We start from the raw sequence: 57,671 nt of genomic DNA, 5'->3' as shown, positions 1-57,671 counted from the left end.
TGCTTGACATTGACGACGACGATGAAGAAATCACTTTAGGTTTGGTTCGTCTGGCAAAGGAAATTCCGGAGCATGAACTTTTTTTTCACCTCAACAACCTCAACTCTTTTACTTTTTCGCGAATTTCGGATCTTATTTATAACGGAACGTACAATGATTATTATTTTCCGCGCTTTCAAGGCTTTCAGCGGGATTCAAAAGCCTGCATTCAGTTTATTGCAAACAAATCGGTTCAAACAGTTCAGAAGAAAGTTTCTACCGAGTTATTTTCCGGCGAACAGGAACACCGGTTTTTGCTCGATCATTTTCAGGATGTTGATTATCTCCTGAAAACATCCGAACCATCTGACGATTTTTCCCTAATTTTGCTCCCGGAAAATCTTATGTTTCCAATACAGAGTTTTCCCTTAAGCCCTATCGAAGAGCTTTACCAAATAATTCAATATTATGAATAAGTATTTAAAAAAGACAAAAATCATCGCTACGCTCGGCCCAGCCTCATCTGACAAGGAAGTCATTTTACAGCTGATCCAGGCGGGAGTCGATGTTTTCAGAATAAATTTTTCGCACGCAGATTACGATTTAGTTAAAAGAAATGTGGCCTCTATTCGGGAATTAAACCAGGAATATGGTTTCTCGGTAGGAATTTTGGGAGATTTACAAGGTCCGAAACTTCGCGTCGGTGTTGTAAAGGAAGGTTCTTATCTGAATCCCGGAGACATCTTAACCTTCACGAACGAAAAAATTGAAGGCGACTCCAAACGTGTTTACATGACCTATCAACAGTTTCCGCAGGACGTAAAAGCGGGAGAACGCATTTTGATCGATGATGGTAAACTTGTTCTTGAAGTTATCGAGACCAATGAAATTGACACGGTACGTGCAAAAACCATTCAGGGTGGACCGTTGAGCTCCAAAAAAGGGGTGAACTTACCGAACACAAATGTGTCGCTGCCGGCTTTAACGGAAAAGGATGTGGAAGATGCAAACTTTATGCTCGACCTGGAGCTGGATTGGATTGCTTTATCATTCGTCCGTCATGCACAGGATATCAGGGATTTAAAGGAAATCATTAAAAATCACCCGACAAATAAGCAGAAAACGCCAATCATCGCGAAAATCGAAAAACCTGAAGGCGTAAAAAATATCGAGCAGATTCTTTTGGAATGTGACGGACTGATGGTGGCACGTGGAGATTTGGGTGTGGAAGTTCCCATGGAAGAAGTTCCGGCCATCCAGAAAAATCTGGTGGAAATCGCGCGAAAATATTCAAAACCGGTTATTATTGCTACGCAGATGATGGAAACGATGATCACGAGCCTAACGCCAACAAGAGCCGAGGTAAACGACGTTGCGAACTCCGTTCTGGACGGCGCCGACGCTGTGATGCTTTCCGGCGAAACTTCGGTAGGAAGATATCCCGTGGATGTGGTGAAAAACATGTCGAAGATTGTAAAAAATATTGAACAAACTCATTTTTATCAGACGAAAAACTCTCCTATCGAGCACGAATTTAACTGTATCGACGAACGCTTTATTACGAACAGAGTTTGTTTGGCAGCCGTAAGAATTGCAAAAACGACTAATGTTGAAGCGATTGTTACGTTAACCTATTCGGGTTACACGGCGTTCCAGATCTCGGCGCACCGGCCGAATTCGAACATCATTGTTTTCAGTTCAAACAAACGGGTTTTAACAATGTTGAATTTATTGTGGGGCGTGCGTGCCTTTCATTACGACATGGAAAAATCGACGGACGAAACCATTATTCAGGTAAATATGTTAACGCACACGCACGGCTTTGTAGAAAAAGGCGATTTTGTGATCAACTTAAATGCAACGCCGGCTTATGAAGGCGGAAAGACAAATACTTTGAGATTAACGACGATCTAAAAGTTTCGAAATAATCAAAAAAGCCGTTTCATAAATCGATGAAGTGGCTTTTTTTATAGTTTTTTCGCGGACTTCTATCCCAGCATCGACTTCAAACAGCAAAATCTCCGAGGGTTAATAACAGTATTAAAACGCTTTCTTTTTTATGATGGAGTCATTTAAAAGAAGGGCTCAACATCAAAAATATTTAAGTATAAAAAAGATCATCAGACCTTCCGGATTTACGCATGGCAGGAAAGCAGCGAGACAGCTTATTTTACAATAATAATCTGGCTGGGTCTTTTCTGGCTTTTATAATAGGAGACTGCAACATCTTTAATTGCACTGATACGCTGTTTTTCTAATGAAACTGCATCATTATAAATTTTTACCTGAAGATCCCACTGCTTTTTTTCTTCGGCAGTTATTTTGGCATCAATTGTTTTTATTAAACTGCTGCTTTGTGCAGCACAAGGTGACTCCGTGTCTATTTCAGCTAAGGTCTGGAAGGCAGAAGAATAATCTTTTGACGCGATCTGCATTTGGGCCTGTTTAATATTTTCGGCACAAATCTTTTTCTGATAATTTTTATAAACCTCTAAGGATTTGCTCTGAGCGGTATTATAACACGAAGCTGTTTCCGGCACCGACATGATTAATGCCAAAGATTCCTCATACCTCCCGGATCTGCTTAGATTATTCGCTTCATTCAAAATTTTGCTACAGTTTGCCTCGTAATATGCCTGCAGTTTTTCTTTGCCTTTTTCCAAAAAATTAATCAGTAAGGGATCATTTGCCGACAGAGAATTTACCGCATTATTAATCGCCAACTGCTGCGTTCTCCCTGTTCCTTTAAGTTCTTTTGAAAAAGAGGAAAAAACAACATTGGTCTGATCCTGTTTTATTAAAAGCTGCAGGGTAATTCCTGTAACATTTATATTTTGCATTCCGCCTTCTACCAACTCATTGCCATTAATTATAAAACTGGGCTGCAAAAGCAGACCATTATTATACCCGGTAGAAACAATTCCATTATTGGCTAAAAGCTGAGTGAGTTTGCCATCTATTTTTTCCAGCACAGCATGGTCGATGGAACTTTGCTGGTTTTCTGTAAAAGCGATCGCCAATTGTATTTTCCCTAAATCTGATGGATTCTGCGAGAAACCAAAAAACCAAAGATTTATAAAAAAGGAAACTAATATTTTTTTCATTGCTTTTATTTTATCGTGATATAGATGGTATTTCCTTTAATATCTTTGTCTACCTGAAGATTTAAAGCGCGAAAGAATTTAAATATTTCCAACGCAAATTTATTTGTATTGTAGTTTTTCCCGTTTTGATCTTTTAATGGAATTCGAACATCATCGAAAATCATTCTTAAATCCGTGGTACCTTGAATATGATAATTATTTTTATAGGCATTATTCTCCATCCACATTTCTATTTGGTCAGATAGCGGGAGGTTTTCCGGAGCAATTTCTGAAGACATTTTTTGTGATGAACCCTGTGCAAAACTAATATCCATATTGATGGATTTTCCGTTATTTACAATATCTGTAAATTTGGTCTGCATTACATTTAGAAAATCTTCAGAAACACTTTCTACCGCTTTGGAAGTTAATTTTCCAAAGTCGTCGGTATAAAACTTACCACTTTGTCCTACTTTATTGGAGAGTGAATTCCCAGTAGAAACTTCGAATGCTGTTAAAAGTAAATCTACAGAATTTCCGGAACCGGTTTTATTGATATCAACTTCTGCCTGCACATAAATATCTGCACCAGACATTTGTACGATTTGATCCTTGATATCTGTTTGGTTATCGGAAGTAAAAATATTATTGTCCTTCGCAGATTTAAGCCTGGCAACAAAATCGACTGTCGTAAAACCGCGTGTGTCAAAAGATTCTTTAATTTTTGTGAGCGCAATTCTTTTATTAATATCACTTTCCAAAATTGTTCGCAGATCTTCTCCTCCTTTCACATAAGGAATAACCATGATTTTTGGTTGAACGGTCTGTATCTGTGATGACGTATTTACTTGCGAAGAAAGTTTTGGTGCAGATAAAACAAGCAGTAGAAAGGCTACTATTTTTAGTTGATAATTTTTCATATTAATAACCAAATTTTCTAATGATTGCACTGTACTCTAAATCTAATTTCAGCGCACTTAAATTAATCACGATTCTTCGGGAGGAATCCCTATTTTTAGTAGAAGAGGTGATGAATGTTTTAAACCTTTCTTTTTTAAAAAAGTTTTCAAAATATGCGGGATTACTGTTTCTCGCAGCTGATTCACTTACTTTAATTAAAGGTGTTTTTTGGCTGCTGTCTGCAATTCCGCGAAAAAGCAGCTGGTACATTGCGGCATACTCTGGGTTTGCTGAATTTACATCTATGGTGATATAATTTTCATTAGATTCTATTACGCCAATATCAGGAATAATGCTTCTGCTGGTACAGCTGAACACCATCAACAGCAATCCGAATACATATAAAATTCTTAATTTATTTTTCATTAATTCTTCAATATTAAAGTACATTCTACTAATTTTTTAGCTTCAAAATCTGCAGTAATCTGCGCAATAGATTTTTTATCAGAAATTAAAGCTTCGCTCAGGTTTTCGCCGGCAAGATTTACAATTTCCAAAACGCCGATTTTCTGCGGGTATTTTTGATTTTCAATCATTTCTACAGATTCCACCGTGAATTTATCTCCTACTTTAATCCCCGAATTCTTGCCCACATTAAGCAATACTTTCAGTTTATTCTTATCATCTATAGGAAGAATTTTTACAATTTTACCAACCAATGCAAAATTGATTTTAAAATACTGATGAATTTCATTCTGCACCGATCTCATCGCCTGTTGTACCGCACTTTCGGGCGAAAGCATTAAGTCACTTGCTTTACCTTCAAAACTTGTGGCATCTGTACTTAACCCTGAAGATACATCTACAACTTTCATCTGAAAAGCTACACTCGCTTTATACCCATTAATAGTTCCGACAGAATTTTTCATGGCATAAACCGGTATTTTTGTGATATGTCCGGTTATTAATTTTTCAGCCGCAAGATTCGCACCCTGTTCGACTAAATTTTTACTGTCTATAAATGCTTCAGATTTCTGCAGTTCAAGCTCTTCATTTACTTTTTCCATACTGGTTCTGTCGACAACGCGGAACCGTTTCGTGTTGGTAAGCATTTCTACCACTTTCTCAGTAACCAAACCAACAAATCTGTTATTTTCGTCGCATGTAAATGCACTTACGCCAACTACCATTCGGTCGTCGTTATGCTGTGCATTTATTTTTAAAATGAGAAAAAATACCGTCAGTAAAAAAAAACGAAGCCGCATTATAAATTACCTGCTGAGGTTAGTGTTTGTATGATACTTTTTATGGCTTTAGATTGAAACAAAGTTTCTTCTCCTAAAAGTGATACCGCTGTTTTTACGTATCCTAGTGACGACGCAACTTTAGCTAATTTTAAAGGATTTTTTATGGTTTTTGCTTCTTCTGTTACCGACGGAAGTGATGAGGTAATGGTTTGTACCGTTTTCACCTGAGTTAAAATTCTAGAAGCTAATTCCTGGCATTCCGCCAAACTTGGTTTCTTTATAGTAACATCTGCAACACCATCTGTACTTTCTCCAACGGATCTGTAATAAAGACCCTTAAGAAGTGGAGTAATTGAAGCGGACTCAATCGCTGAAGCTCCAATTGTTACATTCAAATCATCAAGCGTTGCAATACTTGTAGATTTTGGAGTTTCCAGTTTTTGAATTTTTTCCATTCTCGCGTCCGAAGATTGGATTTCTTCTTTGGTTTGCGCAAATGTGAAGGTAAAGGATAGAAGAATGGTGGCAGTAATTAATGATTTTTTCATATTTAAATTTTTAAGTTTTCTTTAATGGATTTGAATTTCGAAAGATAATACTGCGGCTTTTTACCTGATCTTTTTAGCGTAATTGGGTAAGAACCTATTTAAAATAATTTGAAGATAATAACTTCAAAATTTAATTTCAATTGATCTCATGTCTTTAATTATTCCGCAGAGACTCTAAGAATTTTTTTATATTATGAAGTTTAAATGCCTGGAAATACAAATGAAACCGTTCAAAATAATATTGTTCAATTGATTTCCACAAAACTAATTTTTAATAAAGAAACAGCATTATGGAAAACCGTAATGTCAATTAAAAAGAATTACTAAAGAAAAAGTAAGCGCAATGATTATGGGAAAAAAAATCCGCTCAGAAAATTCTGAACGGATTAATTATAATATGGAGTGGATGCGAATTACATCATTCCCGGCATACCGCCGCCCATTGGCATGGCTGGTTCGTCTTTTTTCACTTCTGTGATTACACATTCGGTGGTTAAAAGCATTCCGGCAACAGATGCTGCATTTTCCAAAGCTACACGCACTACTTTTGTAGGGTCGATGATTCCGGCTTCGTACATGTTAACGTACTCGTCATTTTTCGCATTGAAACCGTAATCTCCGCTTCCTTCCGCCACTTTTGCAACGATAACGGAACCTTCGCCACCTGCATTGGCAACAATTTGTCGCAATGGCTCTTCAATAGCTCGTTTTACAATCTTGATTCCCGTATCCTGATCCTGATTGTCGCCTTGTAAGGTATTTAAAACCGGGATGCTTCTTACCAAAGCAACACCACCTCCGGGAACAATTCCTTCTTCCACGGCTGCTCTGGTTGCATGAAGCGCATCGTCCACACGGTCTTTTTTCTCTTTCATTTCTACTTCGGAAGCTGCGCCGACGTAAAGAACGGCAACTCCACCGGCTAATTTTGCCAGTCTTTCCTGTAGTTTTTCTTTGTCGTAATCGGAAGTTGTAGTTTCCATTTGTGCTTTGATCTGGCTAACTCTGCCTTTGATTTGAGCTTCGTCTCCGCCACCGTTTACCAAAGTAGTGTTGTCTTTGTCGATTACTACTTTTTCCGCAGTTCCCAACATTTCCAAAGTTGCGTTTTCCATGGTGAAACCTCTTTCCTCAGAAATTACGGTTCCGCCTGTCAGGATCGCGATATCTTCCAACATTGCTTTTCTTCTGTCTCCGAATCCCGGTGCTTTTACAGCAGCAATTTTCAAAGAACCTCTTAATTTATTGACCACTAAAGTTGCCAAAGCTTCACCTTCAACTTCTTCACAGATAATCAGCAAAGATTTTCCAGCCTGAGCAACCGGCTCCAAAACCGGTAGTAAATCCTTCATTGAAGATATTTTTTTCTCCACCAAAAGGATATAAGGATTCTCTAATTCCGCCACCATCTTTTCCGGATTGGTAACGAAGTACGGAGACTGATACCCTCTGTCGAACTGCATTCCTTCAACAACATCAACAGTCGTATCGGTTCCTTTTGCTTCTTCAACGGTAATTACGCCTTCTTTTCCGACTTTCCCGAACGCTTCAGCGATCAAAGTTCCGATGGTATCATCGTTGTTGGCAGAGATAGAAGCTACCTGCTTGATTTTTTCGGAAGAATCTCCCACTTTCTGAGACTGGGACTGAAGGTTTTTTACGACTTCGGAAACCGCTTTGTCGATTCCTCTTTTCAAATCCATTGGATTTGCTCCAGCCGCAACGTTTTTCAAACCTTCGCGAACGATGGCCTGCGCCAAAACAGTAGCGGTTGTCGTCCCGTCTCCCGCGATGTCGCTGGTTCTGGAGGCAACTTCTTTTACCATTTGAGCACCCATATTTTCAACTCTGTCTTCGAGTTCAATTTCTTTCGCTACAGAAACACCATCTTTGGTAACGTGTGGTGCACCGAAGGATTTTTCTATCACTACATTTCTTCCTTTTGGTCCTAATGTTACTTTAACTGCATTTGCTAAAGCATCGACGCCTCTTTTCAAAGCATCTCTGGATTCGATATCGAATTTTATTTCTTTTGCCATTTTTTTATTGTCTTAATGTTTGTACAATGATTTTTAAATAGTTCTGCGCAGAAAAACACCTCGTAATTGAGTTGCAATTTCTACCATTTTTTTATCCCAAAATTCCCAAGAGGTCAGATTCTTTTACGATCAAATAATCTTTACCATCCAACTTTAATTCGGAACCGGCGTATTTTCCGTAAAGAACTTTATCACCTTCTTTCACAGTGGTTGGCTCATCTACTTTTCCCGGTCCTACTGCGATTACAGTACCTTCCTGAGGTTTTTCCTTTGCAGTATCGGGAATAATAATTCCGGAAGCGGTTGTCGTTTCTGCAGCATTTGGTTCAATTAGAACGCGGTCTGCTAATGGTCTAAATTTTACTGACATATTATTTTGATTTAAATGTTAATGTTATGTTCTCAGTTTTACTAAAACAATGCCATCAAAGTTTATCTGAAAATCTGTCACCGCTTGAGAAAGTAACGGGAAATTTTGGCAGAAAAAAAAATTAGAATTGGTTTTGAATTTTAGCTTTCGATAAATCTGCTTTAGATATTTAATTTATTTTGCCTAGTTTTGCAAAAAATTTGGGCAAATATTGCTTTAAATTTTGATTAAACACTCTCACACACACAAATGAGTAAAAATTTATTTCTAGTTCTGGCAATTTTTTGCCAAGCGCTTTTCTGCGCAAAAAACAAGGCAGCATCCTCTGTTTTTGTCGATCCTTCGGTTCCAAAACTGACCCTAGATTCATCGAACCCAAATCCAGAAACTTATCATTTATTCAGCCACGGACGACCTGGCGAATTGTTGGTAGAGCATGAATGGTTGAATGCCGCCCAAATTGCGAAACGATTTAAAAATGAACTCCGGGGCAAATCGGAACTGTACGTTTATGGGTGCAATTTCGCTCAGGGAGAAAAAGGTCTGGCTGCGGTAGCGTATCTGGAAAATGCCTTAAATATTTCCGTTTCTGCATCGACCAACATTACGGGGATTGATGGAGACTGGATCTTAGAAGCAGGTCGCGGGAAACGTTCATTGTCAGTAAAAAATTTCAAAAATAATTTACAGTTAGATACTACTCATTATTTAAATCCAATTGTTGCCGGAGCTTACACTACTTCAACAATATCAGAAGAATATATTTATTTATCTACTCCCTCTGCTGCAAATATTACGGTTCAAATGAGCTACGCGGCGGCAACTACTGCCCCGCGGGTTTCTGTTACCAATATTACGACAGGTGTCGTTACTTACGTTGCCGATGGAAAACTCATTTTTAATAACGGCAATCCAATTCGGCTACAATTTGTAAATCCAAACAATTCGATTATTGCTCCCGGCACAACTCCGATCACAGTGCCTTTAAATACCTCCGGCACAGTTATCCCGGGTACTGCGCAAGGTTTGATATTTAAAGCAAACACGGCCGCTGATAAATTTTATGTGAATTACAGAGCAAGATCAACTCCGCAAGCGGGATCTGTGTTGACGAAAGGCACGGTGGCTTTGGGGAAAGAATTTCGTTGGGGCGGATCACCGGTTGAATTTCCTACAACGATTACAGAAACGGGAAACATGTTGTCGATCCTGGCTACCGAGGACGATACCAAAATCATTATCTCCAACATCAAAACGGGAACTAAATTTGTAAATGGCACGGCAGGCACAACTTTAGTGGGTCCAAATATCACCCGAACGCTAAAAAAAGGAGAATCATTTATTTTATATGCGCCTGTTCAGAACAATGTTTTAAGCATTCAAGACACCGGATGGCTGGGCGCAAAAGTGCTATCTGATAAAAACATCAGCGTTGTAGTAGGCGGTCTAATGCAGCAGGGAAACTCCGCAGACAACAGAGATATTGGTCTAGACCAGTTGGTGCCGAAAGAAAGACTGGGACTGGAACATGTTATCATGCAGGGCAATGGCGGAAGTGCCGAGAAAGTTATTGTAGTAGCTACTGAAGATAACACCGCTGTTTTTGTGAACGGAAACGCAAACCGCGTCGCTACCCTTTTGAAGGCAGGAGATTATTTTTTAATCCCAAGTACTTACTTCATCAATAAAAATATGTTCGTGCGCGTGTCGCAGCCTTCCTATATTTTCCATAAAATCTTCGGAAGCGACAGGATTAATACGAACAGTTTAATGTTCATCCCACCCCTCTCCTGTTTTGGGCAGAAGCAGGTAGATTTGGTCCCCGATGCAAATAAAATTGGCACCACCGCCTACACCGGAACCGAGCTGGTTGTGTTGGCAGCCGCGGGGGTTTCTAACAAACCGGTGGCGACCTTGAACGGAATAGCATTAGCAACAAGCTCACCCAACACAGGAGGAGTTGTTACGGGAAATGCGAACTGGGTTACCTACCGATATCCGATTGCATCTAATGGAAACGTGAAAGTGACCTCCGCCGGAACGATTCAGGCGGAAATTATCGGAGCCAACGGAGACGCCGGATTTGGAGGATATTACTCCGGATTTGGGGAAACGCCTATTTATACGATCACGCTGGACACTACTTATCTATATCCTTGCGTGGGCAAAAGCAGATTGTCTGTACCCGCGGGCTTAGGCACCTATCAATGGTACAGAAATGATGAATCAATCAGTGGCGCTACAATGAATTCGTACACGCTAAATCCTATCAACGATGGTGTAAGTGCAGATTATTATGTGATTATTACATTTTCGGGAGGCTGTACGGTAAGGTCAAACGAACTTTCAAGCGACATTTGCCCCTGCACAAAACCTGGCGCAACCGGAACTCCCGCTTCGTATACCGATTTTGGAATAAGCATCCGCGATAAAAGATCTACCGCCAATTGGCCCAAAGATGTTCCTAATGGATTTATTACAATGGAAGCCAATAACAAAGGTTTCGTGATCACCCGAATTGAAACTCCAGAAACTTCGATCCTCAACCCCGTGCTGGGCATGTTGGTTTATGACACCACCGTTGACTGTCTGAAACTATATAATGGAACTTCGTGGAGCTGCATTAAACAAACCTGTAACGATTAAATGATGAAAAATATAATAATTGCCCTTTGCATTTCGAATCTTGCAGCAGCACAAATAGCCCTTGGCGGCAAAACAACCGTTGATGGCAGCGGAATCCTGGATTTCCCCGCGGGAACTACCAAAGGAATTATTTTACCTTACGTCACCAATAGTAACGCAATGACAAATGTTACGCCCGGAACTTTGGTATTTGATCTTACCTCCTCGAAAGTGAAATATAACGATGGATTCTGGAAAGACCTCACCGATAAACAGGGAAGTTCTCCTATGCTGGAGGCCGGTACAGATCAGCCGAACGCAAAGGTGATATTTGGCAGCCAAACCTCAGCGGCAGACGGAGTTTTAATTTTAGAAGCTGCGGATAAAGCCCTCATTTTACCGCAAATCATTAACCCCGCCAAAAATGTAAAATCACCGGCAGCAGGAATGATGGCCTATGACCCCGATAAAAAAATGATGTGTATTTACAATGGCAAAGAATGGTTTTTTTGGAAGTAAAGCATTAAAGTTTTAAATAAAAGAGCTGTTCCATCCGGTGAAACAGCTCTTTTATTTTGAATTGGTCAGTACTTTTAGTTCTTTTTGCCGGCGGCCTGCATAGGATTTATTTTACCCTGCGCGGCGCCTCGTGCAGCATCCTGATTTTTCATTTTGAATACTTCGAATTTCGAAGTTGGCGCAGGCACATCACCCCAGTAATTGTTGGAAGTATCGATGTCCGCCGTTTCGCGCATAGGATCGAGTTGAACAGATTTCAGTTTTTTTGAAAAATAGTAAGTTTTAGAAACTTTTTTCTCATTTTTTCTCCAGATTTGCGCGGATGATTTGTCGGTCAGTTTGCTGCCGTCTTCAAACGTAAACTCAAGAATAATGGGCATCACCAAACCGCCTTTGTTACTGAAATCGATATGGTAGGCATTGATATTTTTTAAACTGGCTTTTTCGGTGGCAGGAACTTTTTCCAAATTATCATTTTTCAATGTATAATTTTTCGTCTGATCCACTTTTTCCATTCCGCGATCATATCGCCAGTAGAAGTCCTGTGCATCCTTATCAGTATCGACATAAAAAGAGATGTTTTTATCGGCTTTATTTCTGACCTTGGAAATATCCTCGAACTCACTGAGTAATGGCTTGTCAACCGTATAAGTTTGTTCTTTTTCTTTTGGAACAGCGTCCAAATCCGGCGAAGCTACTGTTACTTTATCGATGGAAATATCCACGGCATCAATTCCATAAAACCAACCGCGCCAAAACCAATCGAGGTTTTCGGCACTTGCATCGTTCATCGTGCGGAAAAAATCTGCGGGTTCCGGATGTTTAAAAGCCCATCTTTTCGCGTAGGTTTTAAAGGCTTTGTCGAAAAGTTCTCTGCCCATAATGGTTTCGCGAAGGATGTTCAAGCCCGTGGCAGGCTTAGAGTAAGCATTTGGCCCGAACTGATTGATGTTTTCGGAATTCGTCATGATTGGTTCCAGTTGGTCTTTTGGCAGCTTCATGTAATCCACGATTTCGTACGCAGGACCACGACGGGACGGAAAATTACTGTCCCATTTTTGTTCCGTCAAATATTCAACAAAAGTATTTAAACCTTCGTCCATCCAGGACCATTGTCTTTCATCGGAGTTCACAATCATCGGAAAAAAGTTATGCCCCACCTCGTGAATAATGACGCCGAGCATGCCGTTTTTAATTCCTTCGGAATAGGTGCCGTCTTTTTCGGTCCGCCCATAATTAAAGCAAATCATAGGATATTCCATGCCATTGGCCGCCTCGATTGACTGCGCAACAGGATAAGGATACGGAATGGTAAATTCAGAATACGTTTTGATGGTATGCGCGACGGCTTTCGTCGAAAATTTACGGTATAAATTATAAGCTTCTTTTGGGTAGAGACTCATCGCCATTACCTCATTCTTATTTTCCGGAATGGTGACTTTCATGCCGTCCCAAATAAATTTCCGCGAGGATGTCCAGGCGAAATCTCTGACGTCGTTGGCCTCGAACTTCCAGATTTTTCTTTCTTTTGAATGTGTTTTCTCCGCTTTTTTTGCTTCTTCTAACGTAACAATTTCTATAGGCTCGCTGGAGTTTTGAGCCTGTTTCCAACGTGTGAGTTGTGCTTTGGATAACACCTGATCGTAATTTTTAGCGACTCCCGTTCCGGCGACAATATGGTCTGCGGGAACATTCATTGATACTTTATAGTTGCCGAAAACCAGGGCGAATTCGCCTCTTCCCGTAAACTGGTTATTTTGCCAGCCTTTAAAATCACTGTACACGCACATTCTGGGAAACCACTGCGTAATGGTGTAAAGATCGTTGCCATCTTCCGGAAAATTCTCATAGCCGCCTCTTCCGCCCATGGCGATGCGGTTCGGAATATTGTAGTTCCAGTCGATTTTGAAGGTGATTTTCTCGCCTTTCTTCAACAATTTTGGAAGATCGATGCGCATCATTGTTTTATTGACCACATATTTTAACGGCGTTCCCGACGCATCTGTTACTTTTTCTAAATTAACGCCGTAGCCGTTATCTTTTTGAGGAAGATCACTCGATTTCAAACGGTCGGAACTGACCATTTTCGGCAAGGATGAACTTTCGTCGTAGCCGGCGTTTTTTACGGTAGACTGTTCGTTTTCATCGAGCTGCAGCCATAAATAATCTAAATCGTCGGGCGAATTGTTGTAATACGTAACCGTTTCGGATGCACGAAGATTTCTTTTATCTTCATCCAGATAAGCGGTAATATCGTAATCTGCACGGTTTTGCCAATATCCCTGGCCTGGCGCGCCGGAGGCGGTTCTGTAATAATTTGGCGTGGGCAAAATTGTTCCAAGTTGCTCAAACTTATTCCCATGATTGCTCGCGGGATTATTTTGAATATTTTGTGCTGCAAATCCCAAAGGAAGAGCAAGCAGGAAGACCAAACTTTTGAATTTCATATTCAAAGATTTTGTATATTAAAAATTTAAGTAAAAATAGAGTTTATTTTAGAGAAAAAGACTTTTGTCTCTCGGTTTTTTAGAAAAAAGGCAACCGTTCGAGGCAAAGTTTAAGAGAAATTAGTAAGGTAACAGAAGAAGCAATAACCATCCAGTGCAGCTTTTTTAAACGGAAAAATTTAATAAGCAAAAACTCGATCAGCAAAATAAGTAAGACCACCGCAACCTGCCCGATCTCTAATCCCACGTTAAAACCCAGGAGCGGAAAAAAAATATTCTCTTCGGTCGCGATCGTCAGCCGCGCTGTATTTGCAAAACCCATCCCGTGAATAAGACCGAAAAGCAGCGCGAGATAATAGTTCAATTGCATTAGATTTTGGGGTTTGTTGCGCATGAGAATATTATCTGCAGCCGTAATCAAAATAGTTAAAGGAATTAAAAATTCTACCCAGTCGCCGGAGATTCGGAAAACATCTAAAACGCTCAACGCCAATGTAATTGAATGCCCAATGGTAAAGGCGGTAACCAAGACCAAAATCTTTCGCCAGTCGTAATACGTATATGCCGCTACCAGGACGAGGACGAAAAGTTGGTGATCCAACGCGTCTAGAGATATAATATGTTCCCACCCAAGTTTCAAATAAAAAATAAAATCCTGCATTGTTCCTTAAAATTTTTCAAGCACGATAATACAAATTTTATTTTTAATTTTGACGCATGCAAAAACTTCTGCTCGCTTTTACTCTTTTTCTTTTCAGCCTGTCGCCAGCAAAAAATCTACATCCCTATCATGTTGGTTCTGTTGAATTTAACTACAATGTAAAATCGAAGACCTTTCAGATTACAGGAAAGTTCTTTTTGGATGATTTGGAAAATGCTTTAAAAGAAAAATACGGGAAAGCCGTTCATTTCAACGACATTAGGTACAAGCAGCAAATCAACGATTATTTAAAGAAATATTGCGGAGAATATTTGAAACTGAAAGCGGACAACCAGCAGCTTAAAATCAACTACCTCGGTTTCGAAGAAGACAGCGAATCCGTAAATATCTTTTTGGAATCGGACCCTTCAAATACGCCAAAAAAAGTAGAAACTGCTGTGAGTTTTCTCTACAATTATTTCGATGATCAAATGAATATTATCCACATCATCGTCGATGGGAAGAGGCAGAGCGACAGACTCAATTATCCAAACCGGTACCTGTTTAAAATGTTTTAAAACTGGAATTCACGATTTTGGCATGCGCTAAAAGTTCCGGGAAAAACACGTCGAAATGCTGCTGAAGTTGCGCTTTGTTGTTGAGAAAAACTTCAAAGACCGCTAAGTTTTTATCCAGATATTTTGCTTTGTTCAGGACATTCTGCATGGAATATTTAATGCCCCAATCTTCTTTATAATTGTACAGCCAGTTGTCTTTTTCCATGCCGTTCACCATTCTGATCAGGCGCTCCGGCAGCAGTTGCTCGTGTTTCCGTAAAACCTGATAAACCCTTTCTGCATGTGTTTTTAAATCTCTCTCAGCTAAAGAATTCGCCAAAAAATAATCCATCGAAACGTCTACAAACGCACCGGAATACAATCTTACAAGCGGACTGAAGATCTTTTTAGCTTCGCGCAAAGCCGGATGAGCATCGGTAAATGTATCAATCTCGCGGTGTAAGGTAATGCCTTCCTGGATTTTTGTCGAAAAAGAAAACCGGTCGCGGTTCGGAATAACATCTTCCAAAAACTGACCGACGATCTGCTCGTCGGTAAAAGTGAGGAAGGAATGGGCGAGGTAATTCATTTATTATATTTGGACAGCGCTGTTAGAGCTTTAAGCTCTAACAGCGCTTATCGTTTTAGACTTGATAATTTATCAAAGCATCTTTAAAATTTTCTTTATCATTAAAAAGTGAAATAACCTCTCCACTTTCAACAAAAATGTTTGTTCCTTCTCTTATATCATTCACAGACGAGTATGGATAGCTTAAAAAATCAACTGTTATTTTATGCTTCGCAGGATTGCTGTTAATATACAAAATGGTATTTATAAGGCGTTGTTCAGAAGCAATTTCTTTTCTGCGAAAAGGCAGTTCAAAAAGTTTTCCCGTTCTCGCAAAATGTTTATTAATGGCTTGAGAATAACTGTTAAAAGTATTTGAAAATTGCTGACTGATAATTGCTTCAATTATCAAATCTTTTTTCTCCGGAAAGTTTTCTCTAACTACAGACTCGCTTCTTATTCTAACCAAAATATGAAAATGGTTCGGCAATAAACAATAGCTATAAATTTGCGCAATAGGCTGTACTTTTTCCGAAATAAGTTTTAAAAAATAAAGGTAGTTCTGATGATTGAAAAATAGTTTCCCGCCATTTATCCCTCTGTTATAAATGTGATAGAAATGGTCTGGTTCTAAGGGAAAAATATCTTTTTTCATTACTTAGGATAAGCGCTGTTAGAGCTTGAAGCTCTAACAGCGCTCTTTCGTATTCAAATTTCAAAACAGCCGTTCGTGAAAATCCTCAATTTTGCTCACTTCCTCCACAATAATTCCAAATTTCTTTTTGGAAATCTTATTAAGGTTAGATACAAAAATCTTCTCATAACCCAACTTTTCCGCTTCGGAAATTCGTTGTTCGATTTGTGGAATAGGACGGATTTCGCCGCTCAAACCAATTTCGCCGGCGAAACAAAAATGTTCGGAGATGGCAATATCTTCGTTGGAAGAAAGGATCGACGCGACAACAGCCAGATCCAAAGCCGGATCCCCGGTTTTTATTCCGCCGGTGATATTCAGAAAAACATCCTTTGCACCCAATTGAAAGCCGGCTCTCTTTTCTAAAACCGCCAAAAGCATATTGAGTCTTTTGGAATCGAAACCTGTGCAGCTTCTTTGCGGCGTTCCGTAGACCGCAGAACTTACAAGTGCCTGAATTTCGATGAGCATGGGTCGGTTTCCTTCTAACGTTACGGCCACGGAATTCCCGGAAAGTTCCTCAAATTTTTTCGTAATCAAAATTTCCGATGGATTTTTGATCTCTTTCAAGCCCTGCGAAACCATCTCGTAAATGCCGATTTCCGCTGTGGAACCGAAGCGGTTCTTGCTCGCTCGCAACAGGCGGAACAAATGATTCCGGTCGCCATCAAAATTCAAAACGACATCTACCATATGTTCCAAAACCTTTGGACCGGCGATTTGGCCGTCTTTTGTAATGTGTCCAACTAAAAAAGTCGGTGTATTGGTTTCCTTGGAAAATTTTATGATCTCATTGGACGTTTCGCGGATTTGGGAAACGGTTCCGGGCGAACTTTCGATGAGCTGACTCTGCAACGTTTGAATGGAGTCGATGATCATGAAATCCGGCTTCAATTTCTTCGCTTCGTGCAGAATTTTTTCTACCGAAGTTTCCGTAAACAAAAAGCAGTTCGGATTTTGAACCTCGGTCAGCCGGTCTGCACGCATCTTAATTTGAGACGCGCTTTCCTCGCCCGAAACATAGAGAATGGTTTTCTTCATTTTCAAGGCGAGCTGCAGCAATAACGTGGATTTTCCTATGCCGGGTTCGCCACCGATAAGCGTGACGGAGCCTAAAACAATTCCGCCGCCAAGCACACGGTTCAACTCCTCGGATGGCGTGGTAATGCGCTGCTCTTCATTGGTTTCAACTTCTATAATGTTGATAATGTGCTGCTTCGATTTATCGATATAACTTTTCGCGGGCGATTTCTCTACAATTTCTTCCACCAAAGTATTCCATTCCCCACAATTTTTGCACTGCCCAAGCCACTGTGGATACTGCGATCCGCAATTCTGACAGAAATATGCCGTTTTCACTTTTGCCATGACGCGAATTTCTGAATTTTTTTTCGATAATCGGTCATTTAGGAAAGAAGGCGAACACGAGCAAAATTACGAAGATTGAGGAGCAGATAAATTTTCGTTTTTCCAAAGGTGGGTCGCGCTGTCCGTTTTATCTTTTTCTTTTTTGCAAAAGAAAAAGGATGCCACTCCCATCGCGGCTAGAATAAAAACAGTTTTTTGTTCGAAAAGATGACCACTTTTAAAATCAGGTCTTTCGTAAAATGTTATCCGGGTTTTGAAGGCTGACAAATTTAATTCTGCCAACTTTACAATATACTTTTCGACAGATTCATCGTCACCATTTTTATTATTACCAAACTTTGATTTTTTTAAAAGAAGCCCGGCAAAAATTGCTGAGATGAACATTTTTTTCTGCCATAATTTTTACACGAAAATTCCAGCCCTGATTGCAGCGGCATCCTTTTGCAGAACGCAGTGGCGCAAAAGATATAGCGGAAAGCAGGTTCCCGGCTCCTAATAAATTTTACTCCGCCTTTATTTGCCCTGTCTTTTTAATTCACCTAACTTTGCGCAAACCTAAACTAATGAGTAAAAAGAACACGAAATTCATCTTCGTCACCGGCGGTGTAACTTCCTCTTTAGGCAAAGGAATTGTCTCGGCTTCACTTGGCTTACTGCTAAAATCGAGAGGTTTCAATGTCACCATCCAAAAACTTGATCCGTACATCAATATCGACCCGGGAACGCTAAATCCCTATGAACACGGCGAATGTTACGTAACGGAAGACGGTGCAGAAACCGATTTGGACCTGGGACATTACGAAAGATTTCTGGACTCGAAAACCTCCCAAAATAACAATGTAACGACGGGTAAAATTTACCAGACCGTTATCGAAAAAGAAAGAAAAGGCGAATTTCTCGGAAAAACCGTGCAGGTGATTCCACATATCACCAACGAAATCAAACGCCGCATTAAGATATTGGCAAAACAGAATTACGACATCATCATCACCGAAATCGGCGGAACCGTGGGCGATATCGAATCGCTTCCTTATATAGAAAGTGTGCGACAATTGAAATGGGAATTGGGCGAACATAATTCCACGGTAATTCACCTTACTTTATTGCCATATCTGGCGTCCAGCGGTGAATTAAAAACAAAACCTTCGCAACATTCCGTGCGCCAGTTGATGGAGTCCGGAATTCAGGCGGATGTCCTCGTCTGCAGAACCGAACACAATATTCCGAAAGAACAACGCAACAAATTAGCGCAGTTTTGTAACGTCGCACTCGAAAATGTGATTGAATGTAAAGATCTGGAAACCATTTACGAAGTTCCGCTTTACCTTCAAAAACAGGATTTTGATGATGTGGTTTTAAAGGAACTCAATCTGAAATCCGACAAACAGGCGGATTTAAAAGACTGGAAAACCTTTCTCAAAAAATATAAAAATCCGAAACGAAAAGTTGAAATCGCGCTGGTTGGTAAATATGTCTCCCTGCAGGATTCCTACAAATCGATCGCCGAAGCATTTATCCACGCCGGAGCAGATTTAGAAACAGAAGTGAAAGTCCGGTGGGTTTACAGTGGCGATTTGGAGGAAAGAAATATTGAAGAAACTTTTGCCGGCATCGACGGAATGCTCATCGCACCGGGGTTTGGCGATCGCGGAATTGAAGGCAAAATTGCAGCTGCAAAATATGCGCGCGAAAACAATATTCCACTCCTCGGAATTTGTCTGGGAATGCAGATTATGACGATTGAATTCGCAAGAAATGTTTTGGGTTATAAAAAAGCCAATTCCATGGAATTCGATACATCGACGCCGGAACCGGTGATCTCATTAATGGAAGATCAGAAAAATGTCGTCGATAAGGGTGGCACAATGCGTTTGGGTGCGTGGAAATGTTCGTTGAAGACCGGCTCGGCATTAAACGAAATCTACGGAACAAAAAATATTTCGGAGAGACACCGCCATCGGTATGAATTCAATTCGGAATTCAGAGAAGATTTTGAAAAAAACGGCCTTGTTCCAACCGGTTTCAATCCCGAAACCGATCTTGTAGAAACACTCGAACTAAAAGACCACCCTTTCTATATTGGAGTTCAGTATCATCCGGAATACAAAAGCACGGTGGCCTCCCCGCATCCTTTGTTTAAAGCTTTAATTAAAGCTTCGACGAAAAAATAAAGAGAGGGAGATAAAAGACAAAATGTTTTTTATCTCCTTTGTTTTTAAATGAACTTCCAAAAAATTCTTCATTGCCAAAAATTTCAGTATTTTTGCCACCTAAAATTACGAGGTAATAAATTAGCTTTTCGGACCTTACATTTCAAATAAAAAAAGATGCAGCAAAATAACGGTTTAGATAAAAACCAACTTATAAGTTTCGCCCTGTTTTCAATGATTCTTATCGGAGCCATGTTTTACTTTCAGAACAAGCAGGCCAAGGATCAGCAACTGAAAGACGCTGAAAATAACGGCAAAATTACCCAGACTGCGCCCGCACCCACCACTAAACCTGCTATTGCGACAAATTTGAACGACAGCGTGAAGACCGCTTCCATTCAACAGGTGGAGTTGAAAAACAAAGAACTTACAATAGGAATTTCTACTTTAGGAGGCCAAATTTCGACGGTGCAACTGAATGAATATAAAGCTTATAACAAAAGCAACGATGTAAACGATAAAAAGCTTTTAATTTTCGATAAGAACAATTCGACTTACGGATTTCAGTTTAAAGATAAAACAGGTAAAACTTTTAACACGAAAGATTTGGTTTTCAGCCCTACGCAAGCTGGCAACTCCATCACCATGCAGGCTTCCGTAAACGGTGCTGTTATTCAGTTTATTTATACTTTACTTAACAAATATACTGTTGATTTTAACGTAAAAACACAAGAATTAGGTCAGTTGGTTTCCGATCAGAAAGCCGATTTTATTTGGGATTACAACGTTCGCGGCATGGAAAAAGGACGTTCGCAGGAACAAACCCACACCGAATTTAATTATGCTTTCGAAAATTACAAAAGCTTTGACTACGATGGCAGAACAAGCATGGATGAGCCGGAGGAAACGTTGAACTGGCTGGCCGTAAAACAGCAGTTTTTCTCTGCCGTTATCGAGCCGCAAAGAGGATTTAAAAACTCGCACGGCTCTCAGGATACGGTAGAAGAAGGCGAATTTTTGAAAAAATTCAATTTCAATGGACAAATCGACCTGGTTAATAATGAATTAAACGAAGACTTTAAATGGTATTTCATGCCATTGGATCTGCCATTATTAAAATCTTACGATAAAAACTTCGATGAATTGCTTCCTTTAGGATGGTCGTTCATTGGAACTTTGAACCGTTGGTTTTTCATCCCCATGTATAATTTGATCTCCAGCTGGGGACTGGCTGCAGGATGGGTAATCTTTTTGATGACGATTATCGTGAAAATTATTTTATCGCCGGTAATGTTCAAGCAGCATAAATTGAGTGCGATGATGAAGGTAATTCGCCCGGAAATTGATGCCGTAAACGAAAAATACAAAGGCGCAGATGCCATGAAAAAACAGCAGGAAACCATGGCTGTTTACCGGAAAGCCGGTGTTAACCAGATGGCGGGTTGTTTGCCCGGACTCATTCAGGTGCCGATTTTCTATGCATTATTCCGCTTCTTCCCGAATATGATTGATCTTCGCGGCAAGAGTTTTTGGTTTGCAAAAGATTTAACGGCTTATGATGATGTGATAAAATTACCCTTCCACATTCCGTTTTTACAGGATCACTTAAGTATTTTTGCGATCGCCTGTACAGTTGTGATTTTAATTTATACGATCATGACCGCTGGAAATATGCAGCAACCAACGCAGGAAGGAATGCCGAACATGAAAGTGTTGATGTACATCTTTCCGATTACGTTCTTATTCTTTTTGAACACGTCAGCGTCCGGACTTTCCTGGTACTATTTTGTGTCGAATGCCATTAACATCCTAATAATCCTCGTTATTAAATACTGGATTCTGGATGAGAAAAAAATTCACGCACAAATTCAGGTAAACAAAGAGAAGGGTCCAAAACCCGAAGGAAAATTCCAGAAAAGAATGCGCGAGATGATGGAAAAAGCCCAGGAACAACAAAAAGTTCAGCAAAACCAGCCGCCAAAGAAAAAATAACATCTTATAATAAGGATTAAAAAAAAACGGAAGATAACCTCTTCCGTTTTTTTCTTGAATAAAGATACTCTAAAGGTCGGATAATCCAACTTCCTCCTCAAAACAGGAATAGTCCAGCCGAAAGGATTGCCTGTGGTGAACCGTGGGTCCGTAGGCATTTAAGGCGTCGCGATGATGTTTTGTAGCGTATCCCATATTGGTGTTCCAACCATATTCAGGGAACTCTTCATGAAGTTTAATCATTAACTGATCTCTATAATTTTTCGCGAGAATTGATGCACAGGCGATTGAAAGAATCTTCGTGTCACCTTTTACAATACACTGATGCGGAATAAACTGATACGGGTGAAATCTATTTCCGTCGATTAAAAGCAGTTCTGGTCTTACTTTCAGTTGGTCGAGCGCCAAATGCATGGCGTGGATGCTGGCATTTAAAATATTATGCTCATCGATATGCACGGGCGGGATTTCGGCGATTGCAAATTCAATTACATTATCTTTAATATAATCATCAAGGTAAAGTCTTGTTTTAAATGTTAATTTCTTGGAGTCGTTAACCAAATTTTGGTTAAAATTTTCATCGAGAATTACGGCCGCGGCTACCACGGGCCCGCATAAACAGCCTCGTCCCACTTCGTCACATCCGGCCTCAACGTATTGGCTTGAAACCTTCTTAAGTAAATCCATTTCTCAAAAATATTTTGGCAAGTGATTTTGCGATTAATTTAACACTACAAATTTATTAAGAATTATTTAACAAAATATTTGGTCATATTAAGAAAGTTTTGCACTTTTGTGACAATGAAAAATTTAATTTGATATGAAGAAACTAACAACAAGCGTTTTAGCAGTAGTTTTAACTTCGTCATTTGCTTTGGTAAATGCACAGGTAGACACCGCGAGAACGCAGAATATTGAAGGCGTTGTAGTAACTGCCTTGGGTATTAAAAGAGAGAAAAAATCTCTAACGTATTCTACACAGCAGGTCAGTGCAGAAGATCTAAACAAAGGCACCACCAATACTGGGAACATCGCTTCTCAGTTATCTGGTAAGGTAGCTGGATTGCAGGTGAATACTAATAATAACTTTGGTGGATCTTCCAACTTGGTGATTAGAGGTTACAAATCACTTAAAGGTGGGGGTCCACTAATTGTTATTGATGGTTCGCCTGTGAGTAACAGTTCGCTTTCCGGGTTCTTGGATTATGGAAACTTTCTGTCAGATATCAATCAGCAAGATATCGAGTCTATCAACGTACTGAAGGGTGCTGCTGCCTCTGCACTCTACGGTGAAAGAGGTCTGAACGGTGTTATTGTTATTACAACTAAAACTGGAAAAGGGAGAAATGAAAAGGAATGGGGAGTAACATTATCAACTAGCGCTAACTTTGGCGTTATTGATAAATCCACGTTCCCAACTTATCAGTCATCTTACGGTGGTGGTTATGCACCAGAATTCACATTTGGTGACGAGTACACTAACTATAATGATGATGCATCACTGGGTCCAAAATATGATGGACATCCTATTTTCTTTTGGGATTCCTTTGATCCGAATTCTGTAAATTATGGCAAGAAGAGACCTTATCAGGCTGCTAGCAGCACGCCCGTGGACTTCTTCGAAACTGCATCAAATTACACGAATTCCATATCGATGCAAAAGGCGGGTGATAAGTCCAACTTTTTGTTAAATTATACGAACCAATTGCAAGGTGGAATTCTACCTAATTCCGATTTGAGAAAAAATACTCTCTCTACAAAATTCAATTTTGACTTTACGGATAAATTATCTGCGGACATTTATTCTTCCTTAACATTACAGGATACAAAAGGAAGAAACGAAACTGGATATTCAGATAACATCATGTCCAATTTTAGACAATGGTGGAATGTTGACAGTGACATAAATGCCCTGCGGAGCGCTTATATGAAATCTGGTCAAAATATTAGTTGGAATAGAAACAGTCCGGATGATGCGTCCCCAGCTTACTGGAATAACCCTTATTACCAACGTTATGAGAGTTATAATTCTGATAAGAGAACAAGAACGTTCAGTACTGCAGGTTTAAACTATAAATTCAACAAAAACATTACTGCTGGTGCTAAATTGTCTTATGATGCAATTAATTTGCTTTTAGAGCAAAGAGTTGCTGAGGGAAGTGTTCCACAAAATTTTGGTGCATCTAACCAAGCGGTTACCTCTGGATACTCGAAGCAAAACATCAAAAACAACGAAATAAATTTTGATGTAACAGCTACGTATAACTATGATCTTACCGATAATCTAGAACTATCCGGTTTGGTAGGAGCTAATACTAGACGAAATAGAAACGAAAGTGATTATGTTTCTACTGAGGGTGGGTTAACAGTCCCAGGATTATTCGCAATTGGAAATTCTGCAGCACCTATTTTAGCAGTTGATGAAAATCTTTCTACAATTTCAACCTCTGGTGTTTACGGTACGGCAACTTTAGGATTTATGGATACTTATTTCATTGATGGATCTTATAGAGTTGACAAATCTTCTACCCTTCCAAAAGAAACCAACTCTTACGACTATGGTTCTATCGCAGGATCTGTTGTTCTATCTTCTTTAATTAAGCAAGATTGGTTAAGTTTTTGGAAAATTAGAGGAAATTACGCAGTTGTAGGTGGATCAGCTGGTGCTTATCAACTAAAAAACACGTACTCCAATTTAGGAGGTTATAACGGAACGGTCCTATTTGACACCGCTAATACAAGAGCAAATGCTGAATTAAAACCTGAAAGATCAAAAGAGGTAGAATTAGGTATGGAGATGCAGTTCTTTAAAAGAAGACTTGGATTCGATGTAACTGTATACCAGTCTAAAACAACTAACCAAATTATTAACCTTCCTGTTTCAGTGGCAACTGGGTTTTCAGCGACTGTCTTTAATGCTGGTAGAATTGATAATAAAGGTATTGAGGTGTCATTAAACGCGACTCCTTTTAAATCACAGAATTTTTCTTGGGACATTTCTGCCAATTGGGCTAAAAATGAAAATACTGTGGTTGAGTTAGAAAATGGTGTCGATAATTACCTCCTTGGAAGTTATCAAGGTGGTGTGCAATTAGTTGCGGCTGTTGGCGAAGCTTTTGGAGCATTGTACGGTACTGATTACGTGTACGTTGATGGCCAAAGAGTTGTTACCGCACCTAACGCTGCCGGTCTTGGAGGTGGACTTTGGGCTAAATCCGATAAAAAAGTCATTGGAAATGTTACACCAGACTGGACGGGAGGTGTTAGAAATACTTTTTCTTATAAAGGCATCAGTATGAGTTTCTTAATTGACGTACAGAAAGGTGGTGACACATTCTCGACCGATTTATTATATGGTCAGTCAGGTGGTCTATATGCAAATACTGCAGATATACAATATCGTGATCCATTGAACGTTATATTACCTGGAGTGTATGCAGATGGAAACCCAAATGTAACTCCTTTAGGTGGCATCAGAGCTAACGGCACAAGAGTTAGAACGGCAGGAAATTATTATTCTTATCAGCCAAATGGATATAACAATGCCCCTAATAGCGAATTTGTTTATGATGCAGGTTACGTTAAATTGAGAGAGGCTAGCATATCCTATACATTACCTAAGAGCATTATGACTGGCTCAACGATAAAAGATGTTACCGTATCATTAGTTGGAAGAAACTTATGGATTATTGATAAAAATACGCCATATGTTGACCCTGAAGCTGGTGTCGGTGGCGGACTTAGATCCAGAGGAAACTCAATAGGTATTTTGCCAACTACACGAGATTTTGGATTTAATGTAACAGTAAAATTCTAACATTATAAAATTATAAAATGAAAAAATTATTATATATAGCTGGTTCGATATTTCTTACAGCCAGTGTATTAACCTCATGTGAGAGAGATATCTCGCAACTCAATGTTGACCCCAAACATCCGGAGGTCGTTCCATCAAAAAATTTGGTGGTTACTTCTGAAAGATATTTGGCTGATTATTGGGTCACTCCGAGTGTAAATTTAAATATCTCTAGATTTTTTACACAACAGTGGACTGAAACGCAGTATATCGATGAAACGAATTATAACTTCATCACTAGAAATCAGCCTCAGAATCACTTTAACACTATGTACAGAGATGTACTGGGTCCGTTAAAAACGGCAAGCCAGTTTTTAAGTAGTGAAGCCGAAAGTGCCACCCTTTCTACGGGAGATCAGGCAAAAACAAAAGCTAATAAACAAGCTATAATCGAAATTCTGTCCATCTACGCGTGGGTAAATTTGGTTGATAGTTTTGGTAATGTTCCCTATTCAGAAGCATTACAGAATGAAGCAGGCTCTACCGTTTTGCAGCCAAAATATGATGATGCAGCCACAATCTACAATGATCTCACAGCTAGACTTAACGCAGTTTTACTCACTATTGATCCAACTGTTGATGGTTATGATAACGATGCGTTTTACAACGGCAACATGTCCAACTGGATTAAGGTTGTCAATTCTTTGAAATTACGAATGGGACTTAATCTCAGTGATGTAGATCCTGCTAAAGCTAAAACATTAGTAGAAAGCGCAGTAGCCGCCGGAGTCATTACTGATCCTGCCGACGATTTCGCATTCCCTTATGTTGATGGACTGGTTTCTAACCCTATTTTCCAAAATCTAGTACAAAGTGGAAGAAATGATTTTATTCCATCTGATGTTTATCTTAACGCGATGAAAGCAAAGTCCGACCCGCGGATTCCCAAATATTTCACTCCTCTAGCAGATGGTACATTTGTAGGAGGACCTTATGGAAACTTGGCGTCTTATGCCAACTTTTCACATGTCACTGATACCATTAAAGAACCTGATTATCCTGGATACCTATTGGAATCAGTTGAAGTTAAATTCATGTTAGCGGAAGCTGCTGCAAAAGGATTTACGGTTGGTGATAGTGCTGAAAATTTGTATAACGAAGCAGTTAATGCTTCAATGAATCAGTGGGGTGTAGATCCAGCTGATGCTGCAGTTTACTTAGCCGCAAATCCTTACAACGCAGCAAACTGGAAACAGTCGATTGGAAATCAAGCTTGGTTTGCAATGAATAACAAAGGTTTGCAAGCATGGTATTTCTTTAGAAGATTAGACTATCCACAGTTAACAGCTCCTGCAGGTGCAACTGGATTAGTTTATAGAATCACATATTCTAATAATGAGTACAGTACAAATGGTACTAACGTTACTGCTGCCGCCACTGCAATAGGAGGCGACAAATACACAACGAAAGTATTCTGGGATAAATTCTAAAAACAGAATGAATCAATATTGACCACTCTTCGGAGTGGTTTTTTTAACTATAACATCTCAATAAAATTCTTGCTATGAAAAATCAATTAAAATTACTCAGCGTTATTGTTGTTGCTATCTTGATGACGTCTTGCGTGTCTTCTAAACTTTCTCCAGACGAAGTGAAAGCAAAAGTCTATAGTAATAATTTTTCATTTGTTGCTAAGGAGTACGATAATAACACCAGCTATTCTGCTCCACTCGGAACAGGTAGAATAGCTTCAACTAACATTCCGCAAGTGCCAGATGAGGCGATAGGTATTCAGGTTACTCATGATAAATTAGTAATTAATCTTCCTTCCAATGATAATGAAACCAAAACAAACAACTATTCTTTAAACAAAGTTTCTGAAGATTTTACTGTGGCACGAAAAGAATTGAGCAATGGTAACATCTTAGTTAATTTTTTCCTAAACGATCACAAAGACATTAAAGTGGTCAAGATGGAAATTGGTAAGGATGGTAAAATTGACTGTTCGGTAGAGGGATCAAATTTACAACCTCTTTATTATGTTGGATATTTGCAACGTTAATCAAAAGATTCATTCATATTCTACAACCACTCTCCGGAGTGGTTTTTTTATTTCCGTATATTTGTAACTCAAATTTAAACCATGAATATTAAAAATATAATTGAAAATAAAGTAGCGGAAATTATTCGGAGCCTCTACCAGGTCGAGCCTGTGAAAATGGACGTTCAGCAAAATAAAACGGAATTCGAAGGCGACTTTACAATCGTTACTTTTCCCTTGGTCAAGATCCTCAAAAAAAGTCCGGACTTAATTGCCGTGGAACTGGGCGACGCCCTGATCACACAGGCAGATTTTGTGGAAAAATATAAAGTCGTAAAAGGATTTCTTAATTTAACCATTAGCAATAATTTCTTTTTGGATAATTTGAACGCTGTTAAAGAAAATTTCGACGTCAAAGAAGACAGAAACAAAACCGTTATGGTGGAGTATTCCTCTCCTAACACGAACAAACCCTTGCATTTGGGTCATATCAGAAACAACCTTTTAGGATATTCCGTAGCCGAAATACTAAAAGAAGATGGTTACAAAGTCATCAAAACCCAGATCATCAACGACCGTGGAATCCACATTTGCAAATCCATGCTCGCCTGGAAAAATTCCGGGACAAACGATACACCCGAATCCACGCACTTGAAAGGCGACAAACTCGTTGGCAACTATTATGTAGCTTTCGATAAAACCTATAAAAAGGAAATAGCTGACCTGATGTCTCAAGGTTACAACGAAGACACCGCCAAAAAGCAGGCTCCAATCATTCAAGAAGCACAAAAAATGCTTTTAGACTGGGAAAAAGGAGACGAAACTGTTAGAAACCTTTGGGCAGAAATGAATTCCTGGGTATATGCCGGCTTTTCCGAAACATACAAAAGACTGGGCGTCGATTTCGATCAGATTCAATATGAAAGTAACACTTACCTTCTCGGCAAAGATCTCATCCAAAAAGGCTTAATTAATGGCGCACTTTACCGGAAAGACGACGGTTCCGTTTGGTGCGATCTGAGTGACGAAGGATTAGATCACAAACTTCTGCTGCGCGGCGACGGAACTTCCGTGTATATGACGCAGGATTTGGGAACAGCCGTGCAACGCTTCGAGGAAAATAATATCCAGAAATTAATTTATACCGTTGGTAACGAACAGGATTATCATTTTGATGTTTTAATTAAAATCCTTCGAAAACTTGGGTACACTTGGGCTGAAAATCTCTATCATCTTTCCTATGGCATGGTCGAACTTCCAGCGGGAAAAATGAAATCCCGTGAAGGAACAGTCGTCGATGCCGATGATCTTATGCAGGAAATGTACGTGACGGCTAAAGAGAAAGCGCAGGAACTCGGTAAACTCGAAACCTTATCCGAAGCCGAAAAAGAAAAATCTTACGAAACCGTCGGTTTGGGAGCTTTAAAATATTTTATGCTGAAAGTAGATCCGAAAAAGAAAATGCTATTTAATCCCGCAGAAAGCATCGATTTTTCGGGCAACACAGGCCCTTTTATTCAATATACTTATGCCAGAATTCAGTCGTTGCTCACCAAAGCCGAATACACTGCAAAAAGCGTCGAAGCTTACGAAATGAACGCGTCCGAAAAAGAGTTGGTCATGAATCTTGCCAATTTTAAAGAGGTTATATCCCGCGCTGCCGAAACGCTTTCTCCCGCTCTGGTGGCCAATTACATTTATGAAGTCGTAAAATCCTACAACTCTTTCTACCAAAACAATCCAATTTTGAATCAGGAAGATGAAAATACCAAAAATTTCCGCCTCGAATTATCGGAACTGACGGGAAAAACCATTAAAAAAGGCTTACAACTGCTGGGGATCGAAACGGTGAACCGAATGTAGATTTGGGCGTGTCCCTTCGTGGCCAAACTTAAGCGCTGTTAGGGCTTCGAGCCCTAACAGCGCTCACCTTCCACTTCGGGCCGGTCTGCGGCTCCCAATCTTTTTTTGGCGGCTCCTTCGTCGCCGCCAAAAAAAGGATTTCCGCCTACGCCCTCACGCAGCGTACTCCAGAAAAAAATTTCATCAATATGAAGATCGATTTTGCCCATTTTTCCGCCGCCGCGCTTTCTGCTCAAACAGATTTTGAAAAAAAAGTTCTTCAGTTTCTGGAAGACTGGTTTAGCGCTTCCGACACCGTTATGGTGCAGACCTCCGGATCTACCGGAACACCAAAAGTTTTCGCCATCGAAAAAGACCGCATGCTGCAATCCGCACAAATGACGTGCGATAAATTAAACTTAAAAGAAGGAGATACCGCCCTACTCTGCCTTCCTGTCGATTATATTTCCGGCAAAATGATGGTTGTTAGAGCTGTCGAAAGAAAATTGAAATTGATCGTGATGACGCCCTCTGCCCAACCGGTTGACCAGTTAAACAACCACATCGATTTTTGCGCCATGTCGCCGCTGCAGGTCGAAAATTCTTTAGCGCAGCTTCATCTAATTAAAAATCTAATTATTGGAGGCGCCGCCGTTTCTGAGTCTTTAAAAAATAAAATCAAGCAAACACTTAAAAACACAACATCTCAAACATTGATTTACGAAACCTACGGCATGTCTGAAACGCTTTCCCACATTGCCTTAAAAGAAATTTACCCCAATTTAGACGGATATTTCAAAGTTCTAAACGGTGTACAGATTTCCCTCGACAGCCGCAACTGCCTGGAAATTTTTGCACCTCAATTAAATCCAAACCATCTTACGACAAACGATTTGGTTGAAATAAAAAACGAAAAGGAATTCAAATTTTTGGGAAGAATTGACAACGTCATCAATTCCGCAGGATTAAAAATATATCCCGAACAATTGGAAAGTTTGGTCAAAAAAGATCTTTCAAACGAGGTCGTATTTTTCGGAATAGTTGATGAATTGCTCGGTCAAAAATTAATTATGGTGATTGAAGGCGAAGAAAATGACTTTGCAAGAAGACAATTAGATCTAATTAAATATCCAACTAAAAACCATCAACCCAAAGAAATTCTGTTTCTTTCAAAATTTCCACGACTTCCAAATGGTAAAATTAATCGGAGGGAATTGCTAAATTTGACTGAGCCTAAATCCTAAATCTCAAAATTAAGACTTTTGAATTCTGCATTATGAAAGATTTCACGAAAGAATTAACGTATAAAACCTCGCGCAGCAGTGGCGCGGGCGGACAAAACGTGAATAAGGTGGAAACTTCCGTAACCGTGATGTGGAACGTTGCAGAAAGTGAGGCTTTTTCAATTGAAGGCAAAGAACTGATATTCGAAAGGCTTAAAAATCGCATCAACAGCGACGGAATCTTGCAACTCACTGTTTCGGAAAGCAGAACACAGCTACAGAACAAAAAGATCGCAACGGAACGTATTCTGCAAATAGTGAAAAAAGCTTTGTTTATTCCGAAGTCCAGAAAGCCGACCAAACCTTCGCGTTCTAAAATCGAAAAACGAATTAAGGCCAAAAAAGAATTGTCGCAGAAAAAGGAAAACCGTCGGTTTCGCACGGAATAATTGCGCCAATAGAACGGAAGCACGAAAACGTCAGGGTTAGAATTAGCAAACAATCGAAAGTAGATTTATAATATCGCCGAAAAATTTAAAGGTTAACCGTAGATTGTATCGACCCATATTCCGCCGCAGCGTTTTCTATTTTGGCTAGCAATAACTCATCATTACATCACGACGCTCTTTCTCTTTTTATAAATAGATAGGTCGTCGCTCCGCGACTCTGATTTCCTCGTCGATTTATTCTACCAACAGGGCGCCGCTCTGCGGCTTTCTTCAAATTCTGAATTTCAACGTGGAATAAAACTCCGCTATTGGACTGCAATTTTCTTTTTTACCCACAGGTCGTCGCTCCGCGACTCTGACTTCCTCTCGATTTATTCTATTAAGAGGGCGCCGCTCTGCGGCTTTCTTCAAATTCTTAATTTCAACATGGAGTAAAACTCCGCTATTCGAATGCAATTTTCTTTTTTATCAGCAGGTCGTCGCTCCGCGACTCTGATTTTTTACTCGATTTATTCTACCAACAGGGCGCCGCTCTGCGGCTTTCTTCAAATTCTTAATTTAAATGTGGAATAAAACTCCGCTATTGGACTGCAATTTTGTTTTCTACCAATAGGTCGTCGCTCCGCGACTCTGATTTTCTCGTCGATTTATTCTACTAACAGGACGCCGCGCTGCGGCTTTCTTCAAATTCTTAATTTCAACGTGGAGTAAAACTCCGCTATTCGACTGCCATTTCCTTTTTACCAATAGGTCGTCGCTCCGCGACTCTGATTTTTTTACTCGATTTATTCTAATAACAGGACGCTGCGCTGCAGCTTTCTTCAAATTTTTAATTTCAATGTGGAATAAAACTCCGCTATTGGACTGCAATTTTCTTTTTTACCCACAGGTCGTCGCTCTGCGACTCTGATTTCGTCGTCGATTTAATCAACCCATCGTGCGCCGCTCTGCGGCTTTAATATTCATTTGCGGTAGCCACCAATAGGACGCCGCTCTGCGGCTACTATAAATTTTAGGTAAGATCACAGCATGTCGCCGCTTTGAATTTTCTGCCCGAAGAAGAACCATACTCTATTATAGCCCCGATTGCAGCGGCATCCTTTTTTGGGGCGAGCGAAGCGAGCTCCAAAAAAGATAGAGCGGAAAGCGGGACCCATCTTCGGACAAAAGCGAAATCTTCGTGCTCCTAAAGAAAATTCTTAAAATTCAGTATCTTTGCTAAAATCAAAAATTATGAGCAAACCGATCACAGAATTTATCGAAAAATATTACCTGCATTTCAATTCAGCAGCGTTGGTGGATGCCTCAAAAGGCTATGTGGCGCATTTGAAAGACGGCGGAAAAATGATGATCACTTTAGCGGGTGCAATGTCTACGGCGGAAATCGGGAAGATCTTAGCCGAAATGATTCGTCAGGATAAAGTGGATATTATTTCCTGTACGGGTGCGAATTTGGAGGAAGATCTGATGAATCTTGTAGCGCATTCGCATTACGAAAGAGTGCCGCATTACCGCGATTTAACGGCAAAAGATGAGTGGGCTTTGCTGGAAAGAGGGCTGAACCGGGTGACTGATACGTGTATTCCGGAAGAGGAGGCGTTCCGACGTTTGCAGAAACATATTGTAGAGATCTGGAAAGATGCGGAAGCGAAGGGCGAGCGTTATTTCCCGCACGAATATATGTATAAAATGCTTTTATCAGGCATTTTGGAGCAGTATTATGAGATCCCGAAAGAAAATTCCTGGATGCTGGCCGCAGCAGAAAAAAACCTGCCGATCGTGGTTCCAGGTTGGGAAGATTCGACGATGGGAAATATTTTCTCCAGCTACTGCATTAAAGGTGAACTACAAGCTTCTACCGTGAAATCCGGGATTGAATATATGATGTTTCTGGCGGACTGGTATCCGAAGAACTCCGGTGGAAAAGGTGTCGGCTTCTTCCAGGTTGGTGGTGGAATTGCGGGTGATTTCCCGATTTGCGTCGTGCCGATGTTGTACCAGGATATGGAAATGACGGATATTCAGTTTTGGAGTTATTTCTGTCAGATCTCGGATTCTACAACTTCCTATGGATCTTATTCGGGCGCGGTGCCGAACGAGAAAATCACGTGGGGGAAATTGGATATTACTACACCGAAGTTCATCGTTGAAAGTGACGCCACGATTTGTGCGCCGCTGATGTTCTCTTATATTTTGGAGAATTCTTAAGTAGAGAAAAGATAATAGACTTTAGATTATTTTAAATATAGCCCTTTCGGTCTTAAGATTGAGAGGGTTTTTTCAATTTTAAATAGAAGAATTTCCGATAGTTTTATTATTAAAATTGCTCACGTAATTGTTTTTTTGGAATGATCAATTCACCGCATAAAAAGATTATTTTTACAGTTCGAAAGAATTAATAATTATCGATCTTTTTTAACGAATATTTACAATAAATACAAAATGAAATTATTTACAGCGATTGCGTTATTTTTAACAAGCATTACTTTTAATATCAAAGCACAGGAAACGCGACCGGACAAACTTTATAGTTCAAATGGTTTTGGTCTCTCCATCCCTATTGGTAAAACTGCAGATTATTTTGCTCCGAAATTTTCGACAACTTTAGGTTTGAATATCGGTTTAGGTAATGGAGGCTTGTTTTTATATCCAAAATTGAGCTTACATGCTTATGAATTTAACCAAATTGTCGCAGAAGATAATAATCCTTATAAAGTACAAAAAGGCAGAGCCACAACATATCTACTAAACTTAGCTTTAGGTTACCGAAAAATTGTAGATAAATGGGCTTTTTACGGTTTCGCAGGCGGTGGCGGTGGTTTTATCTTAACGCCTCAAGCAAACGTTAACGCAGCAAATTTAGAGGTGACGATGAAAAACAAAAGTAATGGTATGGCGATCGGTGAAGCCGGTGGCGGTATCGAATACAATCTTGGCGCAGTTAATTTGTTTGCTGAGGTAAGTTACCAGCACGCTTTTAGCAAGATACAGAATGAGAATTTTAATTCAGTACCTATTTCAATCGGGATCAAACCAAATTTGAGTAAATTATTCAAAAGAAAGTAAGTCTATATTTATCATCATTATAAGACCTTTTCAATCGTTGGAAGGGTCTTTTTTATGGAGCAAGATGTTTTTGGCATTTTTTGAGAACAGGTCGCGCTATCCGCTGTATTCCCGCTTTTATATCGAAAGATGCCGCTTCCATCAGGGCTATGAAGAACTTTCGGTTTTTTTTTCGAAAATATTCCTGAAAATAAAATATTTTAATCCAAAGAATTAATCACCACATAATACCGATACGCCAAGACGGCCTTTTGAAATTTATTCATTTTCAGAGGATCCTGTCCGCCTAGTTTTGGCAAAAGCTTTTTGTTGATTTTATTAAGAATAATAAAGAATTTCTTTTTCATAACTTCTATGTTTGTAATATCTAATTTACGAAATTAGCGTTAAATTCATCAAGTGAACGAACTTTTCAACCAACAGGTTTTCGAAATTATTAAACTCATCCCAAAAGGAAGAGTCACGAGCTATGGCGCCATCGCAAAAGCGGTGGGATATCCGAATCACGCAAGACATGTTGGAAATGCGCTCCGAAATTATGATGAAGATTTTCCTGCACACCGTGTTTGTAATGCTTCAGGCAAAATTACAGCAAGTTGTCTGCGCGATTTTGTCGGGAAATTGGGAAAGGAAGGCGTAGAAGTGAAAGACGGTAAAATCCAGAATTTTAAAAATATTTTTTGGAGTCCGGTGGAAGAACTATAAAGTCCTGCAACCGCCAATTGAGAATTTCAAAAGAGATGCTGAAACAGATCAACTATGCCTTAATAAATGTTATTCGGTCATAAAAAGCCTTGTCAGGGTTTAAAACCCTGACAAGGCTATAAATAGAGAACAAAAAATATTTTACGTTTTTTAATTATTTACTCAGCTGCTGGTAACTTCTCTGGATAAAATCAGTTAAATCCTTACCTTTCAGAAGATTTTGCGATAATTTTGCCAAGTCCAGCGCGTATTTAATCTTCGTATTCTTCTCGTCTGCATTGTCGTTCGCCAGAATTTCTGCAGCCAGTTCGCTGTTAGAATTCACGACCAAATTATACATTTCCGGGAAACCGCTCATTCCGAACATTCCACCACCGCCACCGGTCGCTTGCATATCTTTCATTCTGCGCATAAATTCCGGTTGTGTAATCATAAACGGCGCTTCTGCACTGTCTAAATCTTCTACCTGAACAGAAAATTTCTTGTCGTTAACGGCTTCTTCAATATTTTTCTTCAAAGATTCCTTTTCCTCCTCATTCAATTTGGAAACGGCAGCGTCTTCCTTTTTAATCAAATTATTCAGGTGATCAGCATCCACCCGCGCAAAAGAAATTTTCTCTTTGGACTGCTCCAATTTTTGAATCAAATGCGGAACAATCGGGGAATCCAAAAGCAAAACTTCATAGCCTTTGTCTTTCGCGTTTTGAATGTAACTGTGCTGCTCATCGGCATTTGTCGCATACAAGATGACGAAGTTTCCGTCTTTGTCGGTTTGAAGAGGTTTGACTTTTTCTTCCAGTTCAGACCATAAATAATATTTGCCGTCGGTGGTTGGATACAGTGCGAACTTGTCTGATTTATCGAAGAATTTATCTTCAGAAATCATTCCGTATTCGATAACGATTTTGATGTCGTTCCATTTTTTCTCATAATCTTCGCGGTTCTCATTGAAAAGTGAAACCATCTTATCGCCTACTTTTTTCGTGATGTAGGAAGAAATCTTTTTCACCGCGCCATCAGCCTGTAAATAAGATCGTGAGACATTCAGCGGAATATCCGGAGAATCGATAACTCCGCGTAGTAACATCAAGAAATCAGGCACAATTCCTTTCACCTCATCGGTTACATAAACCTGATTTTGGTACAACTGAATTTTGTCTTTTTCAATATTTAATCCGTTCGTCAGTTTCGGAAAATAGAGAATTCCCGTCAAATTAAAGGGATAATCCACATTCAAATGAATATTGAACAAAGGCTCCTCGAACTGCATCGGATAAAGTTCATGGTAAAACTCCTTGTAATCTGCGTCTGTTAATTCACTCGGCGTTTTTGTCCACGCCGGATTTGGATTGTTAATGATGTTGTCAACTTCCACCGTTTCCGCTGTTGCATCCTCGGCAGCGTCGTCCGGCAAAGGCAAAGTTTCTTTTTTCGTTCCAAATTTAATCGGAACAGGCATGAATTTATTGTATTTCAAAAGCAGTTCACGGATTCTGGATTCTTCTAAAAACTCTGTAGAATCTTCCGCGATGTGCAGAATTATTTCGGTCCCACGATCTGTTTTTTCGGTCGTTTCTTCCAAAGTATACTGCGGACTTCCGTCGCAGATCCAGCGAACCGCCGGTTCATCTTTGTAAGATTTTGTAAGGATCTCTACTTTTTCTGCAACCATAAATGCGGAGTAAAACCCAAGACCGAAGTGGCCGATAATCCCCGAATCTTTCGCGGAATCTTTATATTTTTCCAGAAATTCTTCCGCACCGGAAAAAGCTACCTGATTGATGTATTTTTCAACTTCTTCGCCCGTCATCCCAATTCCCTGGTCGATAATTCGAAGTGTTTTTGCGTCTTTATCAACAATAACTTCAATTTTCGGCTGGCCGTAATCGGTTTTAATTTCGCCGATGCTCGTCAGATGTTTCAGCTTTAAGGTCGCATCTGTCGCATTGGAAATCAGTTCACGCAAAAATATTTCGTGATCGCTGTACAAAAACTTTTTAATTAAGGGAAAAATATTTTCCACCGATACATTAATATTTCCTTTTGTCATGTTAATTGATTTTTAAATTATGTTATTGACTTCTCAAAAAAAACACCATTCTGCGGAAAGTGACACATTGTCAATTTTTTTAGGGCAATCCCCTCGCTTTCCCACCCAAAAGTCCCGCGCGTCTCGGGTCGGGCTATCCACTGCAACTCCTCCCCGCCGGGGCGGGTCCGGGGTTTCCGTTGCTATCCCTATTGCAAAGCCGGGTTAAATTTCGAAGTAAGTTTAAAAAAAACAGAAGTTTTATAGATTGCAAGAGCCAAAAACACTCATCTAAAAGGCGGGCTAAAGCCCTCCCGAGCACGCGCCCGCCTCACTAAACCCAATACTTTACTCGCCATTTACCCAAAAAAAAAGACAGCAAAAATTGCTGTCTCAATTTATATATTCAAAATCTCAAATTTTTAACTTTACGTTCAAAATCTAAGGTCTCTGAAATCTAAGCTTTCTTATTTTTAATTTCTTCCCGGATCTTTCCTTCCAACTCTTCCGCCAGTTCCGGATTGTCTTTCAGCATATCTCTTACCGCATCACGCCCCTGACCGAGCTTTGTTTCAGCATAACTGAACCACGAGCCACTTTTTTTCACGATACCCATGTCCACCGCAGCGTCCAGGATTTCGCCGGTTTTAGAAATTCCTTCGCCGTACATAATATCGAATTCTGCCATTTTGAAAGGTGGCGCAACTTTGTTTTTCACGATCTTCACTTTCACGCGGCTTCCTACAGCTTCATCACCTGTTTTAATGGGCGCGCTCGCTTTTCTAATGTCAATCCTCACCGAAGCGTAAAACTTCAGCGCATTTCCACCGGTCGTGGTTTCAGGGTTTCCGAACATTACGCCGATCTTCTCTCTTAGCTGATTGATGAAGATTACGGTACATTTTGTTTTGGAAATTGTTCCTGTTAACTTTCTCAAAGCCTGGGACATCAATCTTGCGTGAAGTCCCATTTTGGAATCTCCCATTTCGCCTTCAATTTCCGCTTTCGGCGTCAAAGCCGCTACAGAATCGATCACCACAATATCAACCGCGCCGGAACGGATCAAATTATCAGCGATTTCTAAAGCCTGCTCGCCATTGTCGGGCTGGGAAATAATTAAGTCATCCAGATTAATCCCTAATTTTTTCGCGTACCCGCGGTCGAAAGCGTGCTCGGCATCAATAAAGGCGGCAATTCCGCCCGTTTTTTGGGCTTCAGCGATCGCGTGTAAAGTTAAAGTGGTTTTACCGGAGGACTCCGGGCCATAAATTTCGATGACTCTGCCGCGTGGATAACCACCTACGCCTAAAGCCAGGTCGATACCCAACGATCCGGATGGAATCACTTCGATGCTGTCGTCCACAGAATCTTCGCCCAAAGTCATCACGGTTCCTTTTCCGTACGTTTTATCTAATTTATCAAGCACCAAAGCCAATGCTTTTTTCTTATCTTCAATACTGCTCATTTGTAAATATTTATTTCCTCAAAAATACGGAAATTATATGAAAAACAGATACAACAGAGTGATCATAAACTATTTTTACAATTAATTTTCAAAAAATAATTGTTTGATAGGAAAAAATTTTTTAGATTTGCACCACCAAAATAAACATAGACCCATGGTGTAACGGTAGCACTTCGGTTTTTGGTACCGTCAGTTGGGGTTCGAATCCCTGTGGGTCTACTCTTTTATTTATAACGCTCTGATTATCAGAGCGTTTTTTTGTTCTGAGGATTTTGGGGCCAATTTTTAATTTCCTCAAATTTGGTGATGCCTATTTAACCATTGTAAACTAAACGAAATCTTTTGGATTTCAGGAATTTTGATAAATTATTGCCATTTTACGAAATTCTATCTTAGGTCTGCAAGTATGGAAAGATGTTTGATAGAGAAAACAAAATTCTGAATTTTGAAGACTTCTTTCACCGAACCCGACGACGATTCTTTGTTTTCGAAATTCCCTCTTTCCCCCGCGGTAAAAGTAATTATTGTTATTCCGGTGAAAAATGAGGAGGATTACATTCTGAATTCGCTCAGCGTTTTTTCCTGCCAAACCGACGTTTTGGGTAATCCTTTAGATTTAGAACACTTTGAAATCCTCATATTAGCCAACAACTGCACGGATAACTCTGTTCTGCACATCAAAGATTTCCAGAAAAAACACCCTGATCTCCACATTCGTTTGGAAGTAACAACGCTGCAAAAAAGTCAGGCTAATATTGGATATGTTCGAAAAGTTTTGATGGAAGCTGCATACCATCGACTTATGCGAAACGGCGGCGGAATTATAATGACCACCGACGGCGATACGGTTGTTGCGCCGGATTGGATCGCGCAGACTCAGAAAGAAATTGAAGCGGGAGCCGATGCGGTAGGCGGGAGAATTTTGCTCTGCCAAAAGGAAATTCAATTCGTGGATCAATGGACGCTTCATCTTCATACAAAAGACGAAACATATCATCTGTTAATCGCCGAATTGGAGTCTCTCATTTTAAAAACTCCGCACGATACCAGCCCCAGACACCATCAACATTTTAATGGAAGTTTTGCAGTGACAACAGACTGCTACGGAAAATCGGGTGGAATTCCGGACGTGGCATATCTGGAAGATTGCGCGTTTTTTGAAAGATTAGAGCATATTGACGCTAAAGTTCGACATAGCAATAAAGTTATAGTGCATACCTCGGCCAGAACGATCGGCCGAACGGAAGTGGGATTGTCTTATCAACTCAACTTGTGGAAAAATCTCGGCGCAGAACGCAGAAGTTTAATGGTAGAATCTGCGGCCTCAATTGTTTCGAGCTTGGTACGAAAGCGGAATTTAATCGAACTTTGGAATGTACGCAAATGCCAGGATTTCAACGTTTACGAAACTTTCAAGAAAATTACAAATGAAATTCCGACCGACGGTATGCTTTACCATTCTTTTCTGAAAAGTCCTTTTTTTGGTGAGTGGTATTCGAAATTTAAGAAATTGGAGGAAATTATTGTGATGAAAAAATTCCCGCGGACTTGCCTAGACCAAGCGCTGGTCGATCTTCAAAAAGAAGTAGTCATCTACTCTGCCCCATCTTTTTCCCAGACGTCAATTCGGTAATTCTGCGCCCTGCTGTTAAAAACGTTCGTCATTCTATCCTTCATCAATTTTGCAAAGGAATCATGCACCTCATCACCAGTCTGGGGATAATCGTGTACTTGGGGAAGCCAGTGAACTAAAACCAGATGAGCCCGGTCTTCCATTCTAGCATACAACTGCTCCATCGCAAAATTCCAGTCCGCACGAGATAAATAATAGGCAACTTCCGAAATGATGATCAGATCATATTGATCGTCCGGAATTTCTTTCGGGAAACTCAGTTTTCGGAAAGAAACATTATTCAGTTCGCGACACCTTTTTATAGCTTGGTCCAAGGCTTTTTGGGACACATCGGTGGCTGTTAGCTTCTTACATCTTTCTGCCAAAAGCTTCGTCAGTACCCCGATAGAACATCCGATTTCTAAAGCATTTTCATACTTGTGCTTAGGTATCGCCTTTAACGTAGCTTTATATTTTTCAGCTTCGTACTCGCTCGTTTCAAAATCCCAAGGATCCTCCCTGGCATCGTAAACTTTTTTAAAATAGTCTGAATCTAAAGTTTGTTTTTCTTCCATTATTTTGACATAAAAAAGATTTCGTAAGGAACATTAAAATGGGCAAGCATTTCGGGCGAAAGCGTGAATCCATTAGGATCATCGGTAATAAGATCGGTGATTTGTGACTGGTGCGCCGCTATCGCTTCCTGTTTTTGGGAAAGAACGCTGGTAATATCCAGGCGAAACGGCATTGTTTCTTCGCTATCCGGGGCATCTTCTGCCTCGCCCAATTCGTAAAGCCAAACAGGATACTCATAAATTTTAGCGTGACCGGCATTTGCGCCGTGGATCAAGTCGAACGCAGCTCGATGGTCGGGATGTGGATCTCTGCGCCAGGGGACAAAAATACTTTGCGGTTGCAAGACCTCCAACATTTTTGTAATATTTTTAAGGGCAGCGTCAAACCCTTCGCTTAGCTTATTGGGCACATTTCGATCTTTGTAACGGCAAAAAATAATATTTTCCGCGGAAACGTTAAGTTTACTTGCCGCTTCCTGCAACTCATTTTCCCGCAAGTCCCTAAGTTTTTCTGCAGGATACTGCTTGCTGTTGGGGTGAGACAAAGTACCGTCACTAAGCAATAAAATATAAACTGTTTGACCGTATTTTCTAAGCAAAGAGATTACACCGCCACAGCCCAGACTTTCATCATCAGCGTGGGGTGCAACGATTAAGGTCTTCCCAAAACCAGCCACGCAGTGTTCCGGTGCCAGAGGTAATTTTTCGATGTCGTTTTGCATCATTCTTTAAAGGATTTTCGTGTTAGTTTGTGTTGCCCAAAGCTCGGAAGTAGATATTGTATTCTTCAGCACATACCGGCCAACGTCTGCAAGAGCGGCATCCGGTGCCGGTTGGCGAAGGTAAGTACTTAAATCCCGGATAATTCTTTCGAAATGATGTGGTTTGTTTAAACCTCTCGCGCCCACAGACTTTTGACAGAGCGCCATCACATCTACGCAAATCTGTTCTATAGCCGTCCGCATCATATTCGCATAGGCCAAAAAACGTTCGCTGTTTTCCGGTAGCGGCTCGTTCATGAAATCATCCATCTGTTTTGCGGCACCTAAAAGCCATTGATTTCCGGACTCAACAGCGATCGACATTTGGCCTAACCGCATTTTCTGATAAGGATCATCGGTTCTTTTTAAATTTTGGAGATAATTCCGCGTTTCCGTTAAAAGCATTTCCGCTGCGCCTAACTGAACGGCGGCAAAACGGACGGCACCACCGCTAAAGCCAGGTTGTTCGTAATACTGATCTGGCTCTCCTACCAAATTTTCTGCGGGAATCGGGGTGTTTTCAAAGGTCATTTTGAAACTTCGGCTGGCGCGCATTCCCAGTGGCTGCCACCAACTCGCGTCACTTTTTGCGTTAACTTTATCAATAGGTACCGCGAACATCTGCCATGAATCGTCAGCAAGCTTTGCCGTAACAATGGGAAACGAAACATAATCGGTGCCCGTTGCGAAAGTTTTTGTCCCATCCAGAAAGTGGCTGCCGTCCTTTTGCAGAGACAAAACCGTTCCGTCATTTGCCTGCGTATTCCACACGCCGAAAAGCTTTCCGGCAAAAGCCTGCTGGGCAAAATATTCAATTTGATTGTCGGTGCCAAACTGGTTGATGAGAATCTGCGCGTTCATGTGTCCTTCCAAGACGCGGCCCATCACAAGATTCCCGCTGCCAATATATTTGAGGATAGAAAGCAACGCAGAATTTGTTCCAGGTTTTAAGCCTAACTCCTGACCACCATATATTTTTGGAATGCAGGCCGTGAGTAAGTTGGAAGATTTAACTTGGTATAGCGTTTTTTCGGGAAATGAGTCCACCGCATCGGTGTTGGCAGCTTCCTCCAACGAAAGTGCGCCAATTTTTTTCGCGGATGAGAGTAATTTTTTCAGTGCCATCGCATGAGTTTCGATGAGGAAAGTTTGCAAACTTTTATTTTTTAGTAGAAATTAAAATTACAAAAAATGCACCAAAAACCATTTTTATTTTCTGCTGTCTAATTTACTCTGGCTTTGATGAAAATTGACGGATGCAAAAGCTCGACTTTGCGACGGAGATCGATGAAAAATTCATAAATATTTTACTAAACTAAAAAAAAAGTATGGTCATTACTGACTTCAGATTATATAAAATCTGCCGTAAAAAAAGCCGTCTCATTATTTTTGAGACGGCTTTAATCAAATAAATGATTCTAATCTTTCTTGAATTCAAATTTTTGTCCGCCCTGATCCAGCGTAAATCCCTTTCGGTCTTTCGTGAACTGGAATTCGATTCCTGCGGCGGAAAAGCCGAATTTACCCTCGCCTTCATATTCCAACGGAATTTTTTGCTGACCGGTTGCCTGCAACATCAACTGATCATTCTCCACGGTGGTTACAATCTTTAAAGGAATTTGTTTGCTGGAAAAGTTTCCTGTAAATTCCTTAAGATTTACTTTTTCTACGACGGCATTGGGATCTATTTTAAAAATATTGTCCGCAGCATTTGCGTCGGGCAAACTGCCTTTTGGATCGAGCTGAACAGAAACGATTTCCTTCGTGGTAGGAACTTCAAAAGACCACTCTGAATTTCTTTTCCAGATTTCCACGGGAAGTTTTATATTTTGTGTGGTTCCGTCTTTAAAATTAATGTCCATGTTCACCGGCATCGGAAGCTGACCGATATTTTCGATTTTGATAACGGCCCCTTTCGTAAAGTCACCATTCGTATATTTAACGCTTTTTACGGCCTGATCGATTTTCCATTTATTAATAAACCAACCTCTCCAGTACCAGTTTAATTCTTCACCCGAAACATTTTCCATGGTTCGGAAAAAATCTTCCGGAGTCGGATGCTTAAACGCCCATCTTTTGATGTACTCTCTGAAAGCTTTATCAAATTTTTCTTCACCCAAAACATTCTCACGCAACATTTGGAGGCCTGCACCAGGTTTGTAATAGCCTAGAAAGCCCAGATTTCTTTCTTTTAAATTATCGGGCGCGGTAACCACGGGCTCCATTTGATCACTGTTAAAAGCCATCGCCATACTTTGGAGCGATCTCGGTTTGTAATATTCGCCTTTATTGAAATCCTGGTCGGAAATACCATTAATAAAAGTATTGAAACCTTCGTCCATCCAGGCAAACATTCTTTCGTTCGATCCCACAATCATTGGGAACCAGTTATGACCAAATTCATGATCGGTAACTCCCCAAAGATCAGCTCCTTTCGAATTCATATGACAAAATACAATTCCCGGATACTCCATACCGCCTTCATTTCCGGCGACATTCACCGCATTTGGATACGTATATTCATACCATCTTTTCGAATAATTTTCGATGGAAGCTTTTGTATATTCCGTGGATCTTCCCCAGGCTGCATCGCCATCACTTTCGACGGGATAGGCAGAAATGGCTAAAGATTTTTTACCGCTGGGTAAATTAATTCTGGCAGCATCTAAAATAAATGCAGACGACGAAGCCCAGGCAAAATCACGCGTATTTTCTATCTTAAATTTCCAGGTCTTCATTGACGTGGAAGTTTTCGCACCTGAAGCAACTTCTGCCGCAGACCGGATCATTACCGTTTTGTCGCTGTTTTTTGCGGCATCCCACTTTTTAATCTGATCGTTGGTATAAACGTCTTTCGGATTTAGCAATTCGCCCGACGCCACCACATATTGGTTGGCCGGAACGGTTAAATTGGCGGTAATATTCCCGTATTCCAAAAAGAATTCGCCCGCGCCCAAATAAGGCAAAGTGTTCCAACCCATAATGTCATCATAAACACACATTCTCGGAAACCACTGCGCGATTGTAAAGATTTTGCCATTTTTAGTAGCTTCAACCCCCATTCTGTCCGAGCCGTAATTTGGAGAGATAAAAGAGTAATTAATAATGAATTTGATAACGCCTCCCTTTGCCTTTAAATCCTGGGGCAGATCGATCTGCATTCTTGTATCGGAAACGGTATATTTTGGCATCACTTTCAGCTTTTTTCCGTTCGCGGAAAGAATTTCTACCGACTTAATGGTGTAACCGCCATCGAAATCTTCGCCATGAGCTCCATTTCTACTTCCTGCCATCGGAATTACAGCGTTTCCTCTTGAATCTTTTTTAAATAAATTTTGGTCCAGCTGTAGCCAAAGAAAACTTAGATCATCGTAACTGTTGTTCGTATACGCGATTTCCGCGGAGCCGGATATTTCGTTCGTCGCTTCGTTCAATGTCGCATTCAAAACATAATCGGCGCTGTTTTGCCAATAATTGTGACCCGGCTGTCCACTTGCAGAACGGGTTTCCGTTCCATTATTCTGGTAAAAGAAAGGCTTAAAGGCGTCGGTATAGCTATATTTTGGGGCTTCCGTTTGCGCCGATAAATTAAGAGAAAATGCGACTGCTACCGAAAAGAGCAGTTTGGAGATGTTGAAATTCATTGGGATTATTTTTGGTATAAGTATGAAATGACCCCAACATTGTTACAAACATTGGGGTCATTTTGTTAAAACCTTTAATTAATTGGATTTTTTCGCTTTAATCATCGATTCGAGCATATCCCACATTTCCTGGGGAATTTCCTCGAGCATATTAAATTCCCCCGCGCCCTGAAGCCATTCGCCGCCATCAATGGTGACCACTTCTCCGTTCATGTACGCTGAATAATCGGAAACCAGATACGCCGCCAGATTGGCCAACTCCTGATGTTCGCCCACCCGTCGTAAAGGAACTTTTTTCCGCATATCGAATTTTTCTGCCAGATCTCCCGGCAACAGTCTTTCCCACGCGCCTTTTGTAGGAAAAGGTCCCGGCGCAATGGCGTTGAAACGGATTCCATATTTTGCCCATTCCACGGCGAGACTTCGGGTCATTGCCAGAACTCCGGCTTTCGCGCAGGCGGACGGAACAACATAGGCAGAGCCCGTCCAGGCATACGTGGTGACAATATTTAAAACGGTTCCGGGTACTTTATTATCGATCCAGTATTTCCCGATGGAAAGGGTACAGTTTTTTGTGCCTTTCAAAACGATATCCAAAATCGAATCAAAGGCCGAATGGGTTAATCTTTCTGTAGGTGAAATGAAATTTCCCGCGGCGTTGTTCAATAATATATCGATTTGACCGAATTCTTTTACCGCCACATCCTTCATGGCTTCCACTTCGTCCCAGTTGCGGACGTCACACCCCACGCACAAAACTCTCCCGCCGGTTTCGTCTTCCAGTTCTTTGGCGGTGGCCTGAAGTTTTTCGATATTTCGCGAGGTGATGACAACCTTGGCGCCGAGTTGCAGAAAATATTTGGTCATGGCTTTTCCGAGGCCGCTTCCGCCGCCGGTTACCACGGCAACTTTACCTTTTAAAGCATCGTCTTTTAGCATGGGTTGGGTATACAGATTCATATTTTATTGTTTTTGTAAATTTAAGAGAAATTAGTTTCTGAAAGTTACGAACAATTATGCGGGAAATAAATGATTTGGCCATTTTGCGGAAATGCGGTTTCGGTAAGATTGGGTGAGAAAAGTTGGGGCGCGAGCGAAGCGAGCGCCAATAAGAATAACAGTTTGCAGCAAGTAAGAAGCGCTGTTAGAGCTTCGAGCTCTAACAGCGCTCACCAAACCGTGTACTATTTTTCTTTTTAAACCTGATTTCCAAACAAAATCACATCTGCGCCCCAACTGGAACGGAGCTCTTTTTTTGACGAGGAACGAGGAGAAAAAAAGCGGGAGTGGAAGGTGGAAATGTGCGCCCAAGTAAATATAAAAATTGAGATTACACTGCTTTTGTACTTTGGGACTGCTTCGTCGTCGTACCTCCTCCTCGCAATGACATAAAGAAAACTGCTCCCATCACGGAGCAGTTTTCTTATCAATTATTTTAAAAAGTTTAGTACCCGAACAGTTCTTCTAAAGAAATCTTCTTTACCTCACCCAGTTTTTCCAGATCTTTCATCGGAACTCTTTTTTCTGAAGCCACGATGGCGTAAGTGTAAGGTTTTCCGGAGAAATTGGTGTCGTGGAAGGTTTTCAGATCCTGCATGCTGATGTTATCTACAGAGGTGTAGATGGTTTTGCGCGGATCTTCGTTTAAACCGAGTTCCTTCGCCGCGAGATAATTGAAAATGATATTATCCTGCGTAATTCTTTCGGTTTGAATGTCTTTTTTCACCTGTCCTTTTGCGAGGTTTAAATTTTGGCTAAGATCCGGCATTTTGGTCAAAAGTTCCGTCATCGCCGTGGTGGCATCGTTAAATTTATCTGCCTGACTTCCAACATAACTCATCATATAGTATTCCTGATCTTTTTTCTGTGGCTGTACATAAATACCGTACGTAGAATAGGCTAAAGCCTTACTCTCACGGATGGTTTGGAACACGATAGAACCCATGCCGCCGCCAAAATAATTGTTAAATACCTGAACAACCGTATTCTTGTTCGAATCGTAAACATCGGTGTTTCGAATCCAGCGCGTCTCTGCCTGAACCATATCGTAGTCGGCAAATAAAACCTGATTTTTGGTTTGTTTGGTTTGTTTGAAAACTTTTTCCGGCGTCGCAACGGCAAATTTTGCCGGAACGGGATGCAGTGTTTGAAGTTTGCTATCGAGGTCTTTCAGCGCAGCCGGACCGTAATAAATAACGGTTTGTTCGTAATTGTTGAGGTTTTTTATTCTGCTCACCAGTTCCGCAGACGTAGTGGCTTCTAAATCGGCGGTACTTAGTACATTATTGAATTTATTTTTCTCGCCGTAAAGCGCATAGCTGGTAAGTCCCTGTAAAATGGCGCCTTTGGAAGCTTTCACGTCTTTTCGGGCTTTTGCCATTCGTTCTTTTAAACTTTTTAAAGCTGCATCATCTGCTTTTACATTTTGAATAAGATCTTCATATAATTTTACGGCAGCGTCAAAATTTTCCTGCAAACCTTCCAGCGAAACCGTGGTGTATTCTTCCCCGGTAGAAATCGTAAAACTGCAGGCAATTTTATAAAAAGCCTTGGAAATATCTTCCGCAGACATTTTATCGGTGCCTAGAAACTGCAGATACTGCGCGGCAAGCGGCTGTTTCAAATCATTTAAAGAACCGATCTTGTAGCGGTATTTCAAACGAAAGATCTGATTTTCCGTGTTGGGAACATACAGCACTTCGGCTTTTCCTAACCTGGATTTTTGGATGTCTTTTTTATAATCTAAAAACACCGGCGCCGAAGGATTAGCCGGCATTGCGCCCACCATTTTCACAAAAGCAGATTGTTTATCAGCATTGGTTTCCACGGGGGTGATCTGTGGTTTTTCGATCTTTACGGTGGCTGGAGATTCTCCTTTTCTTTTTAAAACCGCTACATAGTTTTCGCCTAAATATTTATTCGCGAAGTTAACGATATCGGCTTTTGAAATTTTAGACAGATCATTTACATAAGCTACCTGATCTCTCCAGTTCAATTCCGACGTGAAGGCATCCATCAAAGCACTTGCTCTGTCGCCGTATTTTTCGGACTGATAAATTTTATTTTTTTTGATATTGTTGATGATGGATGTAATTAAACCTTCGTCGAAATTTCCTTTTTTAAGGTTATCGATCTCGCCCAAGACCAACGTTTTCACCTCTTCCAGGCTTTGTCCGTTGGTTGGCGCAGCACTGATGTACAAAACTCCGTAATCAATTAAAGTGAAAGTTTCTGCAGAAGCACGAAGCAGTTTTTGCTTTTTCACAAGGTTTAAATCCATCAAACCGGCTTTTCCGTTTGTTAAAACCTGTCCTACCAAATCGGCAATCAAAACATCTTTGTCTTTATTTCCGGGCAATCTAAAACCTATGGTCAAATTTTCTGCATCCGGGCCTGTAATTTCTTTAATGACTGGTATGGCAATTGGAGTTTCCGGCGTAAAAGTATATTTCGCCACCGGTTTGTTTTTCATGTAACCAAAAGCCTTGTCAATTTGTGCAATCACTTCATCCGGATTGAAATCTCCCGACAAAATAATCCCCATATTGTTGGGAACATAATATGCGTTGAAATATTTGCGGATCTCAACCAGCGACGGGTTTTTTAAATCTTCTACCGTTCCAATCGTCGTCTGTTGTCCGTAATTGTGATTTTTAAAGAGTTCAGAAAACAGCGTTTCGAAAACCTTGCTTCCATCACTGTCTAAACTTCTGTTTTTTTCTTCATAAACTGCTTCCAGTTCGGTATGGAAAATTCTTAAAATTGGATTTCTAAATCTTTCTCCCTGAACCGCCAGATATTTGTTTAAAGAACTGCTCGGAACATCATCTGTATAAACGGTCTGCTCGAAACTGGTGAAGGCATTTGTTCCCTGCGCTCCCATTGAAGCCATCATTTTATCGTATTCATTTGCGATTGCATATTTACTGGCAACTCCGGAAACGGAATCGATTTTTTTGTAAATTGCTTTTCGCTGCGCTTCGTCTTTGGTTTTGTTGTACGTTTCGTACAAGGCGTCAATTTTATCCAGTTCGGGTTTTTCTTTCGCCCAATCCAAAGAACCATATTTGTCGGTTCCTTTAAAAACCAGGTGTTCCAGATAATGCGCTAAACCGGTGTTCGTGCGCGGATCGGTTTTACTTCCGGCTTTTACGGCAACATAGGCCTGAATTCTGGGGTCTTTTTTGGTAGGACTTAAAATGACTGTCAAACCGTTTTTCAGCGTGTAAAATCTTGCCTGCATCGGATCATTTGTTACGTATTTGTAGGTGTAACCGTTTCCGGAGGCTTCTTTCCACTGAAACTGATTCTGTGCAAAAGTCTGCAAAGAAAACAGCAACGTGACCATTGCTAAGGAGAGTTTTTTAAACATATATTATATTTTAATAGCTTATTAGACGTATTTTTTTTGAAAATGTTTCAAAGATTTGCATTATTTATAAATTCCGGTCGAAAAGTAAACGTTCGCCTCTTTTTTCCGGGGAAACTTTTCCGTTGTCGAACGCCAAAAATCCATTCACAAAAGTGTGCGTAATTTTAGAGTGAAACGTGCTTCCTTCAAAAGGACTCCAACCGCATTTGTAGAGTACATTTTCTTTAGAAACAATATAACTTTCGTTCAGATCAACCAAAACGAGATCCGCTTTGTAACCTTCTCTAATGAAACCACGCTTTTCAATTTCGAAGAGAATGGCGGGATTATGACACATTTTCTCCACAATTTTTTCTAGAGAAATTTTACCGTTTTTAAAATTTTCGAGCATCACATTGAGACCGTGCTGAACCAAAGGTCCGCCCGATGGTGCTTTCAAATATTTCTGCGATTTTTCTTCCAAAGTATGCGGCGCATGATCGGTGGCGATAACGTCAATTCGGTCATCCAATAAAGCTGCCCAAAGTCCGTCTTTGTCCTTTTGTGTTTTTATGGCGGGATTCCATTTGATGAAATTTCCTTTGGCTGCATAATCTTCATTCGTAAACGTGAGATGATGAACACAAACTTCCGCAGTGATTTTTTTCTCCTTTAAAGGAATATCGTTTCGGAAAACTTCCATTTCTTTCGCCGTGGATAGGTGGAAAACGTGAAGCCGCGCGCCGGTTTTTTTCGCCAGTTCAATTGCTTTCGAAGAGGAAATATAACACGCTTCTTCGCTTCGGATGAGATGATGACAATCAACCGGAATATCTTCACCATATTTTTCTTTAAAAATTTCTGTATTTTTTTTGATGGTCGCTTCATCTTCGCAGTGAACCGCGATGAGCATTTTTACGTTGCGGAAAATTTTTTCCAGTGTTTCGGGATTATCAACAAGCATATTTCCCGTGGATGAACCGAGAAACAACTTAATTCCCGCAACATTTCGCGGATTAGTTTTTAAAACTTCTTCCAAATTATCATTCGTTCCTCCCATCAAAAAAGAATAATTCGCAAAGGATTTTTCGGCTGCGATTTTATATTTTTCTTCTAACAGTTCCTGCGTAACCGCGTTTGGAACCGTGTTCGGCTGTTCCATAAAACTTGTAATTCCGCCAGCAACCGCCGCTCTGGATTCACTTTCGATATCGCCTTTCCAGGTTAAACCGGGTTCGCGAAAATGCACCTGATCATCGATAATTCCGGGAAGCAAATGTTTCCCGGAAGCATCGATAATCTTATCAATACCTTCTTCGGAAATATTTTGGCCAATTTTAGAAATCAAATCATTTTCAATGAGCAGATCACTTTCGATGATCTTATTTTCGTTAACAATTTTGGCGTTTTTGATAAGGATTTTCATGCTGCGGAAAGGAATTTTAGAAATTGAATTTACTGCGAACACACGTTTGGAACTGAGTTTTCACAAATTTAATATTTAAAAACGACTTAAAGACCGCTCTCAAATCTATTTATTTATCTTTGCAGAAATTCAGAAGTTTTGTATAAAAAATTATTGGGACAAACCGCGATTTATGGATTAAGCACAGTTATCATCAGGCTTTTTCCTTTTATCATCAGTCCGTTTGTTACCAACGCTTTTGGCCCGCAATCGCTGGCGCCGTTTATCGACTTTTACTCTGTGGCCGGAATCATTATCGTTCTGCTTTCCCACGGCATGGAAACTACTTTTTTCCGTTTCGCCGAAAAAGAGGAGAACACGAAAAAGTTGATTTCTACAGCAACGATCAGTGTTGCGGGCGCTTCATTCCTCTTCATGTTTTTCTGTTTTGTTTTCCGGCAGGATTTAGCGATCGCTTTCAAAACGCCGGATCAGGTCAACCTTCTCACCATGATGCTTTTCGTTTTAGGCTTGGACGGACTTTCAACAATGCCGTTTGTCATCCTGAGAAAAACCGGGCGCCCAAAGAAGTTTGCTTTAATTAAAATCATCAACGGCGTTATCAATTTTGTACTCGTCGTATTTTTTATCGTTGTTCTGCCTAAGTTAGGTCCGAAGGGGATTTTTGGTTTCAGTTACAACCCCGATTTTGGAATAGGTTATGTTTTTGTAGCGAATTTAGTTGCGAGTGCCGTAACGTTTTTACTTCTCGCGCAGGAGATAAAAGCGGTGCGGATTGCAGCTTTCAGCTGGCCACTCTGGAAGAAAATGATGGCGTATTCCTGGCCTATTACCATTGCAGGCTTAGCAGGCGTCGTGAATGAAACCATGGACCGCCAGTTTTTAAAATACCTCTTACCCGACGGAACAAACACGGAACAAATGGCGATTTACGGTGCCGTATGTAAGATCGTCACTTTTTTAACACTGTTCCGCCAGGCTTATCTTTTGGGCATCGAACCCTTCTTTTTCTCGCATGCAAAAAACGAAAATTCAGGGAAATCTTACGCCAAACTGATGGATCTTTTTGTGATCGTGAACTGCGTTATCTTACTCGCATTATGTGTGAATTTAAATTGGCTGGCAAAGCTGTATCTGGCAAATCCGGCGTACAACGAAGGCATTCCCATTGTGCCGATCGTATTGATCGCGGCGGTTTTTCTGGGAGTTTATTTAAATATGTCCGTCTGGTACAAATTATCCGATAAAACTATTTTCGGCGCTTACATTTCTGTTTTAGGAGCGGCGGTGACCATTGCTGTTAACTTTTATTTTATTCCCGGGTACGGCTATTGGGCATCAACATGGGCAACATTTTTAAGCTACTTTTCGATGATGACGGTTTCTTATTTCCTCGGGCAATATTTTTATCCCGTTCCGTATCACATGAAAAAAATTGTCGGCTATTTAAGTTTGAGTATTTTCCTTTCGGTACTTTCCTATTATGTTCTCGACGGAAACTTAATCATCGGAAACCTTTTCTTTCTGCTCTTTTTAGGCCTGATTTTTTACGTTGAAAAAGACACTTTAAAACAATTAAGAAAAAACTGATATGAAAATTAAAATCATCAATAAATCCAACCATCCTTTACCCAAATATCAGACAGAAATTTCTGCAGGCATGGATCTTTACGCGAATATTGAAGAAAATATCACATTAAAATCGCTCGAAAGGAAACTGGTTCCAACAGGATTGTTTCTGGAACTTCCGGCCGGCGTCGAAGCGCAAATTCGCCCAAGAAGTGGTTTGGCGCTGAAAAACGGAGTTACGGTGCTGAATTCTCCCGGAACCATCGATGCGGATTACCGCGGCGAGATTGGGGTTATTTTAGTAAATTTGTCCGCGGAAGAATTTACGGTTGCCAATGGGGACCGAATTGCCCAAATGGTGATTGCGAAATATGAAACTGCAGTACTGGAAGAAGTTACCATTTTAGGCGAAACTACACGAGGAGCCGGTGGCTTCGGAAGCACTTCAAAATAAAAAAATACAAAAAATAATCTGCCGGCTTCCCGGCAGCAAATATTCAAAAAAATATGAAAATAATCGTTCCTATGGCCGGCCGCGGTTCCAGATTGAGACCACATACTTTGACGGTGCCAAAACCATTAATTCCCATCGCAGGTAAACCTATCGTTCAGCGCCTTGTGGAAGATATTGCAAAAGTCGCCGGCGAAAACATCGATGAGATTGCCTTTATTATTGGCGATTTTGGTGCTGAGGTGGAAGCTTCGCTAATTAAAATTGCAGAAAGTTTAGGTGCCAAAGGAAGCGTTTACACGCAGGACGAACCGCTTGGAACAGCGCACGCCATCAAATGTGCCGAACAGTCGATGCAGGGAGACGTGGTTGTGGCGTTTGCCGATACTTTGTTTAAAGCAGATTTTAAACTCGATAAAAATTCGGACGGCGTGATCTGGGTAAAAAAAGTGGAGGATCCTTCCGCCTTTGGGGTGGTTAAACTTGATGATTATGGTTTTATCACCGATTTCGTAGAAAAACCGAAAACGTTTGTTTCGGATCTGGCGATCATCGGAATTTACTATTTCAGTTCCGCCGAAAAACTCATGTCGGAGATCAATTATATAATGGACAACGACATTAAACAAGGCGGCGAATATCAGTTGACAACCGCTTTGGAAAATCTTCGCCAAAAAGGCTCGAAATTCTCTCTCGGAAAAGTGGATGACTGGATGGATTGCGGAAATAAAAACGCCACCGTAGAGACCAACGGAAAAGTTTTGGAATACGAACGCGAAAACGTGGCCGATTATCCGGCTTCTGCCAAAATTGAAAACTGCATGATTATTCCGCCGTGTTTCATCGGAGAAAATGTGGAGATTTCGAACTCCAAAATTGGACCTCGCGTTTCTATCGGGAACAATACAAAAGTGATCAATTCGAACATCGACAATTCCTTGATTCAGGAAAATACAACAATCGATCATGGTAATTTAAGCAATTCAATGATCGGAAATTCTGCCCAGTATTATGGCGTCGCCCGGGAAATTTCACTGGGTGATTTTTCGGTTTTGGATTTCCTCTCGAATACGAACGGACATTAATATGACCTCATAAATAGATGCACACTAACCATACAAAATCTTTCTTAGGGTTTGGCGTTACTATTGCAAACCTTGCCCATAACTAAAGAATAATATGAAAAAATATATCCTGCTTCTGCTTACGGCCGTTTTGATGATGTCCTGCAAAACAAACACAGCGACAAATCCCGTGGGAACAAGCAATCCGGTGGTCGGAAACACAGCGTTCTTCACTAAAATAAAAGAAAATCCAAATTTTCAGCAACTCAAAATTAATTCGAAAGTCAATATCGAAAACGGAAGTTTTATTCCAACTCTAGACGCGACGATTTATATTGAAAACGGGCAAAAGGTCTGGATGAATATGATTGCCGTTTTCTTAAATGTAGGACGGGGAATTGCAACGCCAGACGGCATAAAAGGTTACGAAAAATGGAACAAAACCTACATCGAATCCGATTTTACTTATTTGAATAAGTTGCTGAATGTAAATTTTATCGACTTCAATTCTCTGCAAAATCTCTTAATTGGAAAAACTTTCATTCCGGTTAATGACAAAGATTTCAACTTAACAAAAAACGCACAGGGTTACAGATTGACTTCCTCAAAAAATTTAAAATTTGAGAATAATGGCGAAGTTTCCGAATATAGCGTAATGATGGATTATTCAACTGATTTTGATTTGACCCAGGTGCACCTGGAAGATAAAAATAAAACCAACCAGCTGGAAATCTCGTATTCTAATTGGACGGGCTTTGAAAACATCCGGTTGCCAAAGAATGTTAAAATAATAATAAAGGGCACAAAAACTAGCCAGATTTTATTGGAAAACACGAGATTTGAGAGTTCGAAAATGGATACTCCGTACTCCGTTCCCAATAATTATATGAAAACTGAGATCAAATGATTAAGAAATTAGGCTTTTTAATAGGAGTTTTTTTGTGCGGAATTTTATTCTCACAGAAAAAGGAACAACTTCAAAAGCAAAATATAGAACTTAAAAAACAAATTGCCTCTATTAACGCCAATCTGGCAAAAACTCAAAAAGAATCTAAACTTTCCGTCGCTTACTTAAATGAAGTCAACAAAAAAATTCAGCTTCGCGAAAAAGTTTATACCAATACCCAAAAAGAAAAACGACTTATTGAGGACGATATTTATCTTCGTCAGTTAGAAATTAACCGCCAGAATAAGGAGTTGGCAGTTTTAAGAAAAAATTATGCAGAGGTTTTGGTGAAAGCCTATAAAAACAAAGGTGTCCAGAATAAAGTAACCTTTATCTTATCTTCCAAAAATCTGGGCGAAGCATTACGGAGAGTTCAGTATCTGAAAGATTATTCCGATTATCAGGATAAAAAAGCAGCGGAGATTTCCGACGTTGCGCGGGAACTTCTTCAAAATGTTGCTTTAAAAAAGAAATCTGCAAAAGATAAAGAAATGATTCTCTCCAACCAGCAGAAAGATCTGTTAACCATTGAAGCAGAAAAGAAACAGAAAGAAAATCTTCTTCAGGACTTTAAGAAAAATGAAGTTCAGCTGACCGCCGAACTTAAGCAAAAGCAAACGGAATCTAAACAACTGGAAGGCCAAATCCGGTCGATTATTGCAGAAGAGATACGAATTGCCAAAGCGAAAGAAGAAGCCAACAGAAAAGCGGAAGCAGAAAAAGTTCGTTTGGCGAAAATTGCGGCAGAAAGGGAAAAGGCAAAAATCGAAGCTGAAAACAGAGCTAAACTGGAGGCGCTTGCCCTCGAAAAAAGGAAAGCTGATGAAGAAGCGAAACGATTAAAAGAGATTTCAGAACGAAAAGCAGAGGAAGAACTCGAACGTTCGAAAATAGCGGCGGCAGCAGATCTGAAGAAGACCGAAGATTCTAAAAAAGCCGCCGATGCAGAAAAAGCAGAAGCCCGAAGAGCAGCAGCGGCAAGAGACGCAGCCATTGCCGCAGCCAATGCAAAAGCTGCAGCAGATAAAGCCGCAACTGCCAGAGCAGCAGAAGCAACATTATCGAAGAAAAATGATGATGATAAAAAAGCGGCAGAAAGCAAAGCGATGACCAATTATGGCGTATCGAGCGCCGTAGGAAACAATTTCGCCTCGAACCGTGGGAAAATGGGAATGCCGGCGTATGGCACCATCACGCACAGGTTTGGAAGACAACCTCATCCCGTTTTCAAAAATATCGTGGAAGAAAACAATGGGATTAAGATTTCGGTTCAGAAAGGCACGGTGGCAAAATGCGTGGCGCCGGGAACAGTTTCCAGAGTGGTAGCCTCCGGCGACGGAACAAAAATGGTTTTTGTAAAACATGGTGATTATTTCACAATTTATGCGAACCTTGCCAATACCATGGTTTCCGCAAATCAACAGGTTTCCGCAGGAACACCGATTGGCGCGGTTGGAGCAGATTTTGACGGAACCTACACCCTCGATTTTCAAATTTGGAACGGAACGAATCCCGTAGATCCATTAGGTTGGATTAATTGATAAATATAAATTAACTTTGTAAAAATTTCAGTATGCAAACACTAGTAATATTAGCACTTTCTTGGCAACATTTATTAATCGTTGCAATTATTTTACTTATTCTTTTTGGAGGAAGAAAAATTCCGGAAATGATGAGAGGTTTAGGTTCCGGTATTAAGGAGTTTAAAGATGCCGTCAAAGAAGAGGATAAGAAATCTCCCGAAGATCCGCTGAGCAACCCAAATCCTACCGGTACCACAAGCACTAGCAACAACAATAATACGCCTACGCACTAAATTTCTGTTTTGATGAGTATGACCGATACTGCGTGGAAAATCTTCAATCAGTCGATAAATGACTACCACCTTTTGGACAATGTAACTTCGCCTATTACCAACCCTTATCCCAACGGCAGTTTGGAATGGCTTTTGTATGCAAAGAATTGGATTGATACCGTTCAATGGCATTTGGAGGATATTATTCGGGATCCCGAAATAGCACCGGATGCAGCGCTTAAAATCAAACGAACAATTGATGCTTCAAACCAACAAAGAACTGATTTGGTTGAATTTATTGACAGTTGGTTTTATAAAAAATATAGTGATATCTCACCAAATTCCGATGCCAAGATCAACACCGAAACGACTGCATGGGCTTTTGACCGATTATCGATTTTGGCATTAAAAGTATATCACATGTCGCAGGAAGCCAACAGAATGTCGGCGAGCGATGAGCACAGACTTTCCTGTTCCGAAAAACTCCGCGTCTTAGAAGAACAAAAAACAGACTTGTCTGAAGCGATTGATCAATTGCTTTTTGATATAGAGAACGGTAAAATTAAGATGAAAATCTACAAACAGATGAAAATGTATAATGATGATAGTCTTAATCCGATCCTCTATCAAAATGTGAAAAATGATCAAGCTAAAATTTAGTTACTTTCTTTTATTTCTATTCCTGTTATCCTGCTCCGTCGAAAAAATAAATCTTTCTCCGGTTAGTAGTGCGGGTTCTGCGGAAAGCAGAACAGGGCGTACTTACACCTTGGAGGAAAAAACTAATTTAATTTTCTACGCGTCCGAACTCACCAATTTAATGGGTTCTTTTCCGAAATTTAGAAATGATGCCGTTAATAAAGAGGTCCAAAATTTAAAGTATCACCTGAAAGATCATATTGGCGCAATGGAAGAATTTAATTTGAAGGGTCTTGAAACTTCCCAAATAAAATTCGAGACTTCTTACAAAAAATTACAAAAACTTCGAAAATTCCTGAACAGCGAGGATGACGAAGTTCTGAACCGCTATCTGGTTCGCATAAAAACCAATATGTCTCTTTTGAACAGCAATATTCCAAAGGACCCGCTCTCTACCTCTAAAAATTAATTTTCCCATGTTGAAAATTCAAGCGGA

General features: G+C 40.3%; 51 protein-coding genes and 1 tRNA gene (3 of these 52 cut by a window edge). 28 read left to right on the top strand and 24 right to left on the bottom strand.

The annotated features are described in order from the left end of the window. Positions 1–7 carry the end of a ribonuclease III gene (gene rnc, locus L0B70_RS07150; protein ID WP_235141144.1) on the top strand. It extends 758 nt beyond the left edge of the window, so 7 of the gene's 765 nt are visible here — the last part of the coding sequence; its start codon lies beyond the left edge, outside the window; the stop codon is at positions 5–7. Next, positions 1–455: the 3' portion of an IPExxxVDY family protein gene (locus L0B70_RS07145; RefSeq protein ID WP_235141143.1), read on the top strand. The gene continues 19 nt to the left of window position 1, outside the view; the window shows 455 of its 474 coding nt (coding positions 20–474); its start codon lies off the left edge, out of view; its stop codon occupies positions 453–455. Before rnc ends, L0B70_RS07145 begins: the two co-directional genes overlap by 26 nt. After that, a complete protein-coding gene (gene pyk, locus L0B70_RS07140; protein WP_235141142.1) occupies positions 448–1,893 on the top strand; it encodes a pyruvate kinase in 1,446 nt (481 codons plus the stop codon). Before L0B70_RS07145 ends, pyk begins: the two co-directional genes overlap by 8 nt. Positions 1,894–2,144: 251 nt before the next feature. Here the strand turns inward: pyk and L0B70_RS07135 are convergent, their stop codons facing one another. The 7 genes from L0B70_RS07135 to groES form a co-directional block, all read right to left on the bottom strand. Then, positions 2,145–3,083 (bottom strand): hypothetical protein, encoded by a 939-nt coding sequence (locus L0B70_RS07135; protein ID WP_235141141.1) that lies wholly within the window; start codon positions 3,081–3,083, stop codon positions 2,145–2,147. 5 nt (positions 3,084–3,088) lie between these two features. Then, positions 3,089–3,982: a DUF6175 family protein gene (locus L0B70_RS07130; RefSeq protein ID WP_235141140.1), complete on the bottom strand. Its 894-nt coding sequence runs from the start codon at positions 3,980–3,982 to the stop codon at positions 3,089–3,091. A 1-nt stretch (position 3,983) separates the two neighbouring features. Continuing rightward, positions 3,984–4,388, bottom strand: coding sequence for a hypothetical protein (locus tag L0B70_RS07125; protein ID WP_235141139.1), 405 nt, complete (start codon positions 4,386–4,388; stop codon positions 3,984–3,986). Next, on the bottom strand, positions 4,388–5,227 hold the full coding sequence (locus tag L0B70_RS07120) for a CsgG/HfaB family protein (RefSeq protein ID WP_235141138.1): 840 nt from the start codon (positions 5,225–5,227) through the stop codon (positions 4,388–4,390). Before L0B70_RS07120 ends, L0B70_RS07125 begins: the two co-directional genes overlap by 1 nt. Next, on the bottom strand, positions 5,227–5,757 hold the full coding sequence (locus L0B70_RS07115; RefSeq protein ID WP_235141137.1) for a hypothetical protein: 531 nt from the start codon (positions 5,755–5,757) through the stop codon (positions 5,227–5,229). The genes L0B70_RS07120 and L0B70_RS07115 overlap by 1 nt, the downstream gene beginning before the upstream one ends. A 413-nt stretch (positions 5,758–6,170) precedes the next feature. Continuing rightward, positions 6,171–7,796, bottom strand: a complete 1,626-nt coding sequence (gene groL, locus L0B70_RS07110; RefSeq protein ID WP_235141136.1) for a chaperonin GroEL — start codon at positions 7,794–7,796, stop codon at positions 6,171–6,173. 91 nt (positions 7,797–7,887) lie between these two features. After that, a complete protein-coding gene (gene groES / locus L0B70_RS07105; protein ID WP_235141135.1) occupies positions 7,888–8,166 on the bottom strand; it encodes a co-chaperone GroES in 279 nt (92 codons plus the stop codon). Between the two features lie 249 nt (positions 8,167–8,415). Between groES and L0B70_RS07100 the strand changes: the two genes are divergently transcribed. Both L0B70_RS07100 and L0B70_RS07095 read left to right on the top strand, forming a co-directional pair. Further along, complete coding sequence (locus L0B70_RS07100) at positions 8,416–10,812, top strand: DUF4347 domain-containing protein (protein ID WP_235141134.1); 2,397 nt, start codon at positions 8,416–8,418, stop codon at positions 10,810–10,812. Continuing rightward, positions 10,813–11,310: a hypothetical protein gene (locus tag L0B70_RS07095; RefSeq protein WP_235141133.1), complete on the top strand. Its 498-nt coding sequence runs from the start codon at positions 10,813–10,815 to the stop codon at positions 11,308–11,310. Positions 11,311–11,384: 74 nt separating this feature from the next. On the opposite strand, the gene L0B70_RS07090 is transcribed toward L0B70_RS07095, so the two are convergent. Next, entirely contained in the window at positions 11,385–13,757 is a 2,373-nt protein-coding gene (locus tag L0B70_RS07090; protein WP_235141132.1) for a M1 family metallopeptidase, read from the bottom strand. A 79-nt stretch (positions 13,758–13,836) separates the two neighbouring features. Continuing rightward, positions 13,837–14,418, bottom strand: a complete 582-nt coding sequence (locus L0B70_RS07085) for a HupE/UreJ family protein (protein WP_235141131.1) — start codon at positions 14,416–14,418, stop codon at positions 13,837–13,839. A gap of 56 nt (positions 14,419–14,474) precedes the next feature. On the opposite strand from L0B70_RS07085, the gene L0B70_RS07080 reads away from it, so the two are divergent. Then, positions 14,475–14,975 carry a DUF6702 family protein gene (locus tag L0B70_RS07080; RefSeq protein ID WP_235141130.1) on the top strand — a complete coding sequence of 167 codons (501 nt, stop codon included), beginning with the start codon at positions 14,475–14,477 and terminating at the stop codon, positions 14,973–14,975. Here L0B70_RS07080 and L0B70_RS07075 read toward each other — a convergent pair. Genes L0B70_RS07075 through radA form a run of 3 tightly spaced genes read right to left on the bottom strand, consistent with a single transcriptional unit; the run spans position 14,962 to position 17,584 of the window. Then, positions 14,962–15,543, bottom strand: coding sequence for an ACP phosphodiesterase (locus L0B70_RS07075; protein WP_235141129.1), 582 nt, complete (start codon positions 15,541–15,543; stop codon positions 14,962–14,964). The two genes, L0B70_RS07080 and L0B70_RS07075, sit on opposite strands and share 14 nt — an antisense overlap. 55 nt (positions 15,544–15,598) lie before the next feature. Further along, entirely contained in the window at positions 15,599–16,177 is a 579-nt protein-coding gene (locus tag L0B70_RS07070; protein ID WP_235141128.1) for a transposase, read from the bottom strand. Between the two features lie 60 nt (positions 16,178–16,237). After that, positions 16,238–17,584: a DNA repair protein RadA gene (gene radA / locus L0B70_RS07065; protein WP_235141127.1), complete on the bottom strand. Its 1,347-nt coding sequence runs from the start codon at positions 17,582–17,584 to the stop codon at positions 16,238–16,240. Positions 17,585–18,147: 563 nt separating this feature from the next. Between radA and L0B70_RS07060 the strand changes: the two genes are divergently transcribed. Both L0B70_RS07060 and yidC read left to right on the top strand, forming a co-directional pair. Beyond that, on the top strand, positions 18,148–19,755 hold the full coding sequence (locus L0B70_RS07060; protein ID WP_235141126.1) for a CTP synthase: 1,608 nt from the start codon (positions 18,148–18,150) through the stop codon (positions 19,753–19,755). A gap of 156 nt (positions 19,756–19,911) precedes the next feature. Next, positions 19,912–21,726, top strand: a complete 1,815-nt coding sequence (gene yidC / locus L0B70_RS07055; protein WP_235141125.1) for a membrane protein insertase YidC — start codon at positions 19,912–19,914, stop codon at positions 21,724–21,726. A 69-nt stretch (positions 21,727–21,795) separates the two neighbouring features. On the opposite strand, the gene L0B70_RS07050 is transcribed toward yidC, so the two are convergent. Next, a complete protein-coding gene (locus L0B70_RS07050) occupies positions 21,796–22,413 on the bottom strand; it encodes a ribonuclease HII (protein ID WP_235141124.1) in 618 nt (205 codons plus the stop codon). Between the two features lie 133 nt (positions 22,414–22,546). Here L0B70_RS07050 and L0B70_RS07045 point away from each other — a divergent pair, with 133 nt between their 5' ends. From L0B70_RS07045 to argS, 4 genes are all read left to right on the top strand, one after another. Next, complete coding sequence (locus L0B70_RS07045; protein ID WP_235141123.1) at positions 22,547–25,543, top strand: SusC/RagA family TonB-linked outer membrane protein; 2,997 nt, start codon at positions 22,547–22,549, stop codon at positions 25,541–25,543. 17 nt (positions 25,544–25,560) lie between these two features. Beyond that, the gene (locus L0B70_RS07040; protein WP_235141122.1) at positions 25,561–27,012 is read left to right on the top strand and encodes a SusD/RagB family nutrient-binding outer membrane lipoprotein; all 1,452 of its coding nucleotides are present in this window, start codon (positions 25,561–25,563) and stop codon (positions 27,010–27,012) included. A gap of 74 nt (positions 27,013–27,086) precedes the next feature. Then, entirely contained in the window at positions 27,087–27,584 is a 498-nt protein-coding gene (locus tag L0B70_RS07035; protein ID WP_235141121.1) for a DUF4251 domain-containing protein, read from the top strand. A gap of 81 nt (positions 27,585–27,665) precedes the next feature. After that, positions 27,666–29,426, top strand: a complete 1,761-nt coding sequence (gene argS, locus L0B70_RS07030; RefSeq protein ID WP_235141120.1) for an arginine--tRNA ligase — start codon at positions 27,666–27,668, stop codon at positions 29,424–29,426. 53 nt (positions 29,427–29,479) lie between these two features. Here the strand turns inward: argS and L0B70_RS07025 are convergent, their stop codons facing one another. Further along, positions 29,480–29,635: a hypothetical protein gene (locus L0B70_RS07025; protein WP_235141119.1), complete on the bottom strand. Its 156-nt coding sequence runs from the start codon at positions 29,633–29,635 to the stop codon at positions 29,480–29,482. Between L0B70_RS07025 and L0B70_RS07020 the strand changes: the two genes are divergently transcribed. From L0B70_RS07020 to L0B70_RS07005, 4 genes are all read left to right on the top strand, one after another. After that, the gene (locus L0B70_RS07020) at positions 29,615–30,649 is read left to right on the top strand and encodes an AMP-binding protein (protein ID WP_235141118.1); all 1,035 of its coding nucleotides are present in this window, start codon (positions 29,615–29,617) and stop codon (positions 30,647–30,649) included. The two genes, L0B70_RS07025 and L0B70_RS07020, sit on opposite strands and share 21 nt — an antisense overlap. Before the next feature lie 32 nt (positions 30,650–30,681). Continuing rightward, positions 30,682–31,077 carry an alternative ribosome rescue aminoacyl-tRNA hydrolase ArfB gene (gene arfB, locus L0B70_RS07015; RefSeq protein WP_235141117.1) on the top strand — a complete coding sequence of 132 codons (396 nt, stop codon included), beginning with the start codon at positions 30,682–30,684 and terminating at the stop codon, positions 31,075–31,077. A 1,233-nt stretch (positions 31,078–32,310) separates the two neighbouring features. After that, positions 32,311–33,285 (top strand): deoxyhypusine synthase family protein, encoded by a 975-nt coding sequence (locus tag L0B70_RS07010; protein WP_235141116.1) that lies wholly within the window; start codon positions 32,311–32,313, stop codon positions 33,283–33,285. A 234-nt stretch (positions 33,286–33,519) separates the two neighbouring features. Then, a complete protein-coding gene (locus L0B70_RS07005; protein ID WP_235141115.1) occupies positions 33,520–34,143 on the top strand; it encodes an autotransporter outer membrane beta-barrel domain-containing protein in 624 nt (207 codons plus the stop codon). Between the two features lie 200 nt (positions 34,144–34,343). On the opposite strand, the gene L0B70_RS07000 is transcribed toward L0B70_RS07005, so the two are convergent. Beyond that, on the bottom strand, positions 34,344–34,490 hold the full coding sequence (locus L0B70_RS07000; protein WP_235141114.1) for a hypothetical protein: 147 nt from the start codon (positions 34,488–34,490) through the stop codon (positions 34,344–34,346). Positions 34,491–34,542: 52 nt separating this feature from the next. On the opposite strand from L0B70_RS07000, the gene L0B70_RS06995 reads away from it, so the two are divergent. After that, the gene (locus L0B70_RS06995; protein WP_235141113.1) at positions 34,543–34,848 is read left to right on the top strand and encodes an MGMT family protein; all 306 of its coding nucleotides are present in this window, start codon (positions 34,543–34,545) and stop codon (positions 34,846–34,848) included. 154 nt (positions 34,849–35,002) lie between these two features. Here L0B70_RS06995 and htpG read toward each other — a convergent pair whose 3' ends face one another. Together htpG and recA are read right to left on the bottom strand one after the other, a co-directional pair. Continuing rightward, positions 35,003–36,898, bottom strand: a complete 1,896-nt coding sequence (gene htpG / locus L0B70_RS06990) for a molecular chaperone HtpG (RefSeq protein ID WP_235141112.1) — start codon at positions 36,896–36,898, stop codon at positions 35,003–35,005. 436 nt (positions 36,899–37,334) lie between these two features. Further along, positions 37,335–38,342, bottom strand: coding sequence for a recombinase RecA (gene recA / locus L0B70_RS06985; protein WP_235141111.1), 1,008 nt, complete (start codon positions 38,340–38,342; stop codon positions 37,335–37,337). A 148-nt stretch (positions 38,343–38,490) separates the two neighbouring features. Here recA and L0B70_RS06980 point away from each other — a divergent pair. Together L0B70_RS06980 and L0B70_RS06975 are read left to right on the top strand one after the other, a co-directional pair. Beyond that, a tRNA-Gln gene (locus tag L0B70_RS06980) sits at positions 38,491–38,561 on the top strand. Positions 38,562–38,787: 226 nt separating this feature from the next. Next, positions 38,788–39,975, top strand: coding sequence for a glycosyltransferase family A protein (locus L0B70_RS06975; RefSeq protein ID WP_235141110.1), 1,188 nt, complete (start codon positions 38,788–38,790; stop codon positions 39,973–39,975). On the opposite strand, the gene L0B70_RS06970 is transcribed toward L0B70_RS06975, so the two are convergent. The 7 genes from L0B70_RS06970 to L0B70_RS06940 all read right to left on the bottom strand — a co-directional run bounded on the left by L0B70_RS06970 (position 39,936) and on the right by L0B70_RS06940 (position 50,711). Next, positions 39,936–40,529 (bottom strand): class I SAM-dependent methyltransferase, encoded by a 594-nt coding sequence (locus L0B70_RS06970; RefSeq protein WP_235141109.1) that lies wholly within the window; start codon positions 40,527–40,529, stop codon positions 39,936–39,938. The genes L0B70_RS06975 and L0B70_RS06970 overlap by 40 nt on opposite strands. Then, complete coding sequence (locus L0B70_RS06965; protein ID WP_235141108.1) at positions 40,529–41,254, bottom strand: PIG-L deacetylase family protein; 726 nt, start codon at positions 41,252–41,254, stop codon at positions 40,529–40,531. Before L0B70_RS06965 ends, L0B70_RS06970 begins: the two co-directional genes overlap by 1 nt. 3 nt (positions 41,255–41,257) lie before the next feature. Further along, positions 41,258–42,445 carry an acyl-CoA dehydrogenase gene (locus L0B70_RS06960; protein ID WP_235141107.1) on the bottom strand — a complete coding sequence of 396 codons (1,188 nt, stop codon included), beginning with the start codon at positions 42,443–42,445 and terminating at the stop codon, positions 41,258–41,260. A gap of 263 nt (positions 42,446–42,708) precedes the next feature. Beyond that, positions 42,709–44,934, bottom strand: a complete 2,226-nt coding sequence (locus L0B70_RS06955; protein WP_235141106.1) for a M1 family metallopeptidase — start codon at positions 44,932–44,934, stop codon at positions 42,709–42,711. Between the two features lie 78 nt (positions 44,935–45,012). Then, positions 45,013–45,894 (bottom strand): SDR family oxidoreductase, encoded by an 882-nt coding sequence (locus L0B70_RS06950; RefSeq protein WP_235141105.1) that lies wholly within the window; start codon positions 45,892–45,894, stop codon positions 45,013–45,015. 484 nt (positions 45,895–46,378) lie between these two features. Then, entirely contained in the window at positions 46,379–49,306 is a 2,928-nt protein-coding gene (locus L0B70_RS06945; RefSeq protein ID WP_235141104.1) for a pitrilysin family protein, read from the bottom strand. Positions 49,307–49,370: 64 nt separating this feature from the next. After that, on the bottom strand, positions 49,371–50,711 hold the full coding sequence (locus tag L0B70_RS06940) for a dihydroorotase (protein ID WP_235141103.1): 1,341 nt from the start codon (positions 50,709–50,711) through the stop codon (positions 49,371–49,373). A 138-nt stretch (positions 50,712–50,849) separates the two neighbouring features. On the opposite strand from L0B70_RS06940, the gene L0B70_RS06935 reads away from it, so the two are divergent. From L0B70_RS06935 to ribA, 9 genes are all read left to right on the top strand, one after another. Beyond that, complete coding sequence (locus L0B70_RS06935) at positions 50,850–52,301, top strand: lipopolysaccharide biosynthesis protein (RefSeq protein WP_235141102.1); 1,452 nt, start codon at positions 50,850–50,852, stop codon at positions 52,299–52,301. A gap of 1 nt (position 52,302) precedes the next feature. Further along, positions 52,303–52,734 carry a dUTP diphosphatase gene (gene dut, locus L0B70_RS06930; RefSeq protein WP_235141101.1) on the top strand — a complete coding sequence of 144 codons (432 nt, stop codon included), beginning with the start codon at positions 52,303–52,305 and terminating at the stop codon, positions 52,732–52,734. 53 nt (positions 52,735–52,787) lie between these two features. Next, positions 52,788–53,816, top strand: a complete 1,029-nt coding sequence (locus tag L0B70_RS06925; RefSeq protein WP_235141100.1) for a sugar phosphate nucleotidyltransferase — start codon at positions 52,788–52,790, stop codon at positions 53,814–53,816. A 94-nt stretch (positions 53,817–53,910) separates the two neighbouring features. After that, the gene (locus tag L0B70_RS06920) at positions 53,911–54,702 is read left to right on the top strand and encodes a DUF4292 domain-containing protein (protein WP_235141099.1); all 792 of its coding nucleotides are present in this window, start codon (positions 53,911–53,913) and stop codon (positions 54,700–54,702) included. Beyond that, a complete protein-coding gene (locus L0B70_RS06915; RefSeq protein ID WP_235141098.1) occupies positions 54,699–56,282 on the top strand; it encodes a peptidoglycan DD-metalloendopeptidase family protein in 1,584 nt (527 codons plus the stop codon). The genes L0B70_RS06920 and L0B70_RS06915 overlap by 4 nt, the downstream gene beginning before the upstream one ends. A gap of 32 nt (positions 56,283–56,314) precedes the next feature. Continuing rightward, positions 56,315–56,557: a twin-arginine translocase TatA/TatE family subunit gene (locus tag L0B70_RS06910; RefSeq protein ID WP_235141097.1), complete on the top strand. Its 243-nt coding sequence runs from the start codon at positions 56,315–56,317 to the stop codon at positions 56,555–56,557. A gap of 12 nt (positions 56,558–56,569) precedes the next feature. Further along, a complete protein-coding gene (locus tag L0B70_RS06905; RefSeq protein ID WP_235141096.1) occupies positions 56,570–57,196 on the top strand; it encodes a DUF4254 domain-containing protein in 627 nt (208 codons plus the stop codon). Beyond that, positions 57,177–57,644: a hypothetical protein gene (locus tag L0B70_RS06900; RefSeq protein WP_235141095.1), complete on the top strand. Its 468-nt coding sequence runs from the start codon at positions 57,177–57,179 to the stop codon at positions 57,642–57,644. Before L0B70_RS06905 ends, L0B70_RS06900 begins: the two co-directional genes overlap by 20 nt. Positions 57,645–57,651: 7 nt before the next feature. Further along, positions 57,652–57,671 carry the 5' portion of a GTP cyclohydrolase II gene (ribA, locus tag L0B70_RS06895; protein WP_235141094.1) on the top strand. It continues 583 nt past the right edge of the window, so the window shows 20 of its 603 coding nt (coding positions 1–20); it begins with the start codon at positions 57,652–57,654; its stop codon lies off the right edge, out of view.

This window comes from Kaistella sp. 97-N-M2 (assembly GCF_021513235.1).
Lineage (GTDB): Bacteria > Bacteroidota > Bacteroidia > Flavobacteriales > Weeksellaceae > Kaistella.
This window is presented reverse-complemented; position numbering and strand designations above follow the sequence as displayed.

Coding starts and splice junctions, on each gene's coding strand:
- pyk (WP_235141142.1), top strand. CDS start 448: ATGAATAAGTATTTAAAAAAGACAAAAATCATCGCTACGCTCGGCCCA.
- L0B70_RS07135 (WP_235141141.1), bottom strand. CDS start 3,083: ATGAAAAAAATATTAGTTTCCTTTTTTATAAATCTTTGGTTTTTTGGT.
- L0B70_RS07130 (WP_235141140.1), bottom strand. CDS start 3,982: ATGAAAAATTATCAACTAAAAATAGTAGCCTTTCTACTGCTTGTTTTA.
- L0B70_RS07125 (WP_235141139.1), bottom strand. CDS start 4,388: ATGAAAAATAAATTAAGAATTTTATATGTATTCGGATTGCTGTTGATG.
- L0B70_RS07120 (WP_235141138.1), bottom strand. CDS start 5,227: ATGCGGCTTCGTTTTTTTTTACTGACGGTATTTTTTCTCATTTTAAAA.
- L0B70_RS07115 (WP_235141137.1), bottom strand. CDS start 5,757: ATGAAAAAATCATTAATTACTGCCACCATTCTTCTATCCTTTACCTTC.
- groL (WP_235141136.1), bottom strand. CDS start 7,796: ATGGCAAAAGAAATAAAATTCGATATCGAATCCAGAGATGCTTTGAAA.
- groES (WP_235141135.1), bottom strand. CDS start 8,166: ATGTCAGTAAAATTTAGACCATTAGCAGACCGCGTTCTAATTGAACCA.
- L0B70_RS07100 (WP_235141134.1), top strand. CDS start 8,416: ATGAGTAAAAATTTATTTCTAGTTCTGGCAATTTTTTGCCAAGCGCTT.
- L0B70_RS07095 (WP_235141133.1), top strand. CDS start 10,813: ATGATGAAAAATATAATAATTGCCCTTTGCATTTCGAATCTTGCAGCA.
- L0B70_RS07090 (WP_235141132.1), bottom strand. CDS start 13,757: ATGAAATTCAAAAGTTTGGTCTTCCTGCTTGCTCTTCCTTTGGGATTT.
- L0B70_RS07085 (WP_235141131.1), bottom strand. CDS start 14,418: ATGCAGGATTTTATTTTTTATTTGAAACTTGGGTGGGAACATATTATA.
- L0B70_RS07080 (WP_235141130.1), top strand. CDS start 14,475: ATGCAAAAACTTCTGCTCGCTTTTACTCTTTTTCTTTTCAGCCTGTCG.
- L0B70_RS07075 (WP_235141129.1), bottom strand. CDS start 15,543: ATGAATTACCTCGCCCATTCCTTCCTCACTTTTACCGACGAGCAGATC.
- L0B70_RS07070 (WP_235141128.1), bottom strand. CDS start 16,177: ATGAAAAAAGATATTTTTCCCTTAGAACCAGACCATTTCTATCACATT.
- radA (WP_235141127.1), bottom strand. CDS start 17,584: ATGGCAAAAGTGAAAACGGCATATTTCTGTCAGAATTGCGGATCGCAG.
- L0B70_RS07060 (WP_235141126.1), top strand. CDS start 18,148: ATGAGTAAAAAGAACACGAAATTCATCTTCGTCACCGGCGGTGTAACT.
- yidC (WP_235141125.1), top strand. CDS start 19,912: ATGCAGCAAAATAACGGTTTAGATAAAAACCAACTTATAAGTTTCGCC.
- L0B70_RS07050 (WP_235141124.1), bottom strand. CDS start 22,413: ATGGATTTACTTAAGAAGGTTTCAAGCCAATACGTTGAGGCCGGATGT.
- L0B70_RS07045 (WP_235141123.1), top strand. CDS start 22,547: ATGAAGAAACTAACAACAAGCGTTTTAGCAGTAGTTTTAACTTCGTCA.
- L0B70_RS07040 (WP_235141122.1), top strand. CDS start 25,561: ATGAAAAAATTATTATATATAGCTGGTTCGATATTTCTTACAGCCAGT.
- L0B70_RS07035 (WP_235141121.1), top strand. CDS start 27,087: ATGAAAAATCAATTAAAATTACTCAGCGTTATTGTTGTTGCTATCTTG.
- argS (WP_235141120.1), top strand. CDS start 27,666: ATGAATATTAAAAATATAATTGAAAATAAAGTAGCGGAAATTATTCGG.
- L0B70_RS07020 (WP_235141118.1), top strand. CDS start 29,615: ATGAAGATCGATTTTGCCCATTTTTCCGCCGCCGCGCTTTCTGCTCAA.
- L0B70_RS07025 (WP_235141119.1), bottom strand. CDS start 29,635: ATGGGCAAAATCGATCTTCATATTGATGAAATTTTTTTCTGGAGTACG.
- arfB (WP_235141117.1), top strand. CDS start 30,682: ATGAAAGATTTCACGAAAGAATTAACGTATAAAACCTCGCGCAGCAGT.
- L0B70_RS07010 (WP_235141116.1), top strand. CDS start 32,311: ATGAGCAAACCGATCACAGAATTTATCGAAAAATATTACCTGCATTTC.
- L0B70_RS07005 (WP_235141115.1), top strand. CDS start 33,520: ATGAAATTATTTACAGCGATTGCGTTATTTTTAACAAGCATTACTTTT.
- L0B70_RS07000 (WP_235141114.1), bottom strand. CDS start 34,490: ATGAAAAAGAAATTCTTTATTATTCTTAATAAAATCAACAAAAAGCTT.
- htpG (WP_235141112.1), bottom strand. CDS start 36,898: ATGACAAAAGGAAATATTAATGTATCGGTGGAAAATATTTTTCCCTTA.
- recA (WP_235141111.1), bottom strand. CDS start 38,342: ATGAGCAGTATTGAAGATAAGAAAAAAGCATTGGCTTTGGTGCTTGAT.
- L0B70_RS06970 (WP_235141109.1), bottom strand. CDS start 40,529: ATGGAAGAAAAACAAACTTTAGATTCAGACTATTTTAAAAAAGTTTAC.
- L0B70_RS06965 (WP_235141108.1), bottom strand. CDS start 41,254: ATGATGCAAAACGACATCGAAAAATTACCTCTGGCACCGGAACACTGC.
- L0B70_RS06955 (WP_235141106.1), bottom strand. CDS start 44,934: ATGAATTTCAACATCTCCAAACTGCTCTTTTCGGTAGCAGTCGCATTT.
- L0B70_RS06950 (WP_235141105.1), bottom strand. CDS start 45,894: ATGAATCTGTATACCCAACCCATGCTAAAAGACGATGCTTTAAAAGGT.
- L0B70_RS06945 (WP_235141104.1), bottom strand. CDS start 49,306: ATGTTTAAAAAACTCTCCTTAGCAATGGTCACGTTGCTGTTTTCTTTG.
- L0B70_RS06940 (WP_235141103.1), bottom strand. CDS start 50,711: ATGAAAATCCTTATCAAAAACGCCAAAATTGTTAACGAAAATAAGATC.
- dut (WP_235141101.1), top strand. CDS start 52,303: ATGAAAATTAAAATCATCAATAAATCCAACCATCCTTTACCCAAATAT.
- L0B70_RS06925 (WP_235141100.1), top strand. CDS start 52,788: ATGAAAATAATCGTTCCTATGGCCGGCCGCGGTTCCAGATTGAGACCA.
- L0B70_RS06920 (WP_235141099.1), top strand. CDS start 53,911: ATGAAAAAATATATCCTGCTTCTGCTTACGGCCGTTTTGATGATGTCC.
- L0B70_RS06915 (WP_235141098.1), top strand. CDS start 54,699: ATGATTAAGAAATTAGGCTTTTTAATAGGAGTTTTTTTGTGCGGAATT.
- L0B70_RS06910 (WP_235141097.1), top strand. CDS start 56,315: ATGCAAACACTAGTAATATTAGCACTTTCTTGGCAACATTTATTAATC.
- L0B70_RS06905 (WP_235141096.1), top strand. CDS start 56,570: ATGAGTATGACCGATACTGCGTGGAAAATCTTCAATCAGTCGATAAAT.
- L0B70_RS06900 (WP_235141095.1), top strand. CDS start 57,177: ATGATCAAGCTAAAATTTAGTTACTTTCTTTTATTTCTATTCCTGTTA.